This window comes from Priestia megaterium, assembly GCF_041941685.1.
Taxonomy (GTDB): Bacteria; Bacillota; Bacilli; order Bacillales; family Bacillaceae_H; genus Priestia; species Priestia megaterium_C.
In genome coordinates this window covers 95,001-151,028 of the sequence record NZ_CP130958.1, presented here as the reverse complement: position 1 = coordinate 151,028, position 56,028 = coordinate 95,001, and the positions used below count along the sequence as shown (strand labels likewise).

Annotated in this window: 71 protein-coding genes and 2 other annotated features; of the genes, 1 reads left to right on the top strand and 70 read right to left on the bottom strand. The window is 39.8% G+C overall.

The window, feature by feature from the left end:
- Window positions 1-75: 75 nt before the first annotated feature.
- The gene (locus Q5794_RS00870; protein ID WP_374988585.1) at window positions 76-984 is read left to right on the top strand and encodes a LysR family transcriptional regulator; all 909 of its coding nucleotides are present in this window, start codon (window positions 76-78) and stop codon (window positions 982-984) included.
- A 38-nt stretch (window positions 985-1,022) separates the two neighbouring features.
- Here the strand turns inward: Q5794_RS00870 and Q5794_RS00865 are convergent, their stop codons facing one another.
- The 70 genes from Q5794_RS00865 to Q5794_RS00520 all read right to left on the bottom strand — a co-directional run bounded on the left by Q5794_RS00865 (window position 1,023) and on the right by Q5794_RS00520 (window position 55,845).
- A complete protein-coding gene (locus Q5794_RS00865; protein ID WP_214988709.1) occupies window positions 1,023-2,096 on the bottom strand; it encodes a P-loop NTPase in 1,074 nt (357 codons plus the stop codon).
- Between the two features lie 90 nt (window positions 2,097-2,186).
- The gene (gene cwlD, locus Q5794_RS00860; protein WP_214988711.1) at window positions 2,187-2,894 is read right to left on the bottom strand and encodes an N-acetylmuramoyl-L-alanine amidase CwlD; all 708 of its coding nucleotides are present in this window, start codon (window positions 2,892-2,894) and stop codon (window positions 2,187-2,189) included.
- Between the two features lie 70 nt (window positions 2,895-2,964).
- A complete protein-coding gene (locus Q5794_RS00855) occupies window positions 2,965-3,387 on the bottom strand; it encodes a DUF2521 family protein (protein WP_063670413.1) in 423 nt (140 codons plus the stop codon).
- A 111-nt stretch (window positions 3,388-3,498) separates the two neighbouring features.
- Window positions 3,499-3,891, bottom strand: coding sequence for a 30S ribosomal protein S9 (rpsI, locus tag Q5794_RS00850; protein WP_013054959.1), 393 nt, complete (start codon window positions 3,889-3,891; stop codon window positions 3,499-3,501).
- A 22-nt stretch (window positions 3,892-3,913) separates the two neighbouring features.
- Window positions 3,914-4,351 (bottom strand): 50S ribosomal protein L13, encoded by a 438-nt coding sequence (gene rplM / locus Q5794_RS00845; protein WP_013054958.1) that lies wholly within the window; start codon window positions 4,349-4,351, stop codon window positions 3,914-3,916.
- A 156-nt stretch (window positions 4,352-4,507) separates the two neighbouring features.
- Complete coding sequence (gene truA, locus Q5794_RS00840; RefSeq protein WP_013054957.1) at window positions 4,508-5,248, bottom strand: tRNA pseudouridine(38-40) synthase TruA; 741 nt, start codon at window positions 5,246-5,248, stop codon at window positions 4,508-4,510.
- An 18-nt stretch (window positions 5,249-5,266) separates the two neighbouring features.
- Complete coding sequence (locus tag Q5794_RS00835; protein WP_195781456.1) at window positions 5,267-6,064, bottom strand: energy-coupling factor transporter transmembrane protein EcfT; 798 nt, start codon at window positions 6,062-6,064, stop codon at window positions 5,267-5,269.
- On the bottom strand, window positions 6,061-6,930 hold the full coding sequence (locus tag Q5794_RS00830) for an energy-coupling factor ABC transporter ATP-binding protein (protein WP_192998139.1): 870 nt from the start codon (window positions 6,928-6,930) through the stop codon (window positions 6,061-6,063). Before Q5794_RS00830 ends, Q5794_RS00835 begins: the two co-directional genes overlap by 4 nt.
- Entirely contained in the window at window positions 6,906-7,745 is an 840-nt protein-coding gene (locus Q5794_RS00825; RefSeq protein WP_214988713.1) for an energy-coupling factor ABC transporter ATP-binding protein, read from the bottom strand. The genes Q5794_RS00830 and Q5794_RS00825 overlap by 25 nt, the downstream gene beginning before the upstream one ends.
- 138 nt (window positions 7,746-7,883) lie before the next feature.
- Window positions 7,884-8,246 carry a 50S ribosomal protein L17 gene (rplQ, locus tag Q5794_RS00820; protein WP_013054953.1) on the bottom strand — a complete coding sequence of 121 codons (363 nt, stop codon included), beginning with the start codon at window positions 8,244-8,246 and terminating at the stop codon, window positions 7,884-7,886.
- Window positions 8,247-8,290: 44 nt separating this feature from the next.
- Window positions 8,291-9,235, bottom strand: a complete 945-nt coding sequence (locus tag Q5794_RS00815) for a DNA-directed RNA polymerase subunit alpha (RefSeq protein WP_013054952.1) — start codon at window positions 9,233-9,235, stop codon at window positions 8,291-8,293.
- A 180-nt stretch (window positions 9,236-9,415) separates the two neighbouring features.
- Window positions 9,416-9,805, bottom strand: a complete 390-nt coding sequence (gene rpsK, locus Q5794_RS00810; RefSeq protein ID WP_214988714.1) for a 30S ribosomal protein S11 — start codon at window positions 9,803-9,805, stop codon at window positions 9,416-9,418.
- Window positions 9,806-9,828: 23 nt separating this feature from the next.
- A complete protein-coding gene (gene rpsM / locus Q5794_RS00805) occupies window positions 9,829-10,194 on the bottom strand; it encodes a 30S ribosomal protein S13 (RefSeq protein WP_013054950.1) in 366 nt (121 codons plus the stop codon).
- 24 nt (window positions 10,195-10,218) lie between these two features.
- A complete protein-coding gene (rpmJ, locus tag Q5794_RS00800; RefSeq protein WP_003156543.1) occupies window positions 10,219-10,332 on the bottom strand; it encodes a 50S ribosomal protein L36 in 114 nt (37 codons plus the stop codon).
- 37 nt (window positions 10,333-10,369) lie between these two features.
- Complete coding sequence (infA, locus tag Q5794_RS00795; RefSeq protein WP_010285101.1) at window positions 10,370-10,588, bottom strand: translation initiation factor IF-1; 219 nt, start codon at window positions 10,586-10,588, stop codon at window positions 10,370-10,372.
- A 235-nt stretch (window positions 10,589-10,823) separates the two neighbouring features.
- Window positions 10,824-11,570, bottom strand: coding sequence for a type I methionyl aminopeptidase (gene map / locus Q5794_RS00790; protein ID WP_014462024.1), 747 nt, complete (start codon window positions 11,568-11,570; stop codon window positions 10,824-10,826).
- Window positions 11,567-12,220, bottom strand: coding sequence for an adenylate kinase (locus tag Q5794_RS00785; RefSeq protein ID WP_209150825.1), 654 nt, complete (start codon window positions 12,218-12,220; stop codon window positions 11,567-11,569). Before Q5794_RS00785 ends, map begins: the two co-directional genes overlap by 4 nt.
- 66 nt (window positions 12,221-12,286) lie before the next feature.
- Entirely contained in the window at window positions 12,287-13,579 is a 1,293-nt protein-coding gene (gene secY / locus Q5794_RS00780; protein WP_013054947.1) for a preprotein translocase subunit SecY, read from the bottom strand.
- Window positions 13,579-14,019 (bottom strand): 50S ribosomal protein L15, encoded by a 441-nt coding sequence (gene rplO / locus Q5794_RS00775; RefSeq protein WP_013054946.1) that lies wholly within the window; start codon window positions 14,017-14,019, stop codon window positions 13,579-13,581. The genes secY and rplO overlap by 1 nt, the downstream gene beginning before the upstream one ends.
- A 33-nt stretch (window positions 14,020-14,052) precedes the next feature.
- Window positions 14,053-14,235: a 50S ribosomal protein L30 gene (gene rpmD, locus Q5794_RS00770; protein ID WP_013054945.1), complete on the bottom strand. Its 183-nt coding sequence runs from the start codon at window positions 14,233-14,235 to the stop codon at window positions 14,053-14,055.
- Window positions 14,236-14,249: 14 nt separating this feature from the next.
- Entirely contained in the window at window positions 14,250-14,750 is a 501-nt protein-coding gene (gene rpsE, locus Q5794_RS00765; protein ID WP_116077804.1) for a 30S ribosomal protein S5, read from the bottom strand.
- A 20-nt stretch (window positions 14,751-14,770) separates the two neighbouring features.
- On the bottom strand, window positions 14,771-15,133 hold the full coding sequence (gene rplR, locus Q5794_RS00760) for a 50S ribosomal protein L18 (protein ID WP_013054943.1): 363 nt from the start codon (window positions 15,131-15,133) through the stop codon (window positions 14,771-14,773).
- Window positions 15,134-15,165: 32 nt separating this feature from the next.
- Window positions 15,166-15,705, bottom strand: a complete 540-nt coding sequence (rplF, locus tag Q5794_RS00755; protein ID WP_013054942.1) for a 50S ribosomal protein L6 — start codon at window positions 15,703-15,705, stop codon at window positions 15,166-15,168.
- 30 nt (window positions 15,706-15,735) lie between these two features.
- Window positions 15,736-16,134: a 30S ribosomal protein S8 gene (gene rpsH, locus Q5794_RS00750; RefSeq protein ID WP_013054941.1), complete on the bottom strand. Its 399-nt coding sequence runs from the start codon at window positions 16,132-16,134 to the stop codon at window positions 15,736-15,738.
- Between the two features lie 30 nt (window positions 16,135-16,164).
- On the bottom strand, window positions 16,165-16,350 hold the full coding sequence (locus Q5794_RS00745) for a type Z 30S ribosomal protein S14 (protein WP_013054940.1): 186 nt from the start codon (window positions 16,348-16,350) through the stop codon (window positions 16,165-16,167).
- Between the two features lie 33 nt (window positions 16,351-16,383).
- Entirely contained in the window at window positions 16,384-16,923 is a 540-nt protein-coding gene (gene rplE, locus Q5794_RS00740) for a 50S ribosomal protein L5 (RefSeq protein WP_013054939.1), read from the bottom strand.
- 31 nt (window positions 16,924-16,954) lie between these two features.
- Window positions 16,955-17,266: a 50S ribosomal protein L24 gene (rplX, locus tag Q5794_RS00735; RefSeq protein ID WP_013054938.1), complete on the bottom strand. Its 312-nt coding sequence runs from the start codon at window positions 17,264-17,266 to the stop codon at window positions 16,955-16,957.
- A gap of 49 nt (window positions 17,267-17,315) precedes the next feature.
- A complete protein-coding gene (rplN, locus tag Q5794_RS00730; protein WP_013054937.1) occupies window positions 17,316-17,684 on the bottom strand; it encodes a 50S ribosomal protein L14 in 369 nt (122 codons plus the stop codon).
- Window positions 17,685-17,735: 51 nt separating this feature from the next.
- Window positions 17,736-17,999: a 30S ribosomal protein S17 gene (rpsQ, locus tag Q5794_RS00725; RefSeq protein WP_013054936.1), complete on the bottom strand. Its 264-nt coding sequence runs from the start codon at window positions 17,997-17,999 to the stop codon at window positions 17,736-17,738.
- A gap of 25 nt (window positions 18,000-18,024) precedes the next feature.
- On the bottom strand, window positions 18,025-18,225 hold the full coding sequence (rpmC, locus tag Q5794_RS00720; RefSeq protein WP_013054935.1) for a 50S ribosomal protein L29: 201 nt from the start codon (window positions 18,223-18,225) through the stop codon (window positions 18,025-18,027).
- A complete protein-coding gene (rplP, locus tag Q5794_RS00715) occupies window positions 18,215-18,649 on the bottom strand; it encodes a 50S ribosomal protein L16 (RefSeq protein ID WP_013054934.1) in 435 nt (144 codons plus the stop codon). The genes rpmC and rplP overlap by 11 nt, the downstream gene beginning before the upstream one ends.
- Before the next feature lie 2 nt (window positions 18,650-18,651).
- Window positions 18,652-19,308: a 30S ribosomal protein S3 gene (rpsC, locus tag Q5794_RS00710; protein WP_013054933.1), complete on the bottom strand. Its 657-nt coding sequence runs from the start codon at window positions 19,306-19,308 to the stop codon at window positions 18,652-18,654.
- Between the two features lie 3 nt (window positions 19,309-19,311).
- Entirely contained in the window at window positions 19,312-19,653 is a 342-nt protein-coding gene (rplV, locus tag Q5794_RS00705) for a 50S ribosomal protein L22 (RefSeq protein WP_013054932.1), read from the bottom strand.
- A gap of 19 nt (window positions 19,654-19,672) precedes the next feature.
- A complete protein-coding gene (gene rpsS / locus Q5794_RS00700) occupies window positions 19,673-19,951 on the bottom strand; it encodes a 30S ribosomal protein S19 (RefSeq protein WP_013054931.1) in 279 nt (92 codons plus the stop codon).
- 57 nt (window positions 19,952-20,008) lie between these two features.
- On the bottom strand, window positions 20,009-20,839 hold the full coding sequence (rplB, locus tag Q5794_RS00695) for a 50S ribosomal protein L2 (RefSeq protein ID WP_013054930.1): 831 nt from the start codon (window positions 20,837-20,839) through the stop codon (window positions 20,009-20,011).
- A 27-nt stretch (window positions 20,840-20,866) separates the two neighbouring features.
- Window positions 20,867-21,154 (bottom strand): 50S ribosomal protein L23, encoded by a 288-nt coding sequence (gene rplW / locus Q5794_RS00690; protein ID WP_013054929.1) that lies wholly within the window; start codon window positions 21,152-21,154, stop codon window positions 20,867-20,869.
- Window positions 21,154-21,777: a 50S ribosomal protein L4 gene (gene rplD / locus Q5794_RS00685; RefSeq protein ID WP_013054928.1), complete on the bottom strand. Its 624-nt coding sequence runs from the start codon at window positions 21,775-21,777 to the stop codon at window positions 21,154-21,156. Before rplD ends, rplW begins: the two co-directional genes overlap by 1 nt.
- A 28-nt stretch (window positions 21,778-21,805) precedes the next feature.
- Window positions 21,806-22,435, bottom strand: a complete 630-nt coding sequence (gene rplC / locus Q5794_RS00680) for a 50S ribosomal protein L3 (protein ID WP_013054927.1) — start codon at window positions 22,433-22,435, stop codon at window positions 21,806-21,808.
- A 41-nt stretch (window positions 22,436-22,476) separates the two neighbouring features.
- A complete protein-coding gene (gene rpsJ / locus Q5794_RS00675) occupies window positions 22,477-22,785 on the bottom strand; it encodes a 30S ribosomal protein S10 (protein ID WP_013054926.1) in 309 nt (102 codons plus the stop codon).
- 315 nt (window positions 22,786-23,100) lie between these two features.
- A complete protein-coding gene (tuf, locus tag Q5794_RS00670; protein ID WP_013081371.1) occupies window positions 23,101-24,291 on the bottom strand; it encodes an elongation factor Tu in 1,191 nt (396 codons plus the stop codon).
- Window positions 24,292-24,407: 116 nt separating this feature from the next.
- The gene (gene fusA / locus Q5794_RS00665) at window positions 24,408-26,486 is read right to left on the bottom strand and encodes an elongation factor G (protein WP_116077809.1); all 2,079 of its coding nucleotides are present in this window, start codon (window positions 26,484-26,486) and stop codon (window positions 24,408-24,410) included.
- Between the two features lie 57 nt (window positions 26,487-26,543).
- Window positions 26,544-27,014: a 30S ribosomal protein S7 gene (gene rpsG, locus Q5794_RS00660; protein ID WP_013054923.1), complete on the bottom strand. Its 471-nt coding sequence runs from the start codon at window positions 27,012-27,014 to the stop codon at window positions 26,544-26,546.
- Between the two features lie 50 nt (window positions 27,015-27,064).
- Window positions 27,065-27,487 (bottom strand): 30S ribosomal protein S12, encoded by a 423-nt coding sequence (gene rpsL / locus Q5794_RS00655; protein WP_013054922.1) that lies wholly within the window; start codon window positions 27,485-27,487, stop codon window positions 27,065-27,067.
- 99 nt (window positions 27,488-27,586) lie between these two features.
- Window positions 27,587-27,835 (bottom strand): 50S ribosomal protein L7ae-like protein, encoded by a 249-nt coding sequence (locus tag Q5794_RS00650; protein ID WP_214988717.1) that lies wholly within the window; start codon window positions 27,833-27,835, stop codon window positions 27,587-27,589.
- A 131-nt stretch (window positions 27,836-27,966) separates the two neighbouring features.
- Entirely contained in the window at window positions 27,967-31,560 is a 3,594-nt protein-coding gene (gene rpoC, locus Q5794_RS00645; protein WP_214988718.1) for a DNA-directed RNA polymerase subunit beta', read from the bottom strand.
- A gap of 62 nt (window positions 31,561-31,622) precedes the next feature.
- The gene (gene rpoB / locus Q5794_RS00640) at window positions 31,623-35,186 is read right to left on the bottom strand and encodes a DNA-directed RNA polymerase subunit beta (RefSeq protein ID WP_013081368.1); all 3,564 of its coding nucleotides are present in this window, start codon (window positions 35,184-35,186) and stop codon (window positions 31,623-31,625) included.
- A gap of 245 nt (window positions 35,187-35,431) precedes the next feature.
- Window positions 35,432-36,034: a class I SAM-dependent methyltransferase gene (locus tag Q5794_RS00635; RefSeq protein WP_116741837.1), complete on the bottom strand. Its 603-nt coding sequence runs from the start codon at window positions 36,032-36,034 to the stop codon at window positions 35,432-35,434.
- A gap of 112 nt (window positions 36,035-36,146) precedes the next feature.
- On the bottom strand, window positions 36,147-36,509 hold the full coding sequence (gene rplL, locus Q5794_RS00630) for a 50S ribosomal protein L7/L12 (RefSeq protein ID WP_013054917.1): 363 nt from the start codon (window positions 36,507-36,509) through the stop codon (window positions 36,147-36,149).
- Between the two features lie 44 nt (window positions 36,510-36,553).
- Window positions 36,554-37,054, bottom strand: a complete 501-nt coding sequence (gene rplJ / locus Q5794_RS00625; protein ID WP_013054916.1) for a 50S ribosomal protein L10 — start codon at window positions 37,052-37,054, stop codon at window positions 36,554-36,556.
- A 40-nt stretch (window positions 37,055-37,094) separates the two neighbouring features.
- Window positions 37,095-37,238 (bottom strand) — a sequence feature (ribosomal protein L10 leader region).
- 65 nt (window positions 37,239-37,303) lie between these two features.
- Entirely contained in the window at window positions 37,304-37,999 is a 696-nt protein-coding gene (rplA, locus tag Q5794_RS00620) for a 50S ribosomal protein L1 (RefSeq protein ID WP_013054915.1), read from the bottom strand.
- 110 nt (window positions 38,000-38,109) lie between these two features.
- Complete coding sequence (rplK, locus tag Q5794_RS00615) at window positions 38,110-38,535, bottom strand: 50S ribosomal protein L11 (RefSeq protein ID WP_013054914.1); 426 nt, start codon at window positions 38,533-38,535, stop codon at window positions 38,110-38,112.
- 165 nt (window positions 38,536-38,700) lie between these two features.
- A complete protein-coding gene (nusG, locus tag Q5794_RS00610; RefSeq protein ID WP_013054913.1) occupies window positions 38,701-39,234 on the bottom strand; it encodes a transcription termination/antitermination protein NusG in 534 nt (177 codons plus the stop codon).
- A gap of 195 nt (window positions 39,235-39,429) precedes the next feature.
- On the bottom strand, window positions 39,430-39,609 hold the full coding sequence (gene secE, locus Q5794_RS00605) for a preprotein translocase subunit SecE (protein WP_013054912.1): 180 nt from the start codon (window positions 39,607-39,609) through the stop codon (window positions 39,430-39,432).
- Between the two features lie 53 nt (window positions 39,610-39,662).
- Window positions 39,663-39,812 carry a 50S ribosomal protein L33 gene (gene rpmG / locus Q5794_RS00600; RefSeq protein WP_013081365.1) on the bottom strand — a complete coding sequence of 50 codons (150 nt, stop codon included), beginning with the start codon at window positions 39,810-39,812 and terminating at the stop codon, window positions 39,663-39,665.
- An 81-nt stretch (window positions 39,813-39,893) separates the two neighbouring features.
- A complete protein-coding gene (gene sigH / locus Q5794_RS00595) occupies window positions 39,894-40,544 on the bottom strand; it encodes an RNA polymerase sporulation sigma factor SigH (protein ID WP_013054910.1) in 651 nt (216 codons plus the stop codon).
- 68 nt (window positions 40,545-40,612) lie between these two features.
- Window positions 40,613-41,122 carry an NYN domain-containing protein gene (locus Q5794_RS00590; RefSeq protein WP_013081364.1) on the bottom strand — a complete coding sequence of 170 codons (510 nt, stop codon included), beginning with the start codon at window positions 41,120-41,122 and terminating at the stop codon, window positions 40,613-40,615.
- Between the two features lie 2 nt (window positions 41,123-41,124).
- Window positions 41,125-41,868, bottom strand: coding sequence for a 23S rRNA (guanosine(2251)-2'-O)-methyltransferase RlmB (gene rlmB / locus Q5794_RS00585; protein WP_013054908.1), 744 nt, complete (start codon window positions 41,866-41,868; stop codon window positions 41,125-41,127).
- Complete coding sequence (locus tag Q5794_RS00580) at window positions 41,858-42,283, bottom strand: Mini-ribonuclease 3 (protein ID WP_374988584.1); 426 nt, start codon at window positions 42,281-42,283, stop codon at window positions 41,858-41,860. The genes rlmB and Q5794_RS00580 overlap by 11 nt, the downstream gene beginning before the upstream one ends.
- A gap of 7 nt (window positions 42,284-42,290) precedes the next feature.
- Complete coding sequence (cysS, locus tag Q5794_RS00575; RefSeq protein ID WP_374988583.1) at window positions 42,291-43,688, bottom strand: cysteine--tRNA ligase; 1,398 nt, start codon at window positions 43,686-43,688, stop codon at window positions 42,291-42,293.
- A complete protein-coding gene (gene cysE / locus Q5794_RS00570; RefSeq protein WP_013054905.1) occupies window positions 43,678-44,334 on the bottom strand; it encodes a serine O-acetyltransferase in 657 nt (218 codons plus the stop codon). The genes cysS and cysE overlap by 11 nt, the downstream gene beginning before the upstream one ends.
- Window positions 44,335-44,406: 72 nt before the next feature.
- Window positions 44,407-44,630, bottom strand: a binding site (T-box leader).
- Between the two features lie 39 nt (window positions 44,631-44,669).
- A complete protein-coding gene (gene gltX / locus Q5794_RS00565) occupies window positions 44,670-46,127 on the bottom strand; it encodes a glutamate--tRNA ligase (protein WP_057242652.1) in 1,458 nt (485 codons plus the stop codon).
- A gap of 105 nt (window positions 46,128-46,232) precedes the next feature.
- Complete coding sequence (gene ispF, locus Q5794_RS00560) at window positions 46,233-46,712, bottom strand: 2-C-methyl-D-erythritol 2,4-cyclodiphosphate synthase (protein WP_013054903.1); 480 nt, start codon at window positions 46,710-46,712, stop codon at window positions 46,233-46,235.
- Window positions 46,709-47,410: a 2-C-methyl-D-erythritol 4-phosphate cytidylyltransferase gene (ispD, locus tag Q5794_RS00555; protein WP_214988724.1), complete on the bottom strand. Its 702-nt coding sequence runs from the start codon at window positions 47,408-47,410 to the stop codon at window positions 46,709-46,711. The genes ispF and ispD overlap by 4 nt, the downstream gene beginning before the upstream one ends.
- A gap of 25 nt (window positions 47,411-47,435) precedes the next feature.
- Window positions 47,436-48,530, bottom strand: coding sequence for a PIN/TRAM domain-containing protein (locus Q5794_RS00550; RefSeq protein ID WP_263033208.1), 1,095 nt, complete (start codon window positions 48,528-48,530; stop codon window positions 47,436-47,438).
- Window positions 48,531-48,677: 147 nt separating this feature from the next.
- Window positions 48,678-49,757, bottom strand: a complete 1,080-nt coding sequence (gene disA, locus Q5794_RS00545) for a DNA integrity scanning diadenylate cyclase DisA (protein ID WP_013054900.1) — start codon at window positions 49,755-49,757, stop codon at window positions 48,678-48,680.
- 3 nt (window positions 49,758-49,760) lie between these two features.
- The gene (radA, locus tag Q5794_RS00540; RefSeq protein ID WP_013054899.1) at window positions 49,761-51,137 is read right to left on the bottom strand and encodes a DNA repair protein RadA; all 1,377 of its coding nucleotides are present in this window, start codon (window positions 51,135-51,137) and stop codon (window positions 49,761-49,763) included.
- 123 nt (window positions 51,138-51,260) lie between these two features.
- A complete protein-coding gene (gene clpC / locus Q5794_RS00535; RefSeq protein ID WP_014462041.1) occupies window positions 51,261-53,702 on the bottom strand; it encodes an ATP-dependent protease ATP-binding subunit ClpC in 2,442 nt (813 codons plus the stop codon).
- 20 nt (window positions 53,703-53,722) lie between these two features.
- Window positions 53,723-54,796 (bottom strand): protein arginine kinase, encoded by a 1,074-nt coding sequence (locus Q5794_RS00530; RefSeq protein WP_013054897.1) that lies wholly within the window; start codon window positions 54,794-54,796, stop codon window positions 53,723-53,725.
- A 3-nt stretch (window positions 54,797-54,799) separates the two neighbouring features.
- Window positions 54,800-55,342 carry a UvrB/UvrC motif-containing protein gene (locus Q5794_RS00525; RefSeq protein WP_013054896.1) on the bottom strand — a complete coding sequence of 181 codons (543 nt, stop codon included), beginning with the start codon at window positions 55,340-55,342 and terminating at the stop codon, window positions 54,800-54,802.
- Between the two features lie 41 nt (window positions 55,343-55,383).
- A complete protein-coding gene (locus Q5794_RS00520) occupies window positions 55,384-55,845 on the bottom strand; it encodes a CtsR family transcriptional regulator (RefSeq protein ID WP_013054895.1) in 462 nt (153 codons plus the stop codon).
- Between the last annotated feature and the right edge of the window lie 183 nt (window positions 55,846-56,028).

Here is a 56,028-nt window from a genome sequence, read left to right as displayed (position 1 = left end):
AAACTTTAATTCTTAGCTTTATGGTAAAATATTAGAAATTAACACAATCGTTTTATAGCAAAAGGAGGGAATTCGATGGAATTTCGCGTTATTAAAACGTTTCAAACCATTGTTCGTTTAGGAAGCTTTCAATTAGCCGCTGAATATTTAAAGTACTCTCAGCCTACCATTACACTGCACATTCAAAAGTTAGAATCCGAACTGGGATTTAAGCTTTTAGAACGAGGAAAAATCATTAAACTTACTGAAGCAGGTAAAATCTTTTACGAGCGGGCAAATATTTTACTAAAGGAATATGAATATCTAAATAACACCTTAAAGGATTATTCAACAGGCGAAGCTGGCACTATCCGTATAGGTGCTGCAGAGCCTACAGCAAGCAGTCGACTGTCTTCCATTCTCTCATTATTTAAAAAAAGATATCCCAACACAGAAATTAGCTTACTCGTTGCAGACGAAAAGCACCTTCATCAACATATACGCAATCAAGAAATTGATTTCGCGATTGGCACTGTCTCAGAATCGTTCAGAGATATAGAATTTGAGGTATTACTAACGGAAAAACTTGTGCTGCTACTACCATTCAATCATGCTCTAACAAAAAGAAAAACAATCTTTGCAAAAGATTTAATACACGAAACGCTGATTACAGCTGGGCAATCTTCCGTTCAAAAGAAAATTGAGCAGCTAATTTTTGAACGAACAGGCCAACTGCCTGCTAAAGTCCAGTTAGGCACTATTAGCACACTTCAGCATTTTGTAAAAGAAAACTTAGGAATAGCCGTTGTTCCACAAATAAGCGCAACCCTTCCACCAGATCAAGTGGTGGTTAGAACGATTCATGACTTGCATGACGGGCCTGCAATCGGCATTTTAAAGCACCAGTCTCACACCGTAAGTACAGCTGGAAAAACATTTTTAGCTCTCTTAAAACAAAACCTTGCATTTGATTTAAAAAAGGCGCAGATTGAACTCTCTGTATAATAGCAAAAAGCACGCGCTCGAACAGCGCGTGCTTTTTGCTATTTTCCTGTTGCTGCTTTTTCATTTTCGCAAATAAACACAATCTTGCTTGCAATCTCTCCATATATTTGACCTAAACGATGCGATTCTTCGTAAATGGAAGGTGCAAAATCTTCTTCATTCCAATCTGGCTGACTTAACGGAAGCTGTCCTAAAAGCTCTGTCTGAAGTTCCTCAGCAAGTTTTGGACCTCCGCCTTTACCAAATACATACTCTTTTTCCCCTGTTAGCTGGCTTTCAAAGTAGGCCATATTTTCTACAACTCCAATTACCTCATGATCAGTTTTCAAAGCCATAGCACCCGCTCTAGCTGCAACAAATGCCGCTGTAGGATGTGGTGTCGTAATAATCACTTCTTTACAAGCAGGAAGCATGGAGTGAACGTCTAATGCGACATCACCTGTTCCGGGAGGTAAGTCTAGTAAAAGATAATCTAATTCTCCCCATTCAACTTCTGTAAAAAAGCTCGTCAACATTTTTCCAAGCATAGGTCCTCGCCAGATAACGGGTGAATTATCTTCTACAAAGAAGCCCATGGAAATAACTTTTACTCCGAAACGGTCAACCGGAATAATCTTTTCACCTTCTACTACAGGACGCTGTGTAATTCCCATCATATCTGGGACGCTGAATCCATAAATGTCAGCATCAATTAAACCAACTTTCTTTCCTAAACGAGCTAGCGAAACAGCCAAGTTAACAGAGACTGTTGATTTACCAACGCCTCCTTTACCGCTGGCAATAGCAATAAATTCAGGTGCATTCGGACTAGTTAGTAAGTTGCCAGTATTCGGTTGCTCAGCGCGGTACTGCTGAAGTTCTTCAGGCGTAAACTCAACAAATCGCAGTCCAACCGACTGTACACCTGCTTTTTTTAATCCTTCTACAATCGTGCCTTGAAGGCTCAGCTGTTCACTAGTACCTGTTTTTGCAACAGCAATCTTCAGGCTTATATGCTGTTTTTCAGCTTTGATTGTTATTTCTTTAATCGCATCTGTTTCTGATAGTTTTTTATTTAAAAATGGATCTGTAATTTCCCCTACTACTTCTTTTACTTGCTTTTCCGTTAGCATACTCCCACCACCATGTTAAAATCTATTTATTTATACTATCAAGTATATCATACATATTAGATTTTTCTGAATAGAAGGATGCTATGCTTTTTATTTGGGCTTTTCTCCAGTAAAATACCGGCTGACTCCTTCATAAATGGATTCAGCTAACTTTTTTTGATAGCGTTTCGATTGAAGCATTTTACGTTCTGTAGGATTTGATAAGAATCCTACTTCAACCAAAGCACCTGGTAGCTTAGAATGCTTAAGAAGGTAAAGAGTTTGAATAGCTTTTGCTTCACGGGTCGTATTATCCAGATTATTTCTTAGCTCTTGTTGAATGAGTTTGGCCACTTGCTCGTTTTCTTTTAGGGACCCGTAATAGAAAGTTTGAGCCCCTCTCCAAGCAGAGGATGGAATAGCATTCAAGTGAATACTTAAGTACAAATCAGCATTGGATTTATTAATCATCGTTACGCGATTTTTTAAGTCTTCTACTTTTCTGCGACTGTATCCTCTTGTGTCTTTGGCCGCTAGGTCTTCGTCTTTTTCTCTTGTCATAATAACAAGTGCCCCTTGCTCTTGCAGATAGTCCCGAAGCATTAACGAAATTTTAAGGGTTATTTCTTTTTCAAGCACTTCATCCTCTCCTACGGCTCCTCCATCAACACCGCCATGTCCAGGATCTAGTACAATAACTTTCCCGCTAAGAGGAAGTGAAAGCGAACCGGATGATGTTCTATGATCTATCTGATATTGTACAATGACAAAAAGAACGAGAAGCGCTATAATTGTGCTCATTATTTTTACTTTAGACATTTTATCCCTTCCCTTCTTGCCTCACCTATTTATTTCTATATGGGACAAGAACGGGAATTATGAGTACTTTTTAATGCAAACGTAACCGACGTCTTTTTTCTGCGGTTCGATAACCTTCTTTCCACCAGTCTTGCACATATCCTTGACATAAATAATACAGACCATCTTGATAAAGATCTGTTACAGACATGCTGATGGCTCCGTACAATGTATCAATTAAAAGAGACTCTTCTTGCTTACTGTGCTTCTGAAAATCTTCGTAGCCTTTGCCACGTTTACTCACCCGGGCACCTAATAAAAATGATTCGATGGCAATATCAAGACAGTACTCCTCCACATGTTCGTCTCCTAGCATATTCCACTGAAACATTGGATGAAAATAACGGCGCAGCCTCTCTTGAAGCAAATCAAACGACAGTTCCCTTAGGACTTTGCGTTCATATTTCATTTCTTTTTCATAACGTTTTTCTTTTAAATATGTAACCTCGTTCACGATAACGCCTCCCTTTTTTACATATTGTCTGCACAAGCCTTCGTCTCATACGCAAACAACAAATAAAAAAAGCCTTGGTCCAAAGACCAAGGCTTGAAACGTAATATAAAATTAACGTTTTGAGAATTGTGGTGCACGACGAGCGCCTTTAAGACCGTATTTTTTACGTTCTTTCGCACGAGCGTCACGAGTTAATAGACCAGCACGTTTTAATGTTCCACGGTATTCAGGGTCTGCTTCTAATAAAGCACGAGAGATTCCGTGACGAATAGCGCCAGCTTGACCTGCATAACCTCCACCATTAACGTTTACAAATACGTCATAGTTACCTACAGTTTCAGTTAAAGCAAGTGGTTGTTTTACTACTTCACGTAGTGCAGCAAATGGAATGTATTCTTCGATTTCACGACCGTTGATTGTTACGCGACCGTTACCTGGTACTAAACGTACACGAGCAACAGAGCTTTTACGACGACCAGTTCCGTAATATTGTACCTGTGCCAAGATAATAACCTCCTCTTATTAATTATCCGCGAAGTTCGTAAACTTCTGGTTTTTGTGCTTCATGTGGATGTGTTTCACCAGCATACACATGTAATTTTTTGAACATTTGACGGCCTAGGCTACCTTTTGGAAGCATGCCTTTGATTCCTAATTCAAGCATTTTCTCAGAGTAGTTAGTACGCATTTCTAATGCTGTACGTTGTTTCAAACCACCTGGGTGCATGCTGTGACGGTAATAAATTTTATCAGTTAATTTCTTACCTGTTAGTTCGATTTTTGACGCATTGATAAGGATCACGTGATCACCAGTATCAACATGTGGTGTAAAAGTTGGTTTATGTTTACCGCGTAAGATTGATGCTACTTCACTTGCTAAACGACCTAAAGTTTTACCTTCAGCATCGACAACATACCATTTACGCTCTACTTCGTTTGCTTTCGCCATGAAAGTTGTACGCATGAGTTTCCCTCCTAATTTTCATCATCAATTATAAAATTATTTCAACCTTCTATTTCAACACGATTAATTTCCGGGGCTAACCGTGGGGTTAAAATACATACCATATGATATATTATATCTTTAAGCTACTAATGTCAAGAAAATGTTACACCAGGTTTAGTTGTCATAGAAAACGCGCCATAAATATAGTCCTTGCGAAGGCGCAGTTTTCCCTGCACGAGGACGTGATTTGCTTTCTAGAATATCTTTTATAGCATCTGGTTCAATACGGCCTTGTCCTACTTCTAAAAGCGTTCCAACAAGAATACGAACCATATTATACAGAAAGCCACTTCCAACGAATCTAAACACAAGTTGACTATTCTCTTCATACATATCAATCTTGTAAATCGTACGAATCTTATCTTCCACTTCTGTTCTCGCTGAACAAAAGCTTGTAAAGTCGTGTGTACCGAGTAAATATGTGATGGCTTTTTTCATTTTTGAGTAGTCTAATGGATAAGGGTAATGGTATGCATAAGAACGAGTGAAAGGATTTCGATCTTCGCCGCGCAAAATATGATAGCGATACTCTTTTGAAGTAACGTCATACCGGGCGTGAAAATGTGCATCAACTTCACATACATTCTTCATTACAATATCATCTGGTAGCATTGAATTCAATGCTTTTTTCCACTTATCACATGGAATATTTAGGTTTGTATCAAAATGAATGACTTGCCCCTGTGCATGAACATTTGTGTCCGTTCGTCCAGAGGCGTAAATCGGCACTTTTTTGTTATGCATTTTCTCTAAAACGGCTTCAATCTCCAGTTGAACAGTTCGCTTATTGGGCTGAACTTGATAACCTGAAAAGTGTGTGCCGTCGTATGCAACTATACATTTTAAACGTTTCATCTTTTCACCAAACAATCTTTACGTTCTAATCAGCACTAAAACAACTGCTACTGCCAGCAGAAGTAAAAGCATAATTGTATCTATGCTTCCCCATTTCAATTGACGATACTTTGTACGCCCTTCTCCGCCTTTATAACCCCTTGCTTCCATGGCAATAGCTAGCTCTTCAGCACGCTTAAATGAACCTATAAATAGAGGAACAAGCAAAGGAACGACAGCTTTCAAACGATCCGTAACGGGGCCGCTGCTAAAGTCCACTCCTCGTGCTGTCTGCGCTTTAATAATTTTATCTGTCTCTTCCATCAATGTAGGAATAAAGCGAAGAGAAATGGACATCATTAAAGCTAATTCGTGTACAGGAAGCTTGAGCTTTTTAAATGGATTCAGCAAGCTTTCCATCCCATCTGTTACTTCAATAGGCGTAGTCGTTAAAGTTAGCATCGTCGTAATTAAAATTAAGAACAAGAAGCGCAAGGAAATTAAAACACCTTGAATAAGGCCGCCTTTATAGACAGAAAGCCATCCCCATTCAAACAAAAGAGGACCTTCCTTTGTCATAAAAATGTGCAAAAGAAACGTGATGATAATAATAAACATAACGGGCTTTAACCCTCTTAAAATAAACGAAACGGGCACTTTACTCATGGCCACTATCATAAGGGTATACACACCTAAAAAAGCATAGCCGATAGGGTTATTTGCTAAAAACACAATTAATACATACGCAAATACGAGAAGCAGCTTGGCCCGAGGATCCATTCGATGGACAACCGAATGACCCGGCACATACTTACCAATAATGATTGAGTTCATCATAATCGTTCACCTTGCTGCATAAGGTGCTGCACTTTCTCTACCACTTCAGAAAAGGTAATAACCGTATCCGATGCTTCAAGCTGAAATTTCTCTTGCAGCTTCAGCATAAAGCGAAGCGATTCTGGAACATCCAATCCATATTCTTTTAGCTGCGTATGCTGACCAAACACTTCTCTAGGTGACCCTTTCATCGCAATCGTTCCCTGATTCATCACAATTAGCTCATCTGCGTACATAGCTGCATCTTCCATGCTGTGAGTCACGAGAATCGTCGTCAAGCCTTTTTCTTTATGAAGACGATAAATCATATTCATAATTTCTTGACGCCCTCTAGGGTCCAATCCAGCAGTTGGTTCATCTAAAATTAGCACATTAGGATTCATCGCTAGAATACCTGCTATCGCTACACGACGCATTTGTCCACCACTCAAATCAAAAGGAGATCTGGTTAGAATGTCTTCTGGCAACCCTACTAACTTGATAAGCTCTCTTGCTTTTTGCTTTGCTTCTTCTTCCGAAACGCCATAATTCATTGGTCCAAAAGCTATGTCTTTTTCCACCGTTTCTTCAAAAAGCTGATGTTCTGGAAATTGAAACACCACGCCTACTTGCTGACGAATAGCTTTTAAATTCTTTTCTTTTCGATTGGCTTTAATGGTGCGCTCACCGATTTGAATTTCACCAGCAGTTGGCTTCAATAAGGCATTCAGATGCTGTATGATTGTTGATTTCCCAGAACCAGTATGGCCAATAACAGCCAAAAATGTACCTGATTGAATGTTTAAATTTAAGTCATGTAGAGCAATTCGTTCAAATGGTGTATTAACTTGATAACGATGCTCTACTTCTTTGAATATAATGTCCATAGTTCGTCCACCAAGTCCTCATCTGTTAAATGAATTTTTGATAAAGGAATTCCTACGGAAGCAAAACGATGGCTTAGTTTAACGGAAAACGGCAAGTCTAGTCCAATATCCGTTAACTTGGAACCTAATGCAAATACTTCGCGTGGAGTACCTGTTGCATAGATCTTCCCTTTGTTCATCACAACGACTCTGTCAGCCATTGCTACTTCATCTAAATCGTGAGTAATTGAAATAACCGTCAGTTGTTTTTCTTCTTTTAATTTTCTAACAGTTTCAAGTACTTCAGTTCGCCCAATAGGATCTAACATAGATGTTGCTTCATCTAGAATGATGACAGATGGCTGTACGGCAATTATACCCGCAATGGCCACACGCTGTTTTTGTCCACCTGATAGCTGATGAGGCTCTTGATCCAGAAAAGCACTCATATTGACCATTTCGATTGCTTCAGGTATACGTTTTTCCATAATCTCAAATGGAATCCCGTTGTTTTCAAGCCCAAACGCAATATCGTCTTGAACGGTTGAACCAACAAATTGATTATCTGGATTTTGAAACACCATTCCAATCTGCTTGCGCACATCCCATATTGTTTCTTCAGATAAAAGAGTATCACCCACTCGAACCATTCCTTTTTCAGGTAGCAAAAGACCGTTTAGAATTCGTGCCAGCGTCGACTTACCAGATCCATTATGTCCAGCTATCGCTAACCATTCACCTTTATAAGCAGAGAGAGAAAGGTGATCTAATGTTAGGTCTGCTTCAGGATCGTATCTAAAGCATAAATCTTTTACCTCTAAAGACATTTCTTTCAACGCTATCTTCCTCTCAGCTTTTTCTATTGCAGCATTACCTACATTGATTTTTTACGCTATTTACCCGGTTTTAGGTATAAAAAAAGGGCAACGACTAGTTACACACTGTCTCGCCCTTTTCTATCTGTATTAAAAATATTAAACTAATTCAATGATAACCATTGGAGCACCGTCACCACGGCGAGGTCCAACTTTTAAGATACGAGTGTAACCGCCTTGGCGATCTTCGTAGCGAGTAGCGATATCGCTGAATAGTTTTTGTAAAGCGCTTTGACCAGCTTCTTCGTTAGCTACTTCATTACGGATGTAAGATGCAGCTTGACGACGAGCGTGTAGATCTCCACGTTTACCTAAAGTAATCATTTTTTCAACAGTTGAACGTAATTCTTTTGCACGAGCTTCAGTTGTCTCAATGCGTTCACTGATGATTAAATCAGTTGTTAAATCACGAAGAAGCGCCTTGCGTTGTGCGCTTGTACGACCTAATTTACGGTAAGACATGTGAGGTCCCCTCCTTTGTTAAGTAGTTAAACAGGTAGATATAATCAGTCGTCCTTACGTAGACCCAAACCTAATTCTTCAAGTTTAGCTTTAACTTCTTCTAAAGATTTACGGCCTAAGTTACGAACTTTCATCATATCTTCTTCTGTTTTATTAGCAAGCTCTTGTACAGTATTGATGCCTGCTCGTTTTAAGCAGTTGTAAGAACGAACAGATAAATCCAGTTCCTCGATCGTCATCTCTAGAACTTTTTCTTTCTGGTCTTCTTCTTTTTCTACCATAATCTCTGCTTTTTGAGCTTCATCTGTTAAGTTAACGAAGATATTTAAGTGTTCAGTTAGAATCTTTGCACCTAAAGCAACAGCTTTTTCTGGCTCGATGCTACCGTCAGTCCAAACATCCAACGTTAACTTATCGTAATTTGTCATTTGACCAACACGAGTATTCTCTACATAATACGATACGCGAGTAACAGGCGTATAGATTGAATCAATTGGAAGTACACCAATTGGTTGGTCTTCACGCTTGTTAGCATCGGCAGGATTATAACCTCGACCTGTGCGAGCAGTAAGTCTCATACGGAAATGAGCATCTGACTCAAGTGTTGCAATATGAAGATCCGGATTTAGAACTTCGATATCGCTGTCTGCTTGAATGTCAGCAGCCGTTACTGTACCAGGACCTTTAACATCGATCTCAAGTGTTTTCTCTTCATCAGAGTAAATCTTTAACGCTAACTTTTTAACGTTTAAAATGATGTTTGTTACATCTTCAACAACTCCAGGAACTGTTGAAAATTCATGTAATACACCTTCAATTTGAATAGATGTTACAGCTGCACCAGGGAGTGAGGATAATAGGATACGACGTAAGGAGTTACCCAAAGTAGTACCATATCCACGCTCAAGTGGTTCGACGACGAATTTACCGTACTTTCTATCATCGCTGATTTCTACCGTTTCGATTTTTGGCTTTTCAATCTCTATCAATATAAACCCTCCTTCAAAACGTCGAAACCTCGGCTAGACGGCTGATTTCTCAAATGCCTAACCGAAATTCCCTATTAGACAGTTCCCGAATGTGCACAACAAATGGAAAACATTTCGTTGCATGAATAAATTCTACACCATCATCATTATAGACAACGAAATAGAATCTATACATATTAATTATACACGACGACGTTTTGGTGGGCGGCATCCGTTGTGAGGTACAGGAGTAACATCTCTAATAGCTGTTACTTCTAAACCTGCAGCTTGAAGAGCACGGATAGCTGCTTCACGACCAGCACCAGGGCCTTTAACTGTAACTTCAAGAGTTTTCATTCCGTTATCCATAGAAACTTTAGCAGCAGTTTCAGCAGCCATTTGCGCAGCAAATGGAGTAGATTTACGAGAACCTCTGAAGCCAAGTGCGCCTGCACTAGACCAAGCAATCGCATTACCGTGAACATCTGTAATTGTTACAATAGTGTTGTTAAACGTTGAGCGAATATGAGCTACACCAGCTTCAATATTCTTTTTCACGCGACGTTTACGTGTATTAGTTTTACGTGCCATCTGTTAATGACCTCCCTTACTAATTATTTCTTCTTGTTCGCTACAGTACGGCGTGGGCCTTTACGTGTACGAGCATTGTTTTTACTGTTTTGACCACGAACTGGTAAACTACGACGGTGGCGGATACCACGGTATGAACCAATCTCAATTAAACGTTTGATGTTTAAAGAAACTTCACGACGAAGATCGCCTTCTACTTTATAGCTATCTAAAATATCACGAATTTTACCTAATTCTTCTTCTGTTAAGTCACGAACGCGAGTATCTTCAGAAACTCCAGCTTCAGCTAGAACTTTTTCAGCAGTTGGACGACCAATACCGAAAATGTATGTTAATGAAATTACTACACGCTTGTCACGAGGAATATCAACACCAGCAATACGTGCCATATGAATAGTGCACCTCCTTATTGATTAACCTTGTTTTTGTTTATGCTTAGGGTTTTCACAAATTACCATTACTTTACCTTTTCTACGGATAACTTTACATTTTTCGCAGATTGGTTTAACTGATGGTCTGACTTTCATGTTTCATACCTCCTTGATAGTACGGAGTGCATAGGTTTTATTTGAAACGGTACGTAATTCTACCGCGAGTTAAATCGTATGGTGACAATTCTACAGTTACTTTATCACCAGGTAAGATTCGAATGAAATGCATGCGAATTTTTCCTGATACGTGAGCAAGTACTGTATGACCATTTTCTAATTCTACCTTGAACATAGCGTTAGGTAAAGTTTCAGCAACTGTACCTTCAACTTCAATTACATCGTCTTTTGCCATTAAAGTGCTCTCCTTTCTTTGAAACAGTAACAAGCTATCATTAAACGACTTAAAAAGAACCTGTTCTGAACATCCGGAGATCGTAATCATTAAATTCAAGATGATTGACGCTAATATACATCTTTACCATTTTAACAGCAATTCAGACGAAAAACGATCATCGTGAATTTAGATAATTACTGTTTACTGTCCAGTGCATCTAGCGAGGAATGGATAGAGATAACATCCTTTAACATTACAATGCTGTCAGAATTTCATATCCCGTCTCAGTAATTGCAATAGTATGTTCGAAGTGCGCACACATTTTACCATCTACTGTGACAACTGTCCAGTTATCAGGTAATGTTTTTACATATCGCATACCAGCATTCACCATTGGCTCAACTGCCAATACCATGCCTGGACGTAGACGCGGTCCTTTATTCGGTGGACCATAATGAGGTACTTGCGGATCTTCATGTAAGTCTTTGCCGACCCCATGGCCAACATATTCTCTTACAATCGAAAAGTTACGTGATTCTGCGTACTGTTGAATAGCATGTGAAATATTCGACAAACGCTCACCCGGCTTAGCTTCTGCTAATCCCTTGTAGAGAGATTGCTCAGTCACATCAAGCAGCTCTTGATTTTCTAATGAAATCTTTCCTACTCCATATGTCCAAGCTGAATCACCGTGATAGCCACCGAATTTAGCTCCGATGTCTAAACTGATGATATCTCCTTCATTAAGCTTGCGTTCACCCGGAATACCATGAACTAATTCTTCATTCACAGAAGCACATACACTGCCGCGAAAACCATTATACCCTTTAAAAGACGGAATTGCATCATGTTGACGAATAAAATTTTCAGCAATTGCATCCAATTCTATAGTCGTAATACCTGGAGCGATATGCTTTTTTAACTCTTGATGAGTTAAAGCCACGATTCGTCCAGCTTCACGCATGACCTCAATTTCCTCTGGTGTCTTGCAAATGATCATTGCTTAACCCCAGCAAGTAATTGACGAACATCCTCAAACACGATGTTAATATCTTGATTACCATTAATATTGCGTAGATAACCTTTTTCTTGATAGAACTCAAGTAGAGGTTGAGATTGTTTAACATTAACTGAAAGTCTAGTTGAAACCGTCTCAGCATTGTCATCTGCACGTTGGTAAAGCTCTCCGCCACATTTGTCACAAACTCCTTCTTTCGCAGGAGGATTGAATACTAAGTGGTAAGTAGCTCCGCAATCTTTACAAATGCGGCGTCCAGTAAGACGCTCCATTAAAATGCTTTGATCTACATCAATATTAATCACATAATCAATTTGCTTGTTTAGTTCTTTTGTAATTGTTTCAAGAGCTTCTGCTTGGGCTACTGTTCTTGGGAAGCCATCAAGTAAAAAGCCGTTTTCACAATCTTGTTTGTTTAAACGCTCGCGCACAATTCCAATTGTTACTTCATCAGGAACAAGGTTACCTTGGTCCATAAATGATTTAGCTTTTAAACCTAGTTGCGTTCCTTCTTTAATTGCAGCTCGGAACATATCTCCTGTTGAGATATGAGGGATATCGTAATGCTCAACGATTTTTTCTGCTTGAGTACCTTTCCCAGCACCAGGAAGGCCCATTAACACTAAATTCATTTCTTGCTTCCCCCTCAGTATCTTATCCGTTTAATGGGAAAGCAGCTTGCTTCCCACTAAACAGCTTTACTTAATAAATCCCTTATAATGGCGTTTCACTAATTGACTCTCAAGCTGTTTCATTGTCTCAAGAGCTACACCGACAACAATTAACAAACTAGTACCGCCGATCTGAGCAGATGATGGTAAGTTTGCAATTTTGATGAACAGAACCGGCAACACAGCAATTAACGCAAGGAATATCGAACCGATTAATGTCAGACGATATAACACTTTCGTTAAATAAGCTTGTGTGCTTTTACCAGGACGGATGCCTGGGATGTAGCCACCTTGCTTTTTCAAGTTCTCTGCTACTTGTTCAGGGTTAACTTGAACAAATGTATAGAAGTAACAAAAAGCAATGATTAACGCTACATACACTATCATACCAATTGGCTTAGTATAGTCAAATGTATTCTGAATCCACGTCGTTACATCATTTGGACCGAAAAATGATGCAATTGTTGGTGGTGTGATAATAAATGAAACTGCAAAGATAACAGGAATAACCCCAGCAGCATTTACTTTTAACGGTAAATGAGTGGATTGACCTCCAACAGGATTACGACCAGCTGAACCCTTTGCATATTGAATAGGAATTTTTCGTAGCGCTTGTTGGAAGTAAATAACCCCAACAATAATAGCTAAAACTGCAATCGCAATTAAAACTACCGTTACGATACGAATGAATAATTGATCCCCAACGTCTTCAAATTGCTGTGCATAAATTTGATTTAATGTTGTCGGAATACCAGCTGCAATCCCAGCAAAGATAATGATAGAAATACCATTGCCTACGCCTTTTGCAGTAATCTGCTCTCCTAACCACATTAAGAAGGCAGTACCTGCCGTTAACACTGTAGCAATTAGAAGATACGTAGAAATTCCTGGATTAGCGATCAATTGTCCGCCCGAAATATTGTTGAATCCTATAGACATACCTAAAGCCTGGATAAATCCAAGCACAATTGTTCCATAACGAGTTACTTGAGCTAATTTACGGCGCCCAACATCTCCCTGCTTTGACCATTCTGTAAACTTAGGTACAACATCCATCTGCAATAATTGGACGATGATGGATGCTGTAATATAAGGCATAATGCCCATAGCAAGAATGGAGAAGTTTTTTAACGCGCCGCCGCCAAATGTATTCAGAACTCCGAATACATTTAACCCATCTTGCAATTTTAGTACATCCGTATTAACACTAGGTACAGGAATAAATGTACCAATTCGGAAGACAATTAACATTAACAAAGTGAAAAAGATTTTTTGTCTTATTTCACGCACGCGCATTAAATTGGAGATTGTTTGAAACATTAGATCACCTCAACTGTACCGCCAGCAGCTTCGATAGCTTCTTTAGCAGTTGAAGAGAATTTAGCAGCTTTAACAGTTAGCTTAGAGTTTAACGTACCGTTTCCTAGTACTTTAACGCCAGCTTTTGCTTTGCTTACTAAACCAGTTTCGATTAATAATTCTGGTGTTACTTCAGTTCCATCTTCAAAACGGTTAAGAGCTTCTAAATTAACGATCGCGTATTCTTTGCGATTGATATTAGTGAACCCACGTTTTGGAAGACGACGGAATAAAGGAGTTTGACCACCTTCGAAGCCAGGTCTTACGCCACCGCCAGAGCGAGCGTTTTGCCCTTTGTGACCTTTACCTGAAGTCTTTCCGTTACCTGAACCAGTACCACGACCTACACGGTTACGTACTTTACGTGAACCTTCAGCTGGTTTCAATTCATGAAGTTTCATTCCGGAGCACCTCCTTAGAGTGACAATTTATACTTATTGCTCTTTTACTGTAACAAGGTGAGCTACTTTGTTAATCATTCCGCGAATTGCAGGATTATCGTCTTGAACGACAGTTTGATTTAACTTACGTAGGCCAAGTGTACGAACAGTTACACGTTGATCTTCTGGACGACCAATTACGCTACGAGTAAGGGTAATTGCTAGTTTGTTTGCCATTCTATATCCCTCCCTTATCCTAACAGTTCTTCTACAGTCTTGCCACGTAGTTTTGCAACATCTTCAGCACGTTTTAGGTTAGCTAAACCGTTAAGAGTTGCACGTACCATGTTGATTGGAGTATTTGAACCTAAAGATTTAGATAGAATATCACTTACGCCAGCCAATTCTAATACCGCACGAACTGGACCACCAGCGATAACTCCTGTACCTTCAGAAGCAGGTTTTAAGAAAATTTGACCTGCACCAAATTGTCCAAGGATTTCGTGTGGAATAGATGTACCAACCATAGGTACAGTAATTAAGTTTTTCTTCGCATCTTCAATTGCTTTACGGATTGCATCTGGTACCTCTTGTGCTTTACCAGTACCGAATCCAACGTGACCGTTTTTGTCACCAACTACAACTAATGCAGCGAAGCGGAAACGACGTCCACCTTTCACAACTTTAGCTACGCGGTTAACGGTAACAACACGTTCTTCAAGCTCTAATTTATTTGGATCAATACGACGCATGATTTTCCCTCCTTTTACAATTAGAATTGTAATCCAGCTTCACGAGCAGCGTCAGCTAATGCTTTAACACGGCCATGATATAAATAACCGCCACGGTCGAATACTACTTCGTTTACACCTTTTTCTACTGCGCGTTTAGCGACTAATTCGCCAACTTTGATAGCAGCTTCAGTGTTACCAGTGCTTTCTAAAGTCAGGTCTTTATCTAACGTTGAAGCACTTGCGATTGTTACTGAATTTAAATCGTCGATAACTTGTGCGTAAATATGTTGATTAGAACGGAACACGTTTAAACGCGGACGAGTTGCAGTTCCAGATAACTTCGCACGAACACGAGCATGTCTTTTTTTACGAACTTTGTTTTTATCAAGCTTCGTGATCATTTCGGGCACTCCTTTCTTTTACCTAACCGGCATTACTTCTTAGCAGTTTTACCTTCTTTACGACGTACATATTCGCCTTCGTAACGAATACCTTTACCTTTGTAAGGCTCTGGTGGACGAACGTCACGAATATTTGCAGCTAATGCACCTACGCGTTCTTTATCAATACCTTTAATAACGATCTTAGTTTGAGAAGGAACTTCGATTTCGATTCCTGTTTCAGGAGTAATCTCAACTGGGTGAGAGTATCCAACGCTCAATACTAATTTGCTACCAGATTTTTGTGCACGGTAACCTACACCGACTAATTCTAAACCACGTTCGAATCCTTTAGTAACACCTTCAACCATGTTACCTAAAAGGCTACGAGTAGTTCCGTGAAGAGCGCGGTGCTCTTTATTGTCGCTAGGACGATTAACAACTAATACGTTGTCTTCAACTTTAATTTCGATTTCAGGGTGGAATGTACGAGTTAATTCACCCTTTGGTCCTTTTACAGTTACAGTGTTGCTCTCGTTCGTAACTGTAACACCTGCTGGAAGTTCTAAAGGCTTTTTACCAACACGTGACATAGTTACACCTCCATTCACATTTAAAACTTATTACCAAACGTACGCTAATACTTCTCCACCAGTTTGCTTTTGACGAGCTTCTTTGTCAGTTAAAACACCTTGAGAAGTAGAAACGATTGCGATACCTAAACCGTTAAGTACACGTGGTACTTCGTTAGTTTTTGCATAAACACGTAGACCAGGTTTACTGATACGTTTTAAGCCTGTAATTACACGTTCGTTATTTGAACCGTATTTTAAGAAGATACGGATAATACCTTGTTTGTTGTCTTCGATGTATTCTACATCACGTACGAAACCCTCACGCTTAAGGATTTCTGCAATTTGCTTCTTAATGTTAGAAGCAGGAACTTCAATTTTCTCATGACGAACCATGTTCGCATTGCGGATACGAGTTAGTAAATCTGCAATAGGATCAGTCATTACCATATTAATTTACCTCCTTCCCAAACTTGGGTTTTACCAACTAGCTTTTTTAACACCAGGAATTTGACCTTTATAAGCAAGCTCACGGAAACAAATACGGCAAAGCTTGAATTTACGTAGTACTGAGTGTGGACGTCCACAACGTTCGCAACGTGTATACTCTTGTACTTGGAATTTTTGCTGGCGTTTTTGCTTCGCAATCATTGATTTTTTAGCCACATTTTCGCCTCCTCTGCTTAACGTTGGCAGTTATTACTTCTGGAATGGCATACCGAACTGAGTTAAAAGCTCACGAGCTTCTTCATCAGTGTTTGCTGTTGTAACAATAACGATATCCATACCACGAACTTTAGTTACTTTATCATAATCGATCTCTGGGAAGATCAATTGTTCTTTAACACCTAACGTGTAGTTTCCACGACCATCAAATGCTTTTTTAGATACACCACGGAAATCGCGCACACGTGGAAGTGATACTGATACTAGTTTATCGAAGAATTCGTACATACGCTCGCCGCGTAAAGTAACTTTCGCACCGATTGGCATACCTTCACGAAGACGGAAACCAGCGATAGATTTTTTCGCACGAGTTACAACAGGTTTTTGACCAGTGATTTCAGCTAGTTCTTCAACAGCGTTATCTAAAGCTTTTGAGTTAGAAACAGCATCACCGATACCCATGTTGATTACGATCTTGTCGATTTTTGGCACTTGCATTACAGATTCATAATTAAACTTGCTAACTAGAGCAGGAGTAATCTCTTTTGTAAATTTCTCTTTAAGACGGTTCATGTGAACTAAACCTCCCTTCACATTTCATTAATTATTTATCTAAAGTTTCACCAGATTTTTTTGCTACACGTACCTTTTTGCCATCGATAACTTGGTACCCAACACGAGTTGGCTCACCAGATTTAGGATCCAACGGCATTACGTTTGATACGTGGATAGGTGCCTCTTGGCTAACGATTCCACCTTGTGGATTTACTTGAGAAGGTTTAGAGTGTTTTTTCACAACGTTCACGCCTTCAACAAGTACACGGTCTTTCTTTGGGAAAGCTGCAAGTACTTCACCTTGCTTACCTTTGTCTTTACCAGAGATAACCACTACTTTGTCGCCCTTTTTAACATGCATCCTATTCGCACCTCCTTAAAAGGCATTTTGTATTTGTTCTATATATCAATTAGATAACTTCTGGAGCTAATGATACGATCTTCATGAAGTTGTTATCACGTAATTCACGAGCAACTGGTCCGAAGATACGAGTACCACGTGGTCCTTTGTCGTCACGGATGATTACGCAAGCATTTTCGTCGAAACGGATGTAAGAACCGTCAGTACGGCGAACACCACTTTTTGTACGTACAACAACAGCTTTAACAACGTCACCTTTTTTAACAACGCCTCCTGGTGTTGCTTGTTTCACCGTACAAACGATAACATCACCAATGTTTGCTGTCTTGCGACCTGAACCACCAAGTACTTTAATAGTAAGTACCTCACGTGCACCAGAGTTGTCTGCAACTTTTAAACGAGATTCTTGTTGAATCATGTACGAAACCTCCCTTCGGATGAATCATTCTTATCCGATCTATCTTAACTATTAGATGATAACAGCTTTTTCTACAACTTCTACTAGACGGAAACGTTTAGTAGCTGATAACGGACGAGTTTCCATGATCTTCACGATATCGCCTAGTTGAGCTGTATTGTTTTCATCGTGAGCTTTGAATTTCTTTGAGTATTTTACACGCTTGCCATAAAGCGAATGCTTTTTGTAAGTTTCAACAAGAACAGTAACAGTCTTATCCATTTTGTCAGAAACTACGCGGCCAGTGTAAACTTTACGTTGGTTGCGTTCACTCATTCTGAAAGCCTCCTCTCAGACTTAATTATTTATTAGCAGCAATCTCTCTTTCACGAACTACAGTTTTCATACGAGCGATCGATTTGCGCACTTCGCGAATACGAGTAGTATTCTCTAATTGTCCAGTCGCTAATTGGAAACGAAGGTTAAACAACTCTTCTTTTAAAGCCTTAACTTTTTGTTCAATTTCAGCAGTGGTAAGGTCACGAATTTCATTAGCTTTCATTAGAATCACCACCAATTTCTTCACGTTTTACAAACTTACATTTTACAGGTAGCTTGTGTGCAGCTAAACGTAAAGCTTCACGTGCAACCTCTTCAGATACACCTGAAATTTCAAACATTACTTTTCCAGGTTTAACAACTGCTACCCAACCTTCAGGAGCACCTTTACCAGAACCCATTCGGACTTCTAGAGGCTTAGCAGTATAAGGTTTAGAAGGGAAAATTTTAATCCATACTTTACCGCCACGTTTCATGTAACGAGTCATTGCGATACGAGCAGCTTCGATTTGACGGTTTGTAATCCAAGAAGCTTCAGTAGCTTGTAAACCGAATTCACCGAAATGTACTTCCGTACCACCTTTAGCGCGTCCACGCATTTTTCCGCGGTGTTCGCGACGATATTTAACGCGTTTTGGTAATAACATAATTATTTTCCTCCTTCCTCAGTTTTCTTTTTAGTAGGAAGAACCTCTCCACGATAGATCCATACTTTCACACCAAGTTTACCATAAGTAGTATCTGCTTCAGCGTGAGCATAGTCAATATCAGCGCGAAGTGTATGAAGTGGAACTGTACCTTCACTGTAATATTCAGAACGAGCAATATCAGCTCCGCCTAAACGACCAGATACCATTGTTTTGATACCTTGTGCGCCAGCACGCATACTACGTTGGATAGCTTGCTTTTGAGCACGACGGAATGATACACGGTTCTCAAGTTGGCGAGCGATGTTTTCAGCTACTAGTTTAGCATCTAAATCTGCTCGTTTAATTTCAAGGATGTTAATGTGTACACGCTTGCCTGTTAATTGGTTAAGAGCTTTACGAAGTGATTCTACTTCAGTACCACCTTTACCAATTACCATACCAGGTTTTGCAGTGTGGATCGTTACGTTTAAGCGGTTAGCAGCGCGTTCGATTTCAACTTTAGAAACAGCTGCATCGTTTAAACGTTTAGCGATATATTCACGTACTTTTAAGTCTTCATGTAATAAGTCAGCGTAGTCTTTGCCAGCGAACCATCTTGATTCCCAATCACGGATGACACCGACGCGAAGACCGACCGGATTTACCTTTTGACCCATGAATTATCCCTCCTTCTTTTCTGATACCACGATTGTGATGTGGCTTGTGCGCTTGTTAATTTGGCTTGCACGTCCCATAGCGCGTGGACGGAAACGTTTTAAAGTTGGACCTTCGTTAACAAAAGCGTCAGTAATAACTAAATTGTTAGCGTCCATTTCATAATTGTGTTCTGCATTGGCAATAGCAGATTTTAATACTTTCTCAACGACTGGAGAAGCAGCCTTTGGCGTGTGAAGTAGCACTGCTAGCGCTTCACCCACTTGCTTACCTCGAATTAAATCTACAACTAAACGAACTTTACGAGGAGCAATACGTACTGTTCTCGCGACAGCTTTAGCTTGCATTTAAAAGCCTCCTCTCATATTAGCGTCTTGTTTTCTTATCATCACTTGCGTGACCTTTGTAAGTACGAGATGGTGCGAATTCACCAAGTTTGTGACCTACCATGTCTTCAGTAACATAAACTGGTACATGTTTACGACCGTCATATACAGCAATTGTATGACCAATGAACTGAGGGAAGATAGTTGAACGACGAGACCAAGTTTTTACTACTTGCTTGCTGTCAGTTTCGTTTAACTTCTCAATTTTGTTGATTAAATGGTCATCTACAAAAGGTCCTTTCTTTAAGCTGCGACCCATAAATGAACCTCCCTTCGTGATTGTCCTACGGTTCGTTTGAACCGTAGCTCAATCCCGTTATTTTTTACGACGACGAACGATAAATTTATCGGATTTGTTTTTCTTCTTACGAGTTTTGTAACCAAGTGTTGGTTTACCCCATGGACTCATTGGAGACTTACGTCCGATTGGAGCACGTCCTTCACCACCACCGTGTGGGTGATCGTTAGGGTTCATTACAGAACCACGTACAGTTGGACGGATACCTAACCAACGAGAACGACCGGCTTTACCGATGTTGATTAACTCGTGTTGTTCGTTACCAACTTGACCTACAGTTGCACGACAAGTTGCAAGAATCATGCGTACTTCACCAGAAGTTAAACGTACTAATACGTATTTACCTTCTTTACCAAGTACTTGAGCAGATGTACCTGCAGAACGAACTAATTGTCCACCTTTACCAGGTTTCAATTCGATGTTGTGTACTACTGTACCAACAGGAATGTTAGCTAAAGGAAGCGCGTTACCTACTTTAATGTCAGCTTCAGGACCTGACATAACTTCTAAACCTACTTTTAGGTTTTTAGGAGCAAGGATGTAACGTTTTTCACCATCAGCATAATGAATCAATGCGATGTTAGCTGAACGGTTTGGATCATATTCGATTGTAGCAACGCGTCCAGGTATTCCATCTTTATCGCGTTTAAAATCGATGATACGGTATTGACGCTTGTGCCCACCACCTTGGTGACGAACAGTCAATTTACCTTGGTTGTTACGACCACCTTTTCTCTTGACAGGTGCAAGTAACGATTTTTCTGGTTTGTCAGTAGTAATTTCAGCGAAATCAGAAACTGACATGCCACGACGACCATTTGAGGTTGGTTTATACTTTTTAATCGCCATCTCAATTTCCCTCCTTCTCTAGTAATCTTAAGCTTCGAAGAATTCGATTTCGTTGCTCTCTTGAGTTAGTGTTACTACCGCTTTACGACGACGGTTAGTAAGACCACTGTAGCGACCTACACGCTTGAATTTACCTTTGTAGTTCATGATGTTTACTTTTTCAACTTTTACGTCAAAGATTTTTTCGATAGCATCTTTAACCTCAGTTTTATTAGCTCTTACATCAACATCAAACGTATATTTTTTCTCAGCCATTAAGTCTGTTGAACGTTCTGTAATTACGGGGCGCTTAATAATATCACGAGGATCTTTCATTATGCAAGCACCTCCTCTACTTTTTCAACTGCGTCTTTAGTGATTACAAGCTTATCATGGTTCATAACGTCTAATACGCTTAAACCATTAGCTGCAACAACTGTTACACCAGGAATATTACGTGCTGAAAGTGCAACGTTTTCGTTAAGATCAGCAGTTACTACTAATGCTTTGCGTTCTACTGTTAGGTTTTTAAGAACTGCTACCATTTCTTTTGTTTTTGGAGCATCAAAAGAAAGAGCTTCAAGAACAACAATGCTGTTATCTTGAACTTTAGTTGATAATGCAGACTTAATTGCTAAACGACGAACTTTTTTAGGTAATTTGTAGCTATAGCTTCTTGGAACTGGGCCAAATACTACGCCACCACCACGCCATTGTGGAGAACGGATAGACCCTTGACGAGCACGACCAGTACCTTTTTGACGCCATGGCTTACGGCCACCGCCTCTTACTTCAGAACGATTTTTAACTTTAGAAGTACCTTGACGTTGAGATGCGCGTTGCATTACGATCGCGTCGAAAAGTACTTTGTTGTTTGGTTCGATACCGAAAACGGCATCTTGAAGTTCGATTTCTCCAACGTTTTCACCGTTTTGGTTAAACAATGCTACTTTTGGCATTGGTTATTCCTCCTTTCTCGAAGAATTATTATTTAGATTTAACTGCAGATTTAACAGTAACTAGAGATTTTCTAGCTCCTGGCACATTACCTTTTACTAATAAAAGATTGCGTTCTGCGTCAACTTTAACGATTGATAAATTTTGCACAGTGATGCGCTCTCCACCCATGCGTCCTGGTAATAATTTACCTTTGAATACGCGGTTTGGAGCTACAGGACCCATTGAACCTGGGCGACGGTGGTAGCGAGAACCATGAGACATTGGTCCGCGAGATTGTCCGTGGCGTTTAATAGCACCTTGGAAACCTTTACCTTTTGAGATTCCTGTTACATCAATTACATCGCCTTCTGCGAAAATATCAACCTTGACTTCTTGACCAACTTCATATGCTGAAGCGTCCACACCGCGTAACTCACGGATGAAGCGCTTAGGAGCAGTATTAGCTTTAGTAGCATGTCCTTTTGCAGGTTTGTTAGATAGTTTTTCACGGATATCTTCGAAACCTAATTGGATTGCTTCGTAACCGTCTGTCTCAGCGTTTTTAACTTGAAGAACTACGTTAGCAGAAGCTTCAATTACTGTTACTGGGATCAAGTCACCATTTTCAGCAAATACTTGAGTCATACCGATCTTTCTTCCTAAGATTCCTTTGGCCATTAGTCACACCTCCTAAGTATCTTTTCATTCTTTATTTTAAATTAAAGTTTAATTTCGATATCTACACCAGATGGTAAGTCTAAACGCATTAATGAATCAACAGTTTGTGGTGTTGGATTCACGATATCAATTAAGCGTTTATGCGTGCGCATTTCGAACTGCTCACGAGAATCTTTATATTTGTGTACTGCACGTAGAATTGTATAAATTGATTTTTCAGTCGGTAATGGAATCGGACCAGATACAGCCGCACCAGAACGTTTTGCAGTTTCTACGATTTTCTCAGCAGATTGATCAAGAATTCTGTGATCATATGCTTTTAAACGAATGCGAATTTTTTCTTTTGCCATTATTTTCCCTCCTTTTTCGCCTATTTTACAATAGACATTCTCCGCGGAAATTTCCCCACACTCGCCATGGCAAAGCGGCCGGGTGTGTCGGCAACCTTCCGCATCATCGCAGTCAAAGACCAACATTTTTATTATACTAAAAATGGGTTCATATTGCAACAATAAAGTTAAAAAACTTTTTTATGTGTCGCACACTTTTTTCATTATATATAAAAGGAGATCATTTTGCAAGTGTAATAGTAAAAACTATCTTTACCTTTTATCACCAAATAAAAAAGGAGTAGGTTACCCTACTCCCTTTACTGAAACGAGAAATTACTCGCTGATTTTAGCTACAACGCCAGCGCCTACTGTACGTCCACCTTCACGGATTGAGAATTTAGTACCTTCTTCAATCGCGATTGGAGCGATAAGTTCAACAGTCATTTCGATGTTGTCGCCAGGCATTACCATTTCTACGCCTTCAGGTAAGTTACAAATACCAGTTACATCAGTTGTACGGAAGTAGAACTGTGGACGGTAGTTTGTGAAGAATGGAGTGTGACGTCCACCTTCGTCTTTAGAAAGAACGTATACTTCAGCAGTAAATTTAGTGTGTGGAGTGATTGAGCCTGGTTTAGCTAATACTTGTCCACGTTGGATTTCTTCACGTGCTACACCACGAAGTAAAGCACCGATGTTGTCGCCAGCTTCAGCATAGTCAAGAAGCTTACGGAACATTTCTACACCTGTTACAGTAGTAGATTTTGGCTCTTCAGTTAAACCGATGATGTCGATAACGTCACCAACTTTAACTTGTCCACGCTCTACACGACCTGTAGCAACTGTACCACGACCAGTGATTGAGAATACGTCCTCAACTGGCATCATGAATGGTTTTTCAGTGTCACGTTCTGGAGTTGGGATGTACTCATCAACAGCGTCCATAAGCTCGATGATTTTAGCTTCCCAATCAGCTTCGCCTTCAAGAGCTTTAAGAGCAGAACCTTTGATTACTGGTACATCGTCACCAGGGAAGTCGTATTCAGAAAGAAGGTCACGTACTTCCATTTCTACTAATTCAAGTAGCTCTTCGTCGTCTACCATGTCACATTTGTTTAAGAATACAACTAGGTAAGGTACACCTACTTGACGAGAAAGAAGGATGTGCTCACGAGTTTGTGGCATTGGACCATCAGCAGCAGATACTACTAAGATACCGCCATCCATTTGAGCAGCACCAGTGATCATGTTTTTAACATAGTCAGCATGTCCTGGGCAGTCAACGTGTGCATAGTGACGAGTGTCAGTTTCGTACTCAACGTGTGCAGTTGAGATTGTGATTCCACGCTCGCGCTCTTCTGGAGCAGCGTCGATCATGTCGTAAGCCATTGCTGCACCTTTACCACTTTTCTTAGCAAGAACAGTAGTGATAGCAGCTGTTAAAGTTGTTTTACCATGGTCAACGTGACCAATTGTACCGATATTGGCATGTGTTTTTGAACGGTCGAATTTTTCCTTAGCCATTCGAAAATCCTCCTTAAAATTCATGTAGTTTATGTTTTATGAGGCCGTGAAAGGGAATGAGCTCCACTTTCACAGCGTACATAAGTAGTTATACTTCAATAAAGAGTGAAAATCAATTATTCACCTTTATTTTTTTTAATAATTTCTTCTGAAATTGATTTAGGAACTTCTTCGTAGTGATCGAAGTGCATAGAATATGTTCCGCGACCTTGAGTGTTTGAACGTAATGCAGTTGCATAACCAAACATTTCAGAAAGTGGAACGAATGCACGTACAACTTGAGCGTTACCGCGTGCTTCCATACCTTCTACACGTCCACGACGAGACGTAATGTCACCCATGATATCTCCTAAGTATTCGTCAGGGATAACAACTTCAACCTTCATCATTGGTTCAAGGATAGCTGGGTTACATTTTGATACTGCGTTTTTAAGAGCCATAGAAGCGGCAATTTTAAACGCCATCTCACTTGAGTCAACGTCATGGTAAGATCCATCAACTAAAGCAGCTTTGATATCGATTAATGGATAACCAGCAAGAACACCGTTTTGTAATGCATCTTCAAGACCAGCTTGAACTGCAGGGATGTATTCACGTGGAACTACACCACCAACGATTTTGTTCTCAAATTCAAAGCCTTTTCCTTCTTCGTTAGGTTCGAACTCAATCCAAACGTGACCGAATTGTCCACGACCACCAGATTGACGAGCGAATTTACCTTCAACTTTCGCACCAGCGCGGAAAGTTTCACGGTAAGCTACTTGAGGAGCACCAACGTTTGCTTCTACTTTGAATTCGCGACGCATACGGTCAACGATGATATCAAGGTGAAGCTCACCCATACCAGAGATGATGATTTGACCAGTCTCTGTATTAGTTTCCGCACGGAAAGTTGGATCTTCTTCTTGTAACTTTTGAAGAGCTGTAGTCATTTTATCTTGGTCAGCTTTTGATTTTGGCTCAACAGATAAAGAGATAACTGGCTCTGGGAATTCCATAGACTCAAGAATTACAAGACTCTTTTCGTCACATAGAGTATCACCAGTAGAAGTATCTTTTAATCCTACAGCTGCCGCGATATCTCCAGCGTATACTTCAGAAATCTCTTCACGAGAGTTAGCATGCATTTGTAGGATACGACCTACACGCTCACGCTTACCTTTTGTAGAGTTTTTGATGTATGAACCAGAGCTTAGTACACCAGAGTACACACGGAAGAACGTTAATTTACCAACATAAGGGTCCGTCATAACTTTGAACGCTAATGCTGAGAAAGGAGCGTTGTCGCTAGACTCACGCGTAACTTCTTCTTCTGTGTCAGGTACGATACCTTGGATTGCTGGTACATCTACTGGAGATGGTAGGTAGTCAATTACTGCATCTAGCATTAATTGTACACCCTTGTTTTTGAATGCTGAACCACAGATAACTGGGTAGAATTCAACGTCACAAGTACCTTTACGGATACCAGCTTTTAGTTCTTCAACTGTAAGCTCGCCTTCGTCTAAGTACTTCATCATTAATTCTTCATCAAGTTCTGCAACAGCTTCTACTAAGCTTGCACGGTATTCTTCAGCTTGCTCTTTGTATTCCTCAGGAATTTCACGAGACTCTGAACGAGTACCTAAGTCATCTTCGTAGAAGTATGCTTTCATTTCCACTAGGTCAATGATTGCTTCGAACTCATCTTCAGCACCAATTGGCAACTGAATTGGGTGAGCATTTGCACCTAAACGATCGTGGATCGTTTTTACAGAGTACAAGAAGTCAGCACCAATTTTGTCCATTTTGTTAACGAATACGACACGGGGAACACCGTACGTAGTCGCTTGACGCCATACTGTTTCTGTTTGAGGCTCAACACCAGATTGAGCATCAAGAACTGCCACAGCGCCATCAAGTACACGTAATGAACGCTCAACTTCAACAGTGAAGTCTACGTGTCCAGGAGTATCAATGATGTTAACGCGGTGACCTTTCCAAGAAGCAGTTGTCGCAGCAGACGTGATAGTGATACCACGTTCTTGCTCTTGCTCCATCCAGTCCATTTGTGAAGCTCCTTCATGAGTTTCACCAATTTTATGGATACGGCCAGTATAATAAAGAACACGCTCAGTTGTTGTTGTTTTACCAGCATCAATGTGAGCCATGATCCCAATATTACGAGTGTTTTCTAAGGAGAACTCTCTTGCCATCTTAGGTATTTCTCCTTCCATATTATAATTTGTTTTTTAAAAAGTTTCGTTAAAAGATTACCAACGGTAATGAGCAAATGCTTTGTTAGCTTCTGCCATTTTGTGAGTATCTTCACGTTTCTTAACTGCAGCACCAGTGTTGTTAGCTGCATCAAGGATTTCGTTAGCTAAACGCTCTTCCATCGTTTTTTCTCCACGAAGACGAGCATAGTTTACTAACCAACGAAGACCTAAAGTAGTACGACGCTCTGGACGTACTTCTACAGGAACTTGGTAGTTAGAACCCCCTACACGGCGTGCTCTAACTTCTAGTACAGGCATGATGTTTTTAAGAGCTTGGTCGAATACTTCCATAGCTTCTTTACCACTGCGCTCTTGTACTAAATCGAATGCTCTATAAAGAATAGCTTGTGACTTACCGCGCTTTCCATCAAGCATCATTTTGTTGATTAAGCGAGATACAAGCTTAGAATTGTAAATCGGATCTGGTAATACGTCTCTTTTTGCAACAGGTCCCTTACGTGGCATTCTACTTCCTCCTTTCACTTTTAAAAGTTTATCTATTAATTGTTAAGCTATTATTTTTTAGCTGCTTTTGGTCGCTTAGTACCATATTTAGAACGACCTTGCATACGGCCATCCACACCAGCAGTATCAAGTGCACCACGTACGATATGGTAACGTACCCCTGGTAAATCTTTTACACGTCCACCGCGGATAAGTACCACGCTGTGTTCTTGTAAGTTGTGACCAATACCTGGGATATAAGCTGTTACCTCGATACCGTTTGTTAAACGTACACGAGCATATTTACGAAGAGCCGAGTTCGGTTTCTTCGGTGTCATAGTACCCACACGTGTACATACACCACGTTTTTGTGGAGAAGATTGGTTAGTTTGAGCTTTTTTGAAGCTGTTGTAACCTCTGTTTAAAGCAGGTGAGTCAGATTTTTTACCTTTACTCACACGACCATTACGGATTAATTGGTTAATAGTAGGCATTTAAATTTTCCTCCTTTCGCCTTTTGTAAGACCACACATCCAGGTGGTTCATTTTTTAGCAAAAAACAAAGTCTTTGAAACTAAAAGTTCAAAAACGTGTTAACTAATAATTGCAACAGTTGCAGCGTTAACTTCTATCCTACAAGCTTGACCAAGCTTTCGCATAGAAGGGACATACGTATACGGAACGTTTTCTTGCTGTGCCGTTTTTGCCACAATGGATGTGACATAATAATCAGCGTCTTCAGCAATGATGACTTCCTTTACTGTACCTTTTTTTAATGCTTTCACCGTCTGCTTTGTTCCTACAATAATATGATCAGCCTGTAATACTTTTTCATAAGACATTATCATATCCTCCAAAGTAACAGGTAGTTTATAGGAGCACCTTTGATATAGTATCATTCCCTAGAATGGATGTCAACTAACGTTTTGTAGTTTTTTTAAAAAACATCCATTCTAGAGTAATGATTTTATAATTAGTCGATTGTTACCGTTTCTTCAGCTTGGTTTTTGATCGGTTCAGCATTACGATATCTCGTCATACCTGTACCAGCCGGAACTAGCTTACCAATGATAACATTCTCTTTAAGTCCAAGCAACTCATCACGTTTTCCTTTGATTGCAGCATCCGTAAGAACACGCGTTGTTTCTTGGAATGATGCAGCAGATAAGAAGGAATCAGTTTCAAGAGATGCTTTTGTAATACCAAGTAATACAGGACGGCCTGTCGCTGGACGATTGCCTTCAAGTAATACTTTTTCATTTGCATCAGTGAATTGGTGAATATCAAGTAATGAACCTGGTAATACATCTGTATCTCCTGAATCCATTACGCGCACTTTACGAAGCATTTGGCGAACCATTACCTCTACGTGTTTATCTCCAATTTCTACCCCTTGCATACGGTATACTTTTTGCACCTCACGAAGCAAGTACTCTTGTACAGCCGTGATGTCTTTTACTTTTAGTAATTCTTTAGGATCAATTGAACCTTCTGTTAATTCTTGACCACGTGCAATGCGCTGTCCTTCAATAACTTTCAGACGTGCACTGTACGGAGCTGTGTAAGAACGAGTTTCAATCTCTCCTTGAACAGTAATTTCATGTTGACGATCGCGTCCTTCAGAAATGCCGGCAATTGTACCTTCAATTTCAGAAATAACGGCTTGACCTTTAGGGTTACGCGCTTCGAAGATCTCTTGGATACGCGGTAAACCTTGAGTGATATCGTCTCCAGCAACCCCACCTGTATGGAATGTACGCATCGTTAACTGTGTACCTGGCTCACCGATAGATTGAGCAGCGATGATACCAACTGCTTCACCCACTTCAACTTCTGAACCAGTTGCAAGGTTACGACCGTAACATTTTTTACATACACCGTGGCGAGTGTTACAAGTGAATGCAGAACGAATCCATACTTCTTCAACACCAGCATCCACAATTGTTTCAGCTAGGTCTTCTGTAATTAGTTCGTTTTCTTTCACTAACACTTCGTTTGTTCCTGGGTGAAGTACTGTTTTTCTTGCATAACGTCCAATTAGACGCTCATCAAGTTTCTCAATTTCTTCTGTTCCTTCTTTGATTGCAACAGCCAGAATACCGCGGTCTGTACCACAGTCGTCATCACGTACGATAACATCTTGTGCCACGTCAACCAGACGACGAGTAAGGTAACCTGAGTCAGCTGTTTTAAGAGCCGTATCGGCAAGACCTTTACGTGCACCATGGGTAGAGATAAAATACTCTAATACTGTTAAACCTTCACGGAAACTAGATTTGATTGGTAACTCAATGATACGACCGGACGGGTTGGCCATTAGTCCACGCATACCTGCAAGCTGAGTGAAGTTAGATGCGTTACCACGGGCACCAGAGTCACTCATCATGAAGATTGGGTTGCGTTTGTCTAATGACGCCATTAATTTACCTTGGATAACGTCTTTCGCACTACTCCATACAGAGATAACACGATCATAACGCTCATCTTCAGTAATTAAACCGCGACGGAATTGTTTTAGTACGTTATCTACTTTAGCTTGCGCTTCTGTTAAGATAACTTCTTTTTCTCCTAAAACCACGATATCAGCTACACCAACTGTAATACCGGCTTTAGTAGAATATTTGAAACCTAGGTCTTTCATACGGTCAAGCATTTTAGAAGTCTCAGTAATTTTGAAACGTTTAAATACTTCAGCGATGATATTACCTAAGATTTTTTTCTTAAACGGTGCGATAGCCGGTTGATTCTTGATGAATTCCTTCACATCTGCACCTTTTTCAACAAAGTACTTCTCAGGAGTTTTCACTTCTAAGTTTTCTCTTGTTGGTTCGTTAATGTATGGGAACGATTTTGGTAAAATTTCGTTGAAAACTAATTTACCAACCGTTGTAACAAGCAATTGTTGATTTTGTGCTTCTGTAAACGTTTCGTTGTTTAAAGAACCTGCATACACAGCTACACGTGTATGAAGATGCACATAACCGTTTTGGTACGCTAATAGTGCTTCATTTGTATCCTTGAACACCATACCTTCTCCAACTGCCTCTTCACGCTCAAGCGTTAAGTAGTAGTTACCTAATACCATATCCTGTGAAGGTGTAACAACTGGTTTACCATCTTTAGGGTTCAAGATATTTTGAGCAGCAAGCATTAAGATACGTGCTTCTGCTTGTGCTTCTGCAGATAATGGAACGTGAACCGCCATTTGGTCACCGTCAAAGTCAGCGTTATATGCTGTACATACAAGCGGGTGAAGACGGATAGCGCGACCTTCTACAAGCGTAGGTTCAAATGCTTGAATACCTAGTCTGTGTAGCGTTGGTGCACGGTTTAAAAGAACTGGATGCTCTTTAATAACCGATTCTAATACGTCCCATACTTCAGGTTGCACACGTTCAATTTTACGTTTTGCACTCTTGATATTATGAGCTAAACCGCGTTCAACAAGCTCTTTCATTACGAAAGGTTTGAAAAGCTCTAACGCCATTTCTTTTGGAAGACCACATTGATACATCTTTAAGTTCGGACCTACAACGATTACCGAACGGCCAGAGTAGTCAACACGTTTACCTAATAAGTTTTGACGGAAGCGACCTTGCTTACCTTTTAACATGTGAGAAAGGGATTTTAATGGACGGTTACCTGGTCCTGTTACCGGACGGCCGCGACGACCATTATCGATTAATGCATCTACAGCTTCTTGAAGCATACGCTTTTCGTTTTGAACGATAATGCTAGGAGCTCCAAGGTCTAATAAACGCTTTAAGCGGTTGTTGCGGTTAATTACACGGCGATATAAATCATTTAGATCAGACGTAGCAAAGCGTCCACCATCTAATTGAACCATTGGACGAAGTTCTGGCGGAATAACCGGTAGAACGTCTAAAATCATCCAAGAAGGTTCGTTACCAGAATGACGGAAAGCCTCTAGTACTTCTAAACGTTTGATAGCACGTGTACGACGTTGACCTTGAGCAGTTTTCAATTCTTCTTTCAAAGCATCTACTTCTTTATCAAGATCGATGTCATGCAATAATTTTTTAACAGCTTCAGCACCCATTGCCGCATGGAAAGTTTGTCCGTACTTCTCACGATACGCACGGTATTCTTTCTCTGATAAAAGCTGTTTCTTTTCAAGTGGTGTATTACCAGCATCTGTTACTACATAAGAAGCAAAATAAATGATTTCCTCTAGCGCACGAGGGGACATGTCTAAGACAAGTCCCATGCGGCTAGGAATACCTTTAAAGTACCAAATATGAGAAACAGGTGCAGCTAGCTCGATGTGACCCATGCGTTCACGACGAACTTTTGCGCGCGTAACTTCTACGCCACAACGATCACATACAACACCTTTATAACGAACGCGCTTATATTTTCCGCAGTGACATTCCCAGTCCTTTTGTGGACCAAAAATACGCTCACAGAATAAGCCGTCTTTTTCAGGTTTTAACGTACGATAGTTGATCGTTTCAGGTTTTTTTACCTCACCGTACGACCAAGAACGAATTTTATCTGGCGAAGCTAGACCGATTTTCATATACTCAAAGTTATTTACATCTAGCAAGGAGCCTACCTCCCTTTTAATCTACAGGTTTTTTCCCTTAACGTTTATATGAAAGTAATTCCTTACTCTTTTGTGACAGGATCTTTTTGTCCTTCAGAAAGGCTTTCTTCGTTATCTGCAATAATTGATTCTGTTGGTTGCTCATGGTCCTCTTCTGAGTCCATGATATCAATTTCTTGCTCGTCAGCAGAAAGCATCTTCACATCCATACCTAAACTTTGTAGTTCTTTAATTAATACTTTGAACGATTCAGGTATGCCAGGTTCTGGAATGTTTTCACCTTTAACAATTGCTTCGTATGTTTTCACACGACCTACTACGTCATCTGATTTCACTGTTAAGATCTCTTGTAATGTGTAAGCAGCACCGTATGCTTCAAGTGCCCATACCTCCATCTCACCAAAACGCTGTCCACCGAACTGCGCTTTACCACCAAGTGGTTGTTGTGTAACAAGTGAGTATGGTCCAGTAGAACGAGCGTGAAGTTTATCGTCTACCATGTGAGCAAGTTTGATCATATACATGATTCCTACTGATACACGGTTATCGAATGGTTCACCTGTTCGACCATCATATAGAACTGTTTTAGCATCACGAGACATGCCAGCTTCTTCGATTGTTGCCCAAACATCTTCCTCACGCGCACCATCAAATACTGGAGACGCAACGTGAATGCCAAGCTTACGAGCAGCCATACCTAAATGAAGCTCTAGCACCTGACCGATGTTCATACGAGATGGTACCCCTAATGGGTTTAACATGATGTCAATTGGCGTACCGTCTGGTAGGTAAGGCATATCTTCTTCAGGTAGAATACGTGAAATTACACCTTTGTTACCGTGACGACCGGCCATTTTGTCACCTTCAGAAATTTTACGCTTCTGAACAATATATACACGGACTAATTGGTTTACACCTGGTGGTAATTCGTCGCCATCTTCACGGTTGAAGACTTTAACATCAAGAATGATTCCACCGCCGCCGTGCGGTACACGAAGAGAAGTATCACGAACTTCACGCGCTTTTTCACCGAAAATAGCGTGTAGAAGACGTTCTTCAGCTGTTAGTTCTGTTACACCTTTTGGCGTTACTTTACCAACTAAAAGATCTCCGTCTTTTACTTCTGCACCAATGCGGATGATTCCACGCTCATCTAAGTTGCGAAGAGCATCTTCACCTACGTTTGGAATGTCACGCGTAATTTCTTCAGGTCCAAGCTTCGTATCACGAGACTCAGATTCATATTCTTCAATATGAACAGACGTATATACATCGTCTTTCACAAGGCGTTCACTCATGATGATGGCATCCTCATAGTTGTAACCATCCCATGTCATGAAACCAACCATTACGTTTCGTCCTAAAGCAAGCTCACCTTTTTCCATTGAAGGACCGTCGGCTAAGATCTCACCTTTTACTACTTCGTCGCCAACTGAAACAATTGGACGCTGGTTGTAACAAGTACCTTGGTTAGAACGAACAAATTTTAATAATTTGTATTGATCTAAGTTACCTTTAACTTTTTGTCCGTCTACTTCTTCATAGCGGCGAACAAAAATTTGTTTTGCTTCTACGCGCTCTACAACGCCAGGATATTTACAAATCACGGCTGCACCAGAGTCTTTACCAGATACGTATTCCATACCTGTACCTACGATTGGTGCTTCAGGATTTAATAAAGGTACTGCTTGACGTTGCATGTTCGCACCCATTAATGCACGGTTAGAGTCATCGTTCTCTAAGAATGGGATACATGCTGTAGCGGCAGATACAACTTGTTTTGGTGATACATCCATATAGTCTAAACGATCGCGACGGATAACCGTGTTTTCTCCACGGAAACGTGCAACGACATTTTCATCTAAGAATGAACCATCATCACCTAGACGAGCGTTCGCTTGGGCTACAACATAGTTATCTTCTTCATCAGCTGTTAAGTAGTCAATTCGCTCTGTCACTTTACCTGTTTCAGGATCGATACGACGGTAAGGTGTTTCGATGAAACCGAATTTGTTTACTTTTGCATAAGAAGATAGTGAGTTGATTAACCCGATATTCGGACCCTCTGGTGTTTCAATCGGACACATACGGCCATAGTGGGAGTAGTGAACGTCACGCACTTCGAAACCAGCGCGCTCACGCGTTAAACCACCAGGTCCTAGAGCTGAAAGACGACGTTTGTGCGTCAATTCGCCTAATGGATTCGTTTGATCCATGAACTGTGATAATTGAGAACTTCCAAAGAACTCTTTAATCGCCGCAATAACTGGGCGAATATTAATTAATTGTTGAGGTGTGATTGTATTCGTGTCTTGAATTGACATTCTTTCACGAACAACACGTTCCATACGAGATAAACCGATACGGAATTGGTTTTGTAACAATTCACCTACAGAACGCAGACGACGATTACCTAAGTGGTCGATATCATCTGTGTCTCCTACTTGATGAAGCAAGTTAAAGAAGTAACTGATTGATGCTAAAATATCAGCAGGTGTGATATTTTTAACTTCTTCTGTTACATATGCGTTACCTGATACAGTGATGATTTTTTCACCTTCTGGATCATTTGGCGCATAAATCTTAATAGATTGTAATGTAACATCGTCTTCTACTACTCCACCAACCGGACTATAAGTTTTGAAGTTTACTCCACCTTCAAGCATCGGAATCAAGCGATCTAGCAGACGGCGGTCAATCATTGCGCCTTTTTCTGCAATAATTTCACCTGTTTCAGGATCAACTAATGTTTCAGCTAGCTTTTGATTAAATAAGCGATGTTTGATATGAAGCTTTTTATTAATTTTATAGCGACCTACGTTCGCTAAGTCATATCGTTTTGGATCAAAGAAGCGAGATACTAATAGAGACTTCGCATTCTCAACTGTCGGTGGTTCACCCGGACGTAAACGCTCATAGATTTCTAATAGCGCTTTTTCCGTTGTTTCCGTATTATCTTTTTCAAGCGTATTACGGATGTATTCATTATCACCGATTAAATCGATAATCTCTTGGTCAGAACCGAAACCTAGCGCGCGTAACAGCACTGTTACTGGCAGTTTACGAGTACGATCAATACGCACGTATACTACATCTTTTGCATCAGTTTCATATTCTAGCCATGCACCACGGTTAGGGATAACAGTTGCTGTATATCCTTTTTTACCGTTTTTATCAAGCTTTCCACTATAGTAAACACTTGGTGAACGAACCAACTGTGATACGATAACACGCTCAGCACCGTTAATTACAAAGGTACCTGTTTCGGTCATCAATGGGAAATCTCCCATGAACACATCTTGGTCTTTTACTTCACCTGTTTCTTTATTAATTAACCGCACCTTAACACGAAGAGGTGCTGCATAAGTTACATCACGTTCTTTAGACTCTCCTACTGAATACTTTGGCTCACCTAAGCTGTAATCAATAAATTCTAGTGATAAGTTACCTGTAAAATCATCAATTGGAGAAATATCTTGGAACATTTCTCGTAAACCTTCATCTAAAAACCATTGGTATGAAGCCGTTTGAATCTCGATTAAGTTCGGTAACTCTAAAACTTCACTAATACGAGCATAACTTCTGCGTTGGCGGTGGCGTCCATACTGAACTAGTTGACCTGTCAACTGATTCACCCCTCAAATCAAGCGTTATTATTCAAAATATATAATAAACCATATGTTTATTATTGAACAAAAGAAAAATGGTCTCTTTAAATAGAAAACCACAATTTCATAAAAACGTACTATTGATTTTATTAGTTTTTCCCATATAATTCAAAATTATACCTTTTATTTTATGTATAACCCGAGCTTATATGGAATATTTATATATTGGCATTTTATAATGCTAACATACTAAAAAATATTAGTCAACATTTTTTAGCACATATGATATAATACCCTTTTTTCTTTTCTACTACTTCTACTTCATTAAATAGAGATTCTAATTTCGCAAGAGCAGATGGCGCACCTTGCTTTTTCTGAATCACAATCCAAAGTTCTCCTTGGTCAGCAAGGTGATCTAATGATTTTTCTAGGATTTCATGAACAACTTTTTTACCCGCACGGATCGGCGGATTACTAAGAATAGCTGCAAAATTCGTTTCCTTCACATTTTCGTAGCAAGAGCTTTGATAGATTGAAACATTTGATACTGAATTAGCTTCAGCATTTTTTTGAGCTAGTGCTAATGCACGTTCATTAACATCGACCATATGAACGTTTCTTTGGCTGTCCTCTTTTGCAAGCGCCAACCCAATCGGGCCATATCCGCATCCAACATCCAGAAGCGGGCCGGGACTCTCAGGCATTTGAAACGTTTCAATTAACAGGCGCGATCCAAAATCGATCTCTTTTTTTGAAAAAACACCGCGGTCACTCGTAAATGAAAAAGAGGTTCCTCTCAATTCAAATGAAAAGCGCTCTTCATTACTTGCAGACGATGGTGTATTAGAAAAATAATGTTCTGTCAAAATAGAACCTCCTAATCAATATGTTCTTCTTTACTATAAATGAAAAGGATGACAGAAGCAAAAAAGCTCGCTTGTACAAGCGAGCTTTTTTATATCAGTTGTTAAGCAATAATTACTTAACTTCTACAGAAGCGCCAACTTCTTCAAGTTTAGCTTTTGCTTCTTCAGCTTCTTCTTTAGAAATACCTTCTTTAAGAGCTTTTGGAGCGTTATCAACGATTTCTTTAGCTTCTTTTAAGCCAAGACCCGTGATTTCACGTACTACTTTGATAACTTTGATTTTTTGTCCGCCAGCACTTTCAAGTACTAGGTCAAATTCAGTTTTCTCAGCAGCAGCTTCACCAGCAGCACCGCCAGCTACAGCTACAGGAGCAGCAGCAGTTACGCCAAATTCTTCTTCGATTGCTTTTACTAAATCGTTAAGTTCTAAAACAGTCATATTTTTAACTGCTTCAATGATTTGTTCTTGAGTCATTGTTAATTTCCTCCTTGTGATTGTGTTATATATAACAGACTAGATTATGCACCTTGTTCTTCTTTTTGATCTGCCACAGCTTTTGTAGCAAGAGCAAGGTTGCGAATTGGAGCTTGAAGCACGCTAAGCAACATAGAAAGTAAGCCTTCGCGAGATGGTAGTTCTGCAAGTGCTTTAATTTCTTCAACAGATGCAACATTACCTTCAATTACACCAGCTTTAATTTCTAACGCTTCGTGTTCTTTCGCGAAGTTGTTTAGAATTTTAGCTGGAGCAACAACATCTTCTCCACCAAATGCGATTGCATTTGGACCTACTAACGCATCATTAAGATCTGTTAGTTCAAGTTTTTCTACAGCACGGCGAGTTAAAGTGTTTTTGTAAACTTTGAACTCAATGCCTGCTTCACGTAATTGCTTACGAAGTTCAGTAACTTCAGCAACATTCAAACCACGGTAGTCAACGACAACTATTGAGTTACTCGCTTGAAGTTTTTCAGCAATTTCGTCTACGACTTGTTTCTTTTGTTCAATTACGTTGCTCATCTTTACACCTCCTGTAGATTTCCTTCCGTACACTCAGACAAGGTGCAATAAAAAACCTCCATGACAATAAAGACATGGAGGTGTAGTAAGCGAACCATAACGTTTCACTAATTTATCTCACACACCTCGGTAGGAAATTAAGCTTTGCAGCACCTACTGTCTACGGTACAAATGTTATTCTTTTTAACAACATTATCTATTATAATCAGGGACTTTCAAAAAGTCAACACCGATTTATTTCCAAATTTATTAAGCAGAGAATGAAGCAGTATCAACTTTGATACCAGGGCCCATTGTTGAAGTAACAGCTACGTTCTTCATGTATGTGCCTTTTGCTGCTGCCGGCTTAGCTTTTACCATAGTTTCGAAGATTGTAGTGAAGTTTTCAACTAACTTGCTCTCTTCGAAAGATACTTTACCGATTGGTACGTGGATGTTACCAGCTTTATCAACACGGTATTCTACTTTACCAGCTTTGATTTCGTTAACTGCTTTTTGAACATCAAATGTTACTGTACCAGTTTTAGGGTTTGGCATTAAACCTTTAGGTCCTAATACACGACCAAGTTTACCAACTTCACCCATCATGTCTGGAGTAGCTACGATTACATCGAACTCGAACCAACCTTGTTGGATTTTGTTGATGTAGTCAGCATCGCCAACGTAGTCAGCACCTGCAGCTTCAGCTTCTTTAGCTTTTTCGCCTTTAGCGAATACTAATACACGTTGAGTTTTACCTGTACCGTTTGGTAGTACTACTGCACCACGAATTTGTTGGTCAGCTTTCTTAGGGTCAACTCCTAAACGGAATGCTACTTCTACAGTTGCATCAAATTTAGTTGTGTTTGTTTTCTTTACTAATTCAATCGCTTCTTGTACTGAATAAGTTTGTGTACGATCTACAAGCTTAGCAGCTTCAACGTACTTTTTACCTTTTTTAGCCATTTTTGTTTCCTCCTTATGTGGTTTTAACGGAATAACCTCCCACTAATAAAGGTTGCGAGCATAGGAAAACTTCCATTTCTCGCAACCTTCTAACACCCAATCAAATGGAATTAGTCTTCAACTACGATTCCCATACTGCGCGCTGTACCTTCTACCATGCGCATTGCAGATTCAACGCTAGCAGCGTTTAAGTCAGGCATTTTAGTTTCAGCAATCTCACGCACTTTGTCACGCTTGACTGTTGCAACTTTATTACGGTTTGGTTCACCAGAACCAGACTCAATACCAGCCGCTTTCTTAAGTAGTACAGCAGCAGGTGGAGTTTTCGTAATAAATGTAAATGAACGGTCTTCAAATACCGTGATTTCAACAGGAATGATAAGACCAGCTTGATCAGCTGTGCGAGCGTTAAACTCCTTACAGAAACCCATGATGTTAACACCGGCTTGACCTAATGCAGGACCAACTGGTGGCGCTGGATTTGCTTTACCTGCAGGAATTTGTAACTTAACAAGTTTAATTACTTTTTTAGCCACGAGACACACCTCCTTAAGTCCGTGATGTGGTAATAGGGCGATGCCCTCCCACTCAATGTTCTTTATATATAAAATAAAGAAATAGTTGTTTTAGTCTCTAGTTTTGAGACATACTGACTTATGAAATATTAACATTAAACTTCATGAATTGCAAGGTCTTACAGATTATATTTTTTCAATTTGTGTAAAGTCTAGCTCTACTGGCGTTTGTCTTCCGAACATATCCACATGAACCTTAACTTTACGTTTATCTGTATCGATTTCTTCAATGGTACCTTCGAAGTTTGCAAACGGACCTTCTTGAACCAATACTGTTTCTTTTAGTTCAAAGTCAAAGTCAGCATGCTTCTCGTCCATGCCCATTTGTTTTAAGATCATTTCTACTTCTTCTGGTAGAAGAGCAGTTGGCTTTGATCCAGAACCTGCTGAACCTACAAAGCCCGTAACGCCAGGTGTATTACGAACTACATACCATGAATCATCCGTCATGATGATTTCAACTAACACGTACCCTGGAAATACTTTTTTCTTTGTAATCTTTTCTTTGTTGTTCTTAATTTCTCTTTCTTCTTCTTCAGGAACAACAACGCGGAAAATTTTATCTTGCATACCCATTGTTTCTACGCGCTTTTCTAAATTTGTTTTTACTTTATTTTCATATCCAGAATAAGTATGGACTACATACCAATTTTTCTCCATTTCTGAGGACTATACGTCCTTCCCTCCCAGCTCACTATAAAATAAGATGTCCTAATCTATTGCACAGACAACGCACTAGGAAAATAGTTGACTCCTAGCACAATCATTCTTAAAGCAAATTAAAAAACCCGTCTCCGGGCTTTTCTGAAAAAAACATAATTTAGCTTTATTATACCATGATTTAAGTCAATTTATTCAAGGGATTAAACGAATAAGTGACGAAATTCCGTAATCAACTACTACAAAAAAGAGTGTCATAAATACAACTGTAGAAATAACAGTAATTGTATAACGAGTTAGCTCATTTTTTTTAGGCCAACTTACCTTCTTCATCTCACGCCCAACATCACGCAAGAAATTTCCTACACGGTTCATGTTTGTAACCTCCAATAAATTAAAAGGGGTATTAGTCTGTGCAGATTATTGATCTACTTTGTTTCACGATGAATCGTATGTGCGTTACACGTTTTGCAAAACTTCTTCATTTCTAAACGCTCTTCGTTTTGCTGTGTGTTTTTCATAGTCGTATAGTTACGACTAGCGCATTGCACACACGCAAGTACAACTTTTTTACGCATAATGTCAACCACCTATAGAGTGATAATGTCTATAAAAAAGTATCACAGACTTTCTTAGCATGTCAATATGAGGATAGAAGGCTACATTGTGATTTCACGAATCTCGAGGTAGCGCTCTAATTTCCTCTTCACACGCTGAAGTGCATTATCGATGGATTTGACGTGGCGGTTTAACTCTTCTGAAATCTCTTGATAAGATTGACCATCTAAATAAAGAACGAGAACTTTTCGCTCCAGATCACTTAACAGTTCAGCCATCTTTAATTCAATATCATCAAACTTCTCTCGATTAATGAGCAACTCTTCTGGATTTGCTACTTTTGTCCCCGAAATAACATCCATTAAGGTTCGGTCGGACTCTTCATCATATATTGGCTTGTCCAATGATACATAAGAGTTTAATGGAATATGTTTTTGCCTTGTTGCGGTTTTAATAGCGGTAATAATTTGCCTGGTAATGCAAAGTTCAGCAAAAGCTTTAAACGAAGTTAGCTTATCTTCTCTAAAATCTCTAATTGCCTTATATAACCCTATCATACCTTCTTGTACAATATCTTCACGGTCTGCCCCAATTAAAAAATATGACCGCGCCTTTGCTCGCACAAAGTTTTTGTATTTATGAATCAAATACTCTAATGCGTCAATATCGCCTTTATGCACAAGATCGACAACTGTTTCATCCTCTTGTTGTTCGAAATGAGCATGCAGTTTTCTCCCATAATTATCGCCCATATCGATCCCCCCGACCGCACAGTAGATAGAAATATTATACAGTAGCTAATTCCGTACCGTCAATAACCTCACCGCTGTCCCCGACGCCATTTTTCGAAAATTTCGGCTACTTGATTGGAAAGTTGAATGCGTGCCGCTGGCTTTTGATTTTGAATAGACTTCACATCAAGATTAATATGTTTCTCAATTTGCTCAATTTCGTTGTACAATTCTCGAGCAGAAATTCTAAGCGCACCTTGTCCAAAGATTGCCCACTGCTCCGTAAAATCAGATGTAGCAACATGAATCTGTGTCTTTACATTGTTTAGCTCTTGAGCCAGCTTTTCAATGTACTCATCCGCTGTTTCATTTTCTCTTGTAAATACAACGTCAACCTTATGATTTTTTGCCTTCTTTTCAATTCCTTCGACCATATGAGCATCGAAGACAATAATGACACGATAACCCATATATGCTTGATACTCTGCCATCTTTTCGATTAACAGGTCTCGAGCACCGGCTAAATCATTATCTCTAAGCTTTCTTAGGTCGGGCCACGCACCTATCATGTTATAACCATCCACCAGTAGAATATCCATTCTTATTCACCTAGAGGATGGCGTTTTCGGTAAACCTCATACATGAGAAGACTAGCTGCTACAGATGCATTTAACGATGTAACATGCCCAACCATTGGAAGCTGTACAAGGAAGTCGCATTTTTCACGAATCAAACGACTCATGCCTTTTCCTTCGCTTCCAATCACTAACGTAAGCGGCATACCTCCATCTAAGTTGCGGTAATCATCGCTTTCTTTCGCATCTGTTCCAACAATCCATACGCCTCGATCTTTTAATTCATCAATCGTCCTTGATAGGTTTGTTACCCTTGCTACGGGAACATGTTCAATCGCTCCTGTAGAGGCCTTAGCTACAGTGGCTGTTAATCCAACTGAACGGCGCTTTGGAATAATAATACCGTGTGCGCCAACGGCATCGGCTGTTCGCATAATAGAACCTAAATTATGGGGATCTTCAAGCTCATCTAACAGAAGAAAAAACGGACTTTCATTACGTTTTTCCGCTAAGTTAAATAAATCATCTAACTCTGCATACTGATAAGCAGCAACTTGTGCAGCTACTCCTTGATGAATACCGTCTACCATTTGCTCAATTTTCTTTTTTGGTACAAACTGCACCAATACACCATTACGTTTTGCTAACTGCGTGATTTGTCCCATAGAACCGCCTTGCGATCCTTCGGCAATCCATAGTTTGTTAATGTCGCGCCCAGACTTTAGGGCTTCTAGGACCGGATTACGTCCAATGATAAATTCATGTTCCATGATTCATTCCTCCCTCTCCTTCATCGACGAAAGAGATAGCTTTAGTAATAAGTTCCATCATTCTTTCTTCCTCACCTAAGAGATACAAATAGCCTACGACCGCTTCAAATGCCGTACTGTAGCGATACGTTTGCACATCTGTGTTTTTAGGGACTGTACCGGACTTTGCATTGCGTCCTCGGCGCAGCACACCTTCTTCTTCTTCAGTAAAAAAGTTTTCATTTTTAAAATAATATACGATTTGCGCTTGTGCTTTTGCTGATACGTATTTTTTAGCTTTATTATGAAGCTGGTTAGGGCGCACTGTCCCTAACAACAGCAGGTGGCGGCGAACATGTAAATCAAACACCGCATCACCCATATAAGCAAGAGCTAAGCTATTTAGCTGTTTTACATCTAATTTACTGCTGCTCATAACACTATTATCCTCTTTTCCATCTTGTTCCTTGTGCCGTATCTTCTAAAATAATATTTTTAGCCTTTAATTCATCTCGAATTTGATCTGCTAATTGGAAATTACGATCTTTACGAGCCTGAATACGATCTTGGATCAATTGATCAATTTCTTCGTCTAGAAGTTCAGCTTCTCCAAACCTAATGCCTATTGCAGCACCTAATTCTTTAAATTCTTTAATAAAAGCTTCAATTACATCTGTAGACGTTGTTTGTTCTAACAAATACAAGTTAGCTTGCTTTGCTAGCTCGAACAGAACAGAAATGGCATTTGCCGTATTAAAATCATCATCCATCTCTTCAACAAACGTTTCGCGAAGCTCTTTTAGCTTTTCGAACCATTCTGAAGCATCTTCTTGAAGATTTGTTGCTGCCTCTAGACGGTGAGTTAAGTTGCCGTAAGCTGTTTGCAGACGCTCAAACCCTTTGCGCGTATTCTCTAAAATTTCTTCGTTATAGTTAATTGGGTGACGATAGTGAACAGATAAAATAAAGAATCGAAGTAGGGAAGGATCATGCTTTTTAATAATGTCATGAACTAACACGAAGTTCCCTAGTGATTTAGACATCTTTTCATTATCAATATTGATATATCCGTTATGAAGCCAGTATTTCGCAAACGATTTCCCAGTGAGCGCTTCTGATTGGGCAATTTCATTTTCGTGATGAGGGAAAGCTAAATCCTGACCGCCTGCGTGGATATCAATTGTATCACCTAAATACTTGCGTGCCATCGCAGAGCACTCGATATGCCAGCCTGGTCTTCCTTGACCCCAAGGGCTATCCCATGCGATCTCTCCATCTTTGGTTGCTTTCCAAAGAGTAAAGTCTAATGGATCTTCTTTCTTTTCTCCAACTTCGATACGAGCACCGGATTGCAATTCATCAATAGACTGATGTGATAATTTTCCGTATCCTTCAAACTTACGTGTACGATAGTATACATCACCCTCTGACTCATATGCATATCCTTTTTTCACCAGTTCATCAATGAACTCAATAATGATATCCATATTTTCAGTTACGCGTGGATGCACATCGGCATGCTTGCATCCAAGAGCTGACGTATCTTCAAAGTAGGCATCGATAAAGCGGTTTGCGATCGTTGGAACATCTTCTCCTAACTCTTTTGCTGCCTTAATTAATTTATCATCCACATCTGTGAAGTTTGAGACATACTCGACATCGTACCCTCTAAATTCTAAATAGCGGCGCACCGTATCAAATACGATTGCAGGACGCGCATTTCCAATATGAATATAGTTATACACGGTTGGTCCGCACACGTACATTTTGACTTTGTTTTCTTCCAGCGGTACAAACATCTCTTTTTGACGTGTTAACGTGTTATATAGCTTAATTGCCATGGTGAATCTTCCCTTCTTTTAATTCCTTTAATTGATTTTGCAGGTGTAAAATTTCTTTCTCTAGCTGTTTGAAACGCTCTGCATCTGGATCTGGCAAATCTTGATGATTCAAATCTTTTGGAATCCGGACACCATTTTGAATGACGACTCGGCCAGGGATACCAACAACCGTTGAGTTTTCTGGGACGTCATTTAACACAACTGAGCCTGCTCCAATTTTGGAGTGCGCATGAATCGTAATCGACCCTAGTACTTTAGCACCTGTTGCAATTAAGACATTGTCTTCGATCGTCGGGTGACGCTTTCCTTTTTCTTTCCCTGTTCCTCCAAGTGTTACTCCTTGATATACTGTTACATTATCTCCAATTTCGCACGTTTCCCCAATAACAATTCCCATTCCGTGGTCAATAAAAAATCGGCGGCCAATTTTCGCACCCGGATGAATTTCAATCCCTGTGAAGAATCGGCTAATTTGTGAGATTACACGTGCCAGAAAAAACCACTTTCTTTTAAAAAGCCCGTGAGCTAATCTATGTGCCCAAATAGCATGCAACCCCGAATAGGTTAATATCACTTCAATATAACTTCTTGCTGCAGGATCTTGTTCAAATATGGCCTCAATGTCTTCCTTTAACAACTTTAGCATCATCTCACCCCAATTCCGCTATTCCTCTATCTACTCATTGATTGTATAAAAAAACGCCCCTATGTCAAATGACACAGAGACGTATATACGCGGTTCCACTCTGTTTGGATCAACAAACGATCCCAACTCTTCTCTCATAACGTGAAAGTACCCGCTTTTGCCTACTTACTTAGTAGCATTCAACAAAAGACTCAAAGGCGCACTTCAACAAGTTTTGTCATAGGTTACTTTCAGCCGGTGATAACCCTCTCTGATATGCAATGAACTTGCCTACTCTTCCTTCTCAACGATATCCATATTTGATTATTTTATCATATGGGCAAAATAGAAATTTGTTAACTATAAATGCTTTCTAAACGAGCTAAAACTGTTTCTTTTCCTAAAAGAGAAATAGCTTTTGGAAGCTCAGGACCGTGTGTTTCGCCTGTTGTTGCTACACGAATTGGCATAAATAGTTTTTTACCTTTTTGACCTGTTGCTTTTTGTACAGCCTTTGTTGCTGCCTTAATTTCATCAGCGCTGAATTCTTCTAAGGAAGAAATCTCTTCAGCAAATGCTTTTAACACTTCCGGTACTTGCTCTTCAGCAAGCACTGCTTTTGCTTCTTCACTGTAATCAATTTCTTTCTTAAAGAACATTTCAGTAAGTTCAACAATCTCAGCGCCAAAGCTCATTTGTTCTTGGTATAGAGCGACTAAGTCACGTACCCATTGTTCTGTTTCAGCATTGCGCGTTTCTTCAACTTTTCCAGCTTTCACTAAGTGAGGAACTGATAAAGCTACTACCTCGTCTAAATCCAATTGTTTCATGTATTGGTTGTTCATCCAACGTAATTTGCTTGTATCAAATAGTGCTGGAGATTTTGATAAACGAGCTGGGTCAAAAATTTCAATGAACTGTTCTTTAGAGAAGATTTCTTCTTCTCCCACAGGTGACCAGCCAAGCATTGTAATAAAATTAAACAGTGCTTCCGGCAAGTAGCCTAATTCTTTATATTGCTCAATAAACTGAATGATTGACTCATCACGTTTACTTAGTTTACGGCGATTTTCATTTACGATTAATGTCATATGACCAAATACAGGAGGCGTCCAGCCTAAAGCTTCATACACAAGAATTTGCTTCGGTGTATTAGAAATATGGTCATCTCCGCGTAGAACATGTGTCATCTTCATTAGATAATCATCAATGGCTACAGCGTAATTATATGTTGGTGTACCGTCTTTTTTCACAATAACGAAGTCACCAATGCCTTCAGACTCAAATGATACTTCATCTTTGACAATATCATTCCATTTAATTTCTGTGTTACTAGGAACACGGAAGCGAATGCTTGGCTCACGGCCTTCTGCTTCTAGTTCAGCACGCTGTTCAGCTGTTAAGTTACGGCATTTACCTGAATAGCGCGGCATTTGACTATTCGCCTGCTGTTCTTCACGCTCTTTTTCAAGCTCTTCTGACGTACAGTAACAGTGATAAGCTAATCCTTTTTCAAGAAGTTCTTCCGTATATTTTTGATAGATTTCCGTACGTTCAGACTGGCGGTAAGGACCGTACTCGCCGCCTACGTCGATACTCTCATCCCATTCAATACCTAACCATTTTAAATAGCGCAGCTGACTTTCTTCTCCGCCTTCGATATTACGCTTTTGATCTGTATCTTCAATACGGATAATAAATTTACCGTTTTGATTTCGTGCAAATAAATAATTAAATAGTGCTGTTCTTGCATTCCCTATATGAAGATGTCCAGTTGGACTCGGGGCATAACGAACTCTTACTTCGCTTGACATAACTAAGATGACCTCCAATTTAATATTACTTATAGTATGTATTTATATGTTTTAGACATGTTCTAATTTTATCACCAAATAGGTATCTGTCAAAGTCAACTGTTTTTATTTTTGATAAACTAAAACGGCTGCTTGGGCGGCAATTCCTTCTTCACGTCCCGTAAAACCTAACTTTTCTGTTGTTGTTGCCTTGACGTTAATTTGAGAAATGCTTGCTTCTAACAGCTGCGCAATGCGCTCTCTCATTGGTTCAATGTAAGGAGCCATTTTAGGTTTTTGCGCGATAATTGTGCAATCTACATTGCTTAATTCATAGCCTTCATCTTTTAGTAGTTTCCATACGTGTTGAAGAAGCTTTGCTGAATCAGCATCTTTAAATTCAGGGTCTGTATCCGGAAAATGCTTTCCGATATCTCCTTTAGCCGCCGCTCCTAATAAGGCATCTGCGATTGTATGCAACAGCACATCTGCATCTGAATGGCCTAATAATCCTTTTTCATACGGAATTTCTAAACCGCCGATGATTAAAGGTCTTCCTTCTGCAAATTCATGTACGTCGAAACCTTGTCCTACGCGAATGTTCATTTTCCCACTCCTTCAGTCCTGTTTAGCTTTGTTAATATGGCTTCTGCATATAACAAATCTTCTGGTGTTGTTAGTTTTATATTATCGTAATTTCCCTCTACAATCGATACTTTTTGCCCCGCTTTTTCTACTAAGCTTGCATCATCGGTGCCTAAGTATTCATTTGTTTTTGCTTTTTCGTGTGCATCCATTACTACATCAAAAAGAAAAGCCTGCGGCGTTTGAATAGCCCACAAGCTAGAGCGCTCAACTGTTTCAATGACAGTACCCCGTTCTACACGCTTAATTGTGTCTTTTACTGGAACAGCCAGCACAGCAGCCTTATCACTAGCAGCTTTTTCTACTAACTCATGGATTGTGTTTTGTTGAACAAATGGACGAGCGCCATCATGAATTAATACCATCTGAGCCTGCTTTAAACTTTTAAGGCCATTATAAACGCTATGTTGACGTTCATCGCCTCCAGCTGTCAATGATTGAACCTTTTGAATTGGATATTCGATTAATAACTCTTCAAAAATCTCCACTTCTTTTTCGTTTACGACTAGTACAATTCCACTGCACCAAGGATCTTGTTCGAATTTTTGCAGCGTATGAATGATAAGCGGAACGTTTTGAATAGTTAAAAATTGTTTGTTCCGCCCCGCTTTCATTCGCTTCCCCTGACCTGCAGCTAACACGATAATTTCATACTTCATAGGTATACTCCCTTTACCTGTTACGTCACAGTGCTTTTTCTAATAACTTGGGTTTCGCAAAAATCATACGGCCTGCTGAGGTTTGGAGTACGCTCGTCACCAGTACATCAATTTGCTTTCCAATATAATTTCTTCCTTCCTCTACCACGATCATTGTACCGTCATCAAGATAGGCAATACCTTGATTGTGCTCTTTGCCGTCTTTTATAACCAATACGTTCATTTCTTCTCCTGGAAGTACAATTGGCTTGACGGCATTTGCTAAGTCATTGATATTTAAAACGCCAACATTTTGAAGTTCACATACTTTATTTAAATTAAAATCGTTTGTCACGACCAAACCGGAAGTCAGCTTTGCCAATTTAACCAGCTTGCTGTCTACTTCTTGAATGTCTTCGAAATCGCCTTCATAAATTTCTACCTTCATTGCCAGTTCTTTTTGAATACGGTTTAGAATATCTAGACCTCGTCTACCTCTGTTTCGTTTTAAAACATCCGACGAATCAGCAATATGCTGAAGTTCCTCAAGCACAAAGCGTGGAATAACAATCGTTCCGTCTAAAAATCCTGTTTGACAAATATCTGCGATACGGCCGTCAATAATAACGCTTGTATCTAAAATCTTAAGAGACTTTAATGATTCTTCGTTATCTGTTTCTTCTTGTCCTTTTTTCTTCCCAATTCGAGCCGGCATCGAAAACACGCTTACAAGTTCATCACGTTTTTTAAACCCGACTTGAAACCCTAAGTAACCTAAAAGAATACTTAGAAAGATTGGTAAAATGGTACTTACTACTTGAAGTTGAATTCTGCCTAAAAAAGCTCCGACCAAGTAGGCCACAATAAGCCCTAAAATCAATCCTAAGCTCCCAAAAAGCACATCCGTTACAGGCGCCTTCAGTAACGCCTCTTCCACTCGGCGAATTAATTCAACTATATAATCAACAATCCAAAACGTGACAAGGAAAAACAAAATGGCTCCTAGTATTGCATCGACGTAAGGCTTTTCTAGAAATGCTACATCTTGCAGATTTAATAATTGAATAAGTTCAGGTATAAAAAAGACGCCCAATGTACCACCTGTAATAATAAAAAATAACTGTACAAAACGTTTTAACACGCCTTCACCTCCCTTTATCATTATAAACAGTTTACAATGATTGAAACCTGTTATTTAACCAAAAAACAGAATTTGTAAACAAACTGTCACTTTTTTTGTATTTTCACAATATCTTAATGAATCAAACATTTAATGTCAATTAATATCCTATAGCTGACGGTTTGTAAGATGCTGCTCTTTTAGTCTTTTTAGGCCTTCTCTGATTTTTCTTGCTCGAATTTCACCGATGCCTTCTACCTCATCCAATTCTTCTACCGATGCATCTGCTATCGTTTTTAAATCCCCTAATTCATCAATGAGATTTTCAATAATAATCGATGGAAGTCTTGGAATTTTATGAAGCATTCGATACCCTCTAGGAATAACGCTGTCTTCAAAGCTTGTATACATAGGATATCCCATTAAGCGAAGGAGCGTTTGGTCATCGAGAAGAACATTATTTGACGGCTGCTGCATGCGTTCAATTACTCGGTAAGGGTCAAAGCTGAGGTCATACATATAATCTTTGATTAATAAAGTTGCTTCTTCCTCTAAGTGGGAAAGTAGTTCATTCATTTGGAGCCGGATTAGTCTTCCTTCTGTTCCTAACTCGCTAATATAGCTCAAAATTTCATTTTTAATACGCAGAACCATTTCTGTACGATGAAGCGACTGCAGCACATCTGTATGAGTTACTTGCTCTTCAAACTCTAATGCACTGAGACTTGTAATCGATTCGTCTAATACCGCCTTGTACTTTTCAAGTGTCCCAAGCGCTTGATTCGCTTTTGCTAAAATAACACTAATGTCTTTTAATACATACTGCAGAGACCCTTTGTAAAGCGTAATCACATTTCGTCTTTGTGAAATGGCTATCACCAATACACCTGACTGCTTAGCTACGCGCTCTGCTGTACGGTGACGCATTCCTGTCTGTGAAGAAGGAGTAGAGGGGTCTGGCATGAGCTGAGCATTAGCAAATAATATCTTGCTTCCGCTGTCGTTTAAAATAAGCGCTCCATCCATTTTGGCTAACTCGTATAAATGCGCAGGTGTAAATGCACAATTAATCGAAAATCCTCCATCTACCATCTTTTTGACTTGTTCATTGTAGCCCATAACAATTAAGCCGCCCGTCTTTGCCCGCAAGACGTTATCGATACCGTCACGAATAGGGGTTCCTGGTGCTACAAACTGCAGAATTTCTGATATTTGTTTTTGACTAACTGTTGTTTTTTCTCCTTCCACTGCTTATCCTCCTAATGTATATTGCAGAGCCTCCGCTACTGTTGATACCCCAATCACATCAATACCATCTGGGACTTTCCATCCTCCTAAATTTTTCTCCGGGATAATAATTCGTTGGAACCCTAATTTTACCGCTTCTTGAACGCGCTGTTCAATTCTAGATACTCGGCGTACTTCACCTGTTAATCCTACTTCTCCTACAATAACATCTGTAGCGCTAGAAGCAGCATCTCTGAAGCTTGAAGCAATGCTAACGGCTACAGCTAAATCGATTGCTGGTTCATCTAATTTCACTCCACCTGCTACTTTTAAATAAGCATCTTGATTCTGCAGCAGCATTCCTACACGCTTTTCTAAGACAGCCATGATAAGCGAAACGCGATTATGATCTACTCCCGTCGCCATTCTTCTAGGGTTTCCAAAGCTCGTTGGACTGATTAGCGCCTGCAGCTCTACTAATACAGGTCTTGTCCCTTCCATTGAAGCGACAACAACCGACCCTGCTGCTCCCTGAGATCGTTCTTCTAGAAAGATTTCAGATGGATTCAATACTTCTTCTAGCCCACTTTCTTTCATTTCAAAAATGCCCATTTCATTTGTGGATCCAAATCGGTTCTTAACCGCCCTTAATATACGATACGTATGATGGCGCTCTCCTTCAAAATAAAGAACCGTATCCACCATATGTTCAAGAAGTCTTGGACCTGCAATGGCCCCTTCTTTCGTTACATGACCCACAATAAAGATGGCAATTCCATTCGTTTTAGCAACACGCATTAGTTCAGCCGTACACTCTCGCACCTGTGAGACGCTTCCTGGCGCTGATGTCACATCAGCATGGTAAATGGTTTGAATTGAATCAATTACCACAAAATCAGGCTGCATGCTTGAGATGGCCTCTAGTATTAATTCTAAGTTTGTTTCTGCGTGAACATAAAGCTCTTCAGCTTTTACACCTAGCCTGTCTGCTCTTAACTTCGTTTGTTTGGTTGATTCCTCTCCCGAAATATATAGTACTTTATTTTGTTTCATTGCTAACTGCGCGGAGGTTTGCAAAAGTAAAGTAGACTTTCCGATACCCGGATCTCCCCCTATTAAAACGAGTGACCCTCTGACAATACCTCCTCCTAATACACGATTTAACTCTGCAGAAGGTGTGAAAATTCGTGGTTCTGTTGTAGATTCAATCGCTGTAATTGACTGAGGTTTTTGAACTTTAGAAGCAGTAGCTCCGGAAAAAGCTCCTCGGCGTGATGATTTCGTTTCTTCCATTTCTTCTACCATAGAATTCCAGCTTCCGCACCCGGGACATTTCCCCATCCATTTTGCTGATTCATATCCGCAATGCTGACATGCAAATTTTGTTTTTCGTTTCGCCATTATGTTATCAATCTCTCCGTTCATTCAATCGATTTCTATCTCTATTGTACACTATTTCCTAAGCTAAAATAAAAAGGGAGGCATACGTGTTTTTTCGTATGCCTCGTCTTGGTTTGAGTAAAATTAGCTGATGCTGCTTGGAGCGGAGGATTTAACAACAAATTCTCCTTTGTCTACATCTAGCGTCACTTTCTGACCTTTTTGAACAACCCCTTTTAGCAGCTCTTCAGATAAACGGTCTTCAATATGTTTTTGAATTGCTCTACGAAGTGGACGAGCACCGTATTCTGGATCAAAACCTTCCTCTGCAATCTTATCAATTGCCTCTTTTGTTAATTCAAGATCAATTTCTTGCTCTTTTAAGCGTTTTGTTAACTGATCCGCCATTAATTTAACGATTTCAGCTAAGTGAGGTTTCTCTAATGAATGGAAGACGATAATTTCATCGATACGGTTTAGGAACTCCGGACGGAACGCGCGCTTCATTTCCGCCATTACTTTTCCTTTCATATCTTTGTAGTCTTGCCCTTCTGCTTCTACTGTGAACCCTAAGTGCTTGCTTCGTTTTAATGTATCAGCACCTACGTTTGATGTCATAATTAAAATCGTATTACGGAAATCAACTGTACGGCCTTTTGAATCTGTTAAGCGTCCATCTTCTAACACTTGTAATAAAATGTTAAATACATCCGGATGCGCTTTTTCAATTTCGTCTAAAAGAACAACTGAGTAAGGTTTTCTTCTTACTTTTTCCGTTAACTGGCCGCCTTCTTCGTATCCAACATATCCTGGAGGTGAACCTACTAAGCGTGAAGTAGAATGTTTCTCCATGTACTCAGACATATCGATACGAATCATTGCATCTTCATCGCCGAAGATTGACTCCGCTAATGCACGTGCAAGCTCTGTTTTACCAACCCCTGTTGGTCCTAAGAAAATGAATGAACCAATTGGACGTTTTGGATCTTTCAAGCCTGCTCTAGCACGGCGCACAGCTTTTGCAACTGCTTTTACCGCTTCTTCTTGCCCAATTACACGAGAGTGAAGAATCTCTTCCATGTTCAGCAGTCTTTCTGTCTCTTCCTGTGCCAGTTTAGAGACCGGTACACCCGTCCAGCTAGATACAACCATCGCAATATCTTCTACGGTTACAGCTGAGTTTTCTTTACCTTGCTGCTCTTTCCAAATTTTCTTTGTGTCTTCTAATTCTTCGCGTAGGCGTTGCTCTGTATCGCGTAAAGATGCTGCTTTTTCAAATTCTTGACTTTGAACAGACGCATCTTTTTCATTGCGTACTGATTCTAATTTTTGCTCTAATTCCTTTAAATTTGGCGGCGTTGTAAATGAACGCAAACGCACTTTTGAACCAGCTTCATCAATTAAATCGATTGCTTTATCCGGTAAGAAACGATCTGAAATGTAGCGATCTGATAGTTTCACCGCTTGCTCGATTGCCTCATCAGAAATAGATACTCGGTGATGTGCTTCATAACGGTCACGAAGCCCTTTTAAGATTTGAATAGACTCTTCCAACGTTGGTTCATCCACTTGAATTGGCTGGAAGCGACGCTCTAACGCTGCATCTTTTTCAATGTACTTTCTGTATTCATCTAAAGTCGTAGCACCGATACACTGAAGTTCTCCACGAGCAAGAGACGGTTTTAAAATATTAGAAGCATCGATAGCACCTTCTGCGCCACCAGCGCCAATTAATGTGTGTAACTCATCGATAAAGAGAATGATATTACCTGCTTGACGAATTTCATCCATTACTTTCTTCAGGCGATCTTCAAATTCTCCGCGGTATTTTGTACCAGCAACGACCGTTCCCATATCCAAAGTCATAACGCGTTTGTCACGTAAAATTTCTGGAACTTCATTGTTGACGATTTGCTGAGCCAAACCTTCAGCGATTGCCGTTTTACCGACACCTGGCTCCCCAATTAATACAGGATTGTTTTTTGTACGTCGGCTTAATACTTCAATAACACGCTGAATTTCTTTCCCACGTCCGATAACAGGGTCTAAGCTTCCTTCGCGCGCTACAACTGTTAAATCGCGTGCTAAGCTGTCTAGCGTAGGTGTATTGGCATTTGAAGAGCCTCCGCCTTGATGGCTCGAAGCAGCTTCATTGCTACCTAATAAATGAAGCACTTGCTGACGAGCTTTATTTAGGCTGACACCTAAATTATTTAAAACGCGTGCTGCAACGCCTTCACCTTCACGAATTAAGCCTAGTAAGATATGTTCTGTTCCTACATAAGAATGACCAAGCTTTCGGGCTTCGTCCATTGAAAGTTCAATGACTTTTTTCGCTCGAGGTGTATAATGAATGGTCTGCGTTAATTCTTGGCCTCTGCCAATTAATGCTTCCACTTCTTTTTGAATTTTTTCAGTGCTTAGGCCTAGAGCAGAAAGAGCTTTTGCTGCAATTCCTTCACCTTCACGAACGATACCTAATAAAATATGCTCCGTTCCAATGTTGTTGTGACCTAGGCGTAGTGCTTCTTCCTGTGCTAAAGCTAATACTTTTTGTGCGCGCTCTGTAAATCTACCAAACATCATATAATCGTCACCCTCCACGTTTAATTTGTGTTTTTATTTATAGTGAGACGTTCTCGAATTAAGGTGGCTCTTTTAATGTCACGTTCTTGAGGCTTTAGGGGACCTCCCGAATACTTTTGTAAAAAGCCTGGCTGCGTCATAATGATAAGTTCATTCAATATATTTTGACTCAGTCCTTTTATATACCCTAAATCGATTCCTAATCGAACATCTGATAAACATTGTGAAGCTTCTTTTGACTCAATAATACGGCTATTGGCCAATACTCCATATGAACGATACACTCGATCTTCTAACTCTACATGAGATGTTTTAAACAGCGCGTCTCTTGCAGAGTGCTCTTGTGTAATTAACTGCTGTACGACACTATTTAAATCTGCCACAATATCTTCTTCAGACTTCCCTAAGGTTATCTGATTAGAAATTTGAAAGATATTCCCTAAAGCTTCGCTACCTTCTCCATAAATTCCTCTCACCACTAAGCCGAGCTGGTTAATAGCGGGAATAATACGATGAATTTGACGGGTCATCACTAAAGCCGGCAGATGCATCATTACAGATGCACGTAGCCCAGTACCCACATTTGTGGGACAGCTGGTTAAATACCCTCTATTTTCATCAAACGCATAATCTACGTATTTCTCAATCCAATTATCTACTTTATTCGCTGTGCTTAAAGCTTCAGATAATTGAAGGCCTGGAAATAAACATTGTATGCGTAAATGATCTTCTTCATTAACCATAATACTCAAATCTTCTTTTTCTGATAAAAAACAAGCTCCGTTGTTATCTCCTTCAGCCAAGTTAGGACTGATAAGATGCTTTTCAACCAACACTTGCTTTTGAAGAGGCTGTAATTCGTTCATCTTTAGTAAATGCAAATTCCACTGATTGGTGTTCTCACTTTTTTGAAAAACTTGCTCGAACACTCGAACCACTTCAACTGCTTGTTCTTTAGAAAAGAGAGTTGGAAAAAGATAATGAGTTAAATTTCGAGCCAGCCTGATTCGACTGCTTAGAACAATATCTGAATTCGAAGCTTCTTGACGCATCCAAGAGCTAACAGGCTGGGAAAAGAACAAATCCTGGGACATGAATTACGCTTCCTCCTCTCTCGATTCGTTCATCTTCTTTTCTAGTAATCGAATGTGATCTCGGAGTTCGGCTGCTTTCTCAAACTCCTCTTTTTCGATATACTCTTTTAAGTTCAATCTTAATGCCTGTAATTCCTTTTTTAAATGAAGATTACTTGCAATTCTTGCTGGTATTTTTCCATGATGCAGATAATTACCTCCATGCAGCCTCTTCAAGAAAGGAATAAGAGGTCGCTCAAATGTTTTGTAGCAATCTGCACATCCAAACCTGCCTATTTTAGCAAATTTTTGATATGTCATGCCACAAGTAGGACAAGAAAGAACCTCCTGACTTTGTTGCTTATAATTTTCAGTTACTGCTGGATCTAGGTTAAGTAGGCCAGCTAGTAAGTTATTGATTGAAAAACCTTGCTGATTTGAAAAAGAAAATGTATCTCCATTTTCTGAAGCACATTGTTCACATACATGCATCTCCGTCTTTTCACCATTAATAATTTTTGTGAAGTGAAGAGTTGCAGGTCTCGTTTCACATTGCTGACAAATCATCCTGTCATCACTCCCTGTTCTAAATAAAATAGATCATGAGCTTATCGGTAGCGTAATGAATTAAGCATTGCTTTTAAAAGATTAGCCCTTAGCTCATCACGATAAGGAAGTTCAATATTAATAACTGAACGATTGATAACACTCAACATGATTTTTGCTTCTCGTTCTGTGATGACTTTTTCTTCAACTAACCTAATAATGACGTTTTCAGCACTTACTTGTGAAATTTCATTTTGAATCATCTCAATTACTTGCTGAAACAAATCCGCTGCATCATGCATTTTTACTTTTGCAATACGAATAAAGCCGCCGCCTCCTCGCTTACTTTCTACAAGATAACCTCTCTCAACTGTAAAACGGGTATTGATAACGTAATTAATTTGCGACGGAACGCATTGAAATTTATCAGCAATCTCACTGCGCCTTATTTCAACAATTTCTCTTTCACTTAATTCAAGTACTTGTTTTAAATACTGTTCGATAATGTCAGAGATATTTGGCACGCTGCCCCCTCCTTCTGACTTTGACTATATTTGACCTTAATTTAAATATAAAAGGAAACGAAAAAATTTTCAACTATGTACTATTAAAGTTTATTCTTTACTTTTATCGTTGCCACTAAAATTTATTTCAAAACCTGCAAATCATGAATTTTATTGTTCTTACTATACTTTTTCATAAAACAA

What these genes read in the sequence shown, in the direction of transcription:
- secE (WP_013054912.1), bottom strand. Translation starts at nt 39,609, where the DNA reads ATGAACCGTGTAGGAAATTTCTTGCGTGATGTTGGGCGTGAGATGAAG.
- gltX (WP_057242652.1), bottom strand. Translation starts at nt 46,127, where the DNA reads ATGTCAAGCGAAGTAAGAGTTCGTTATGCCCCGAGTCCAACTGGACAT.
- rpmG (WP_013081365.1), bottom strand. Translation starts at nt 39,812, where the DNA reads ATGCGTAAAAAAGTTGTACTTGCGTGTGTGCAATGCGCTAGTCGTAAC.
- rplD (WP_013054928.1), bottom strand. Translation starts at nt 21,777, where the DNA reads ATGCCAAAAGTAGCATTGTTTAACCAAAACGGTGAAAACGTTGGAGAA.
- Q5794_RS00530 (WP_013054897.1), bottom strand. Translation starts at nt 54,796, where the DNA reads ATGTCCCAGGATTTGTTCTTTTCCCAGCCTGTTAGCTCTTGGATGCGT.
- rplQ (WP_013054953.1), bottom strand. Translation starts at nt 8,246, where the DNA reads ATGTCTTACCGTAAATTAGGTCGTACAAGCGCACAACGCAAGGCGCTT.
- tuf (WP_013081371.1), bottom strand. Translation starts at nt 24,291, where the DNA reads ATGGCTAAGGAAAAATTCGACCGTTCAAAAACACATGCCAATATCGGT.
- Q5794_RS00865 (WP_214988709.1), bottom strand. Translation starts at nt 2,096, where the DNA reads ATGCTAACGGAAAAGCAAGTAAAAGAAGTAGTAGGGGAAATTACAGAT.
- rplB (WP_013054930.1), bottom strand. Translation starts at nt 20,839, where the DNA reads ATGGCGATTAAAAAGTATAAACCAACCTCAAATGGTCGTCGTGGCATG.
- rplM (WP_013054958.1), bottom strand. Translation starts at nt 4,351, where the DNA reads ATGCGTACAACTTTCATGGCGAAAGCAAACGAAGTAGAGCGTAAATGG.
- Q5794_RS00525 (WP_013054896.1), bottom strand. Translation starts at nt 55,342, where the DNA reads ATGATTTGTCAGCAATGTGAAACGAGACCTGCAACTCTTCACTTCACA.
- secY (WP_013054947.1), bottom strand. Translation starts at nt 13,579, where the DNA reads ATGTTTCAAACAATCTCCAATTTAATGCGCGTGCGTGAAATAAGACAA.
- rpmD (WP_013054945.1), bottom strand. Translation starts at nt 14,235, where the DNA reads ATGGCAAACAAACTAGCAATTACCCTTACTCGTAGCGTAATTGGTCGT.
- fusA (WP_116077809.1), bottom strand. Translation starts at nt 26,486, where the DNA reads ATGGCAAGAGAGTTCTCCTTAGAAAACACTCGTAATATTGGGATCATG.
- rplJ (WP_013054916.1), bottom strand. Translation starts at nt 37,054, where the DNA reads ATGAGCAACGTAATTGAACAAAAGAAACAAGTCGTAGACGAAATTGCT.
- rpsM (WP_013054950.1), bottom strand. Translation starts at nt 10,194, where the DNA reads ATGGCACGTATTGCTGGTGTTGATATTCCTCGTGACAAGCGTGTAGTA.
- rpsJ (WP_013054926.1), bottom strand. Translation starts at nt 22,785, where the DNA reads ATGGCAAAAGAAAAAATTCGCATTCGTTTAAAAGCATATGATCACAGA.
- rpsQ (WP_013054936.1), bottom strand. Translation starts at nt 17,999, where the DNA reads ATGAGTGAACGCAACCAACGTAAAGTTTACACTGGCCGCGTAGTTTCT.
- rplP (WP_013054934.1), bottom strand. Translation starts at nt 18,649, where the DNA reads ATGTTATTACCAAAACGCGTTAAATATCGTCGCGAACACCGCGGAAAA.
- Q5794_RS00870 (WP_374988585.1), top strand. Translation starts at nt 76, where the DNA reads ATGGAATTTCGCGTTATTAAAACGTTTCAAACCATTGTTCGTTTAGGA.
- rpsC (WP_013054933.1), bottom strand. Translation starts at nt 19,308, where the DNA reads ATGGGTCAAAAGGTAAATCCGGTCGGTCTTCGCGTCGGTGTCATCCGT.
- infA (WP_010285101.1), bottom strand. Translation starts at nt 10,588, where the DNA reads ATGGCAAAAGACGATGTAATTGAAGTTGAAGGTACAGTTGCTGAAACT.
- clpC (WP_014462041.1), bottom strand. Translation starts at nt 53,702, where the DNA reads ATGATGTTTGGTAGATTTACAGAGCGCGCACAAAAAGTATTAGCTTTA.
- rpmJ (WP_003156543.1), bottom strand. Translation starts at nt 10,332, where the DNA reads ATGAAAGTCAGACCATCAGTTAAACCAATCTGCGAAAAATGTAAAGTT.
- nusG (WP_013054913.1), bottom strand. Translation starts at nt 39,234, where the DNA reads ATGGAGAAAAATTGGTATGTAGTCCATACTTATTCTGGATATGAAAAT.
- cwlD (WP_214988711.1), bottom strand. Translation starts at nt 2,894, where the DNA reads ATGTCTAAAGTAAAAATAATGAGCACAATTATAGCGCTTCTCGTTCTT.
- rpsH (WP_013054941.1), bottom strand. Translation starts at nt 16,134, where the DNA reads ATGGTAATGACTGATCCTATTGCAGATTTACTAACTCGTATCCGCAAT.
- rpsG (WP_013054923.1), bottom strand. Translation starts at nt 27,014, where the DNA reads ATGCCACGTAAGGGACCTGTTGCAAAAAGAGACGTATTACCAGATCCG.
- cysE (WP_013054905.1), bottom strand. Translation starts at nt 44,334, where the DNA reads ATGCTAAAGTTGTTAAAGGAAGACATTGAGGCCATATTTGAACAAGAT.
- rplO (WP_013054946.1), bottom strand. Translation starts at nt 14,019, where the DNA reads ATGAAACTTCATGAATTGAAACCAGCTGAAGGTTCACGTAAAGTACGT.
- rpsL (WP_013054922.1), bottom strand. Translation starts at nt 27,487, where the DNA reads ATGCCTACTATTAACCAATTAATCCGTAATGGTCGTGTGAGTAAAGGT.
- rlmB (WP_013054908.1), bottom strand. Translation starts at nt 41,868, where the DNA reads ATGGAACATGAATTTATCATTGGACGTAATCCGGTCCTAGAAGCCCTA.
- Q5794_RS00830 (WP_192998139.1), bottom strand. Translation starts at nt 6,930, where the DNA reads ATGGACATTATATTCAAAGAAGTAGAGCATCGTTATCAAGTTAATACA.
- cysS (WP_374988583.1), bottom strand. Translation starts at nt 43,688, where the DNA reads ATGGCAATTAAGCTATATAACACGTTAACACGTCAAAAAGAGATGTTT.
- map (WP_014462024.1), bottom strand. Translation starts at nt 11,570, where the DNA reads ATGATCATTTGCAAGACACCAGAGGAAATTGAGGTCATGCGTGAAGCT.
- truA (WP_013054957.1), bottom strand. Translation starts at nt 5,248, where the DNA reads ATGAAACGTTTAAAATGTATAGTTGCATACGACGGCACACACTTTTCA.
- rpsE (WP_116077804.1), bottom strand. Translation starts at nt 14,750, where the DNA reads ATGCGTCGTATTGATCCAAATAAATTAGAGCTTGAAGAACGTGTTGTT.
- Q5794_RS00785 (WP_209150825.1), bottom strand. Translation starts at nt 12,220, where the DNA reads ATGAATTTAGTGTTAATGGGCCTTCCTGGTGCTGGGAAAGGTACTCAA.
- rpsK (WP_214988714.1), bottom strand. Translation starts at nt 9,805, where the DNA reads ATGGCACGTAAAACTAATACACGTAAACGTCGCGTGAAAAAGAATATT.
- rplC (WP_013054927.1), bottom strand. Translation starts at nt 22,435, where the DNA reads ATGGCCAAAGGAATCTTAGGAAGAAAGATCGGTATGACTCAAGTATTT.
- rplR (WP_013054943.1), bottom strand. Translation starts at nt 15,133, where the DNA reads ATGATCACGAAGCTTGATAAAAACAAAGTTCGTAAAAAAAGACATGCT.
- ispD (WP_214988724.1), bottom strand. Translation starts at nt 47,410, where the DNA reads ATGAAGTATGAAATTATCGTGTTAGCTGCAGGTCAGGGGAAGCGAATG.
- Q5794_RS00580 (WP_374988584.1), bottom strand. Translation starts at nt 42,283, where the DNA reads ATGAGCAGCAGTAAATTAGATGTAAAACAGCTAAATAGCTTAGCTCTT.
- rpsS (WP_013054931.1), bottom strand. Translation starts at nt 19,951, where the DNA reads ATGGGTCGCAGCTTAAAGAAAGGACCTTTTGTAGATGACCATTTAATC.
- sigH (WP_013054910.1), bottom strand. Translation starts at nt 40,544, where the DNA reads ATGGGCGATAATTATGGGAGAAAACTGCATGCTCATTTCGAACAACAA.
- Q5794_RS00590 (WP_013081364.1), bottom strand. Translation starts at nt 41,122, where the DNA reads ATGGATATTCTACTGGTGGATGGTTATAACATGATAGGTGCGTGGCCC.
- rplA (WP_013054915.1), bottom strand. Translation starts at nt 37,999, where the DNA reads ATGGCTAAAAAAGGTAAAAAGTACGTTGAAGCTGCTAAGCTTGTAGAT.
- rplN (WP_013054937.1), bottom strand. Translation starts at nt 17,684, where the DNA reads ATGATTCAACAAGAATCTCGTTTAAAAGTTGCAGACAACTCTGGTGCA.
- rplV (WP_013054932.1), bottom strand. Translation starts at nt 19,653, where the DNA reads ATGCAAGCTAAAGCTGTCGCGAGAACAGTACGTATTGCTCCTCGTAAA.
- Q5794_RS00835 (WP_195781456.1), bottom strand. Translation starts at nt 6,064, where the DNA reads ATGATGAACTCAATCATTATTGGTAAGTATGTGCCGGGTCATTCGGTT.
- ispF (WP_013054903.1), bottom strand. Translation starts at nt 46,712, where the DNA reads ATGAACATTCGCGTAGGACAAGGTTTCGACGTACATGAATTTGCAGAA.
- rplF (WP_013054942.1), bottom strand. Translation starts at nt 15,705, where the DNA reads ATGTCACGTGTTGGTAAAAAGCCTTTAGAACTTCCAGCAGGTGTTACA.
- rplW (WP_013054929.1), bottom strand. Translation starts at nt 21,154, where the DNA reads ATGAAAGATCCTCGTGATATTATTAAGCGCCCCGTAATTACAGAACGT.
- rplL (WP_013054917.1), bottom strand. Translation starts at nt 36,509, where the DNA reads ATGACTCAAGAACAAATCATTGAAGCAGTTAAAAATATGACTGTTTTA.
- rpmC (WP_013054935.1), bottom strand. Translation starts at nt 18,225, where the DNA reads ATGAAAGCTAATGAAATTCGTGACCTTACCACTGCTGAAATTGAACAA.
- rplX (WP_013054938.1), bottom strand. Translation starts at nt 17,266, where the DNA reads ATGCATGTTAAAAAGGGCGACAAAGTAGTGGTTATCTCTGGTAAAGAC.
- rplE (WP_013054939.1), bottom strand. Translation starts at nt 16,923, where the DNA reads ATGAACCGTCTTAAAGAGAAATTTACAAAAGAGATTACTCCTGCTCTA.
- radA (WP_013054899.1), bottom strand. Translation starts at nt 51,137, where the DNA reads ATGGCGAAACGAAAAACAAAATTTGCATGTCAGCATTGCGGATATGAA.
- Q5794_RS00650 (WP_214988717.1), bottom strand. Translation starts at nt 27,835, where the DNA reads ATGTCTTATGAAAAAGTATTACAGGCTGATCATATTATTGTAGGAACA.